General features: G+C 68.1%; 45 protein-coding genes and 2 pseudogenes (1 of these 47 only partly in view). 18 read left to right on the forward strand and 29 right to left on the reverse strand.

Features of this window, described 5'->3' with window-relative positions; translation table 11 throughout:
• Positions 1–250 carry the 5' portion of an ArsR/SmtB family transcription factor gene (locus TBIF_RS23020; RefSeq protein WP_235174538.1) on the reverse strand. 71 nt of this gene lie to the left of the window's left edge, so only the first 250 of its 321 coding nucleotides appear in the window; its start codon is at positions 248–250; its stop codon lies beyond the left edge, outside the window.
• Between the two features lie 92 nt (positions 251–342).
• On the opposite strand from TBIF_RS23020, the gene TBIF_RS06280 reads away from it, so the two are divergent.
• The 3 genes from TBIF_RS06280 to TBIF_RS06290 all read left to right on the forward strand — a co-directional run bounded on the left by TBIF_RS06280 (position 343) and on the right by TBIF_RS06290 (position 2,838).
• Positions 343–1,434 (forward strand): NADH:flavin oxidoreductase/NADH oxidase, encoded by a 1,092-nt coding sequence (locus tag TBIF_RS06280; protein ID WP_024793993.1) that lies wholly within the window; start codon positions 343–345, stop codon positions 1,432–1,434.
• Between the two features lie 36 nt (positions 1,435–1,470).
• Positions 1,471–2,124: an NAD(P)H-binding protein gene (locus tag TBIF_RS06285; protein WP_024793994.1), complete on the forward strand. Its 654-nt coding sequence runs from the start codon at positions 1,471–1,473 to the stop codon at positions 2,122–2,124.
• A gap of 147 nt (positions 2,125–2,271) precedes the next feature.
• On the forward strand, positions 2,272–2,838 hold the full coding sequence (locus tag TBIF_RS06290) for a vitamin K epoxide reductase family protein (protein ID WP_024793995.1): 567 nt from the start codon (positions 2,272–2,274) through the stop codon (positions 2,836–2,838).
• Here TBIF_RS06290 and TBIF_RS06295 read toward each other — a convergent pair whose 3' ends face one another.
• The 3 genes from TBIF_RS06295 to TBIF_RS06305 all read right to left on the reverse strand — a co-directional run bounded on the left by TBIF_RS06295 (position 2,839) and on the right by TBIF_RS06305 (position 6,962).
• On the reverse strand, positions 2,839–4,584 hold the full coding sequence (locus TBIF_RS06295; RefSeq protein ID WP_024793996.1) for an N-acyl-D-amino-acid deacylase family protein: 1,746 nt from the start codon (positions 4,582–4,584) through the stop codon (positions 2,839–2,841).
• Positions 4,585–4,604: 20 nt separating this feature from the next.
• Positions 4,605–6,215 (reverse strand): steroid-24-oyl-CoA synthetase, encoded by a 1,611-nt coding sequence (casG, locus tag TBIF_RS06300; RefSeq protein ID WP_024793997.1) that lies wholly within the window; start codon positions 6,213–6,215, stop codon positions 4,605–4,607.
• Between the two features lie 174 nt (positions 6,216–6,389).
• Positions 6,390–6,962, reverse strand: coding sequence for a helix-turn-helix domain-containing protein (locus TBIF_RS06305; protein WP_024793998.1), 573 nt, complete (start codon positions 6,960–6,962; stop codon positions 6,390–6,392).
• 47 nt (positions 6,963–7,009) lie between these two features.
• Between TBIF_RS06305 and TBIF_RS06310 the strand changes: the two genes are divergently transcribed.
• The gene (locus TBIF_RS06310; RefSeq protein ID WP_024793999.1) at positions 7,010–7,861 is read left to right on the forward strand and encodes a class I SAM-dependent methyltransferase; all 852 of its coding nucleotides are present in this window, start codon (positions 7,010–7,012) and stop codon (positions 7,859–7,861) included.
• Between the two features lie 81 nt (positions 7,862–7,942).
• Here TBIF_RS06310 and TBIF_RS24395 read toward each other — a convergent pair whose 3' ends face one another.
• From TBIF_RS24395 to TBIF_RS06340, 5 genes are all read right to left on the reverse strand, one after another.
• Positions 7,943–8,389 carry a putative endonuclease domain-containing protein gene (locus tag TBIF_RS24395; RefSeq protein WP_051461380.1) on the reverse strand — a complete coding sequence of 149 codons (447 nt, stop codon included), beginning with the start codon at positions 8,387–8,389 and terminating at the stop codon, positions 7,943–7,945.
• 277 nt (positions 8,390–8,666) lie between these two features.
• Positions 8,667–8,891, reverse strand: coding sequence for a hypothetical protein (locus TBIF_RS24400; protein WP_024794002.1), 225 nt, complete (start codon positions 8,889–8,891; stop codon positions 8,667–8,669).
• Positions 8,892–8,979: 88 nt separating this feature from the next.
• Positions 8,980–10,008 carry a 4-hydroxy-2-oxovalerate aldolase gene (gene dmpG / locus TBIF_RS06330; RefSeq protein ID WP_024794003.1) on the reverse strand — a complete coding sequence of 343 codons (1,029 nt, stop codon included), beginning with the start codon at positions 10,006–10,008 and terminating at the stop codon, positions 8,980–8,982.
• Positions 10,008–10,955: an acetaldehyde dehydrogenase (acetylating) gene (locus TBIF_RS06335; RefSeq protein WP_024794004.1), complete on the reverse strand. Its 948-nt coding sequence runs from the start codon at positions 10,953–10,955 to the stop codon at positions 10,008–10,010. The genes dmpG and TBIF_RS06335 overlap by 1 nt, the downstream gene beginning before the upstream one ends.
• On the reverse strand, positions 10,952–11,776 hold the full coding sequence (locus tag TBIF_RS06340) for a 2-keto-4-pentenoate hydratase (RefSeq protein ID WP_024794005.1): 825 nt from the start codon (positions 11,774–11,776) through the stop codon (positions 10,952–10,954). The genes TBIF_RS06335 and TBIF_RS06340 overlap by 4 nt, the downstream gene beginning before the upstream one ends.
• A gap of 70 nt (positions 11,777–11,846) precedes the next feature.
• On the opposite strand from TBIF_RS06340, the gene TBIF_RS06345 reads away from it, so the two are divergent.
• The gene (locus TBIF_RS06345; RefSeq protein WP_024794006.1) at positions 11,847–12,602 is read left to right on the forward strand and encodes an IclR family transcriptional regulator; all 756 of its coding nucleotides are present in this window, start codon (positions 11,847–11,849) and stop codon (positions 12,600–12,602) included.
• A 28-nt stretch (positions 12,603–12,630) separates the two neighbouring features.
• Complete coding sequence (locus TBIF_RS06350; protein ID WP_024794007.1) at positions 12,631–13,494, forward strand: DUF5995 family protein; 864 nt, start codon at positions 12,631–12,633, stop codon at positions 13,492–13,494.
• Positions 13,495–13,506: 12 nt separating this feature from the next.
• On the opposite strand, the gene TBIF_RS23030 is transcribed toward TBIF_RS06350, so the two are convergent.
• Complete coding sequence (locus TBIF_RS23030) at positions 13,507–15,102, reverse strand: Ig domain-containing protein (RefSeq protein ID WP_148302178.1); 1,596 nt, start codon at positions 15,100–15,102, stop codon at positions 13,507–13,509.
• A gap of 235 nt (positions 15,103–15,337) precedes the next feature.
• Here TBIF_RS23030 and TBIF_RS25905 point away from each other — a divergent pair, with 235 nt between their 5' ends.
• From TBIF_RS25905 to TBIF_RS06370, 3 genes are all read left to right on the forward strand, one after another.
• The gene (locus tag TBIF_RS25905; protein WP_162835014.1) at positions 15,338–15,508 is read left to right on the forward strand and encodes a hypothetical protein; all 171 of its coding nucleotides are present in this window, start codon (positions 15,338–15,340) and stop codon (positions 15,506–15,508) included.
• A 163-nt stretch (positions 15,509–15,671) separates the two neighbouring features.
• Positions 15,672–16,241: an ester cyclase gene (locus TBIF_RS06365; RefSeq protein WP_024794009.1), complete on the forward strand. Its 570-nt coding sequence runs from the start codon at positions 15,672–15,674 to the stop codon at positions 16,239–16,241.
• Positions 16,242–16,266: 25 nt separating this feature from the next.
• Complete coding sequence (locus TBIF_RS06370) at positions 16,267–17,070, forward strand: MBL fold metallo-hydrolase (protein WP_024794010.1); 804 nt, start codon at positions 16,267–16,269, stop codon at positions 17,068–17,070.
• On the opposite strand, the gene TBIF_RS06375 is transcribed toward TBIF_RS06370, so the two are convergent.
• On the reverse strand, positions 17,071–17,502 hold the full coding sequence (locus tag TBIF_RS06375) for a GlcG/HbpS family heme-binding protein (RefSeq protein ID WP_024794011.1): 432 nt from the start codon (positions 17,500–17,502) through the stop codon (positions 17,071–17,073).
• Positions 17,503–17,657: 155 nt separating this feature from the next.
• The gene (locus TBIF_RS06380) at positions 17,658–18,911 is read right to left on the reverse strand and encodes an alpha-hydroxy acid oxidase (protein WP_024794012.1); all 1,254 of its coding nucleotides are present in this window, start codon (positions 18,909–18,911) and stop codon (positions 17,658–17,660) included.
• A 222-nt stretch (positions 18,912–19,133) separates the two neighbouring features.
• Between TBIF_RS06380 and TBIF_RS06385 the strand changes: the two genes are divergently transcribed.
• Entirely contained in the window at positions 19,134–19,379 is a 246-nt protein-coding gene (locus TBIF_RS06385) for a hypothetical protein (protein WP_024794013.1), read from the forward strand.
• Here the strand turns inward: TBIF_RS06385 and TBIF_RS06390 are convergent, their stop codons facing one another.
• The 3 genes from TBIF_RS06390 to TBIF_RS06400 form a co-directional block, all read right to left on the reverse strand.
• The gene (locus TBIF_RS06390; protein ID WP_024794014.1) at positions 19,380–19,616 is read right to left on the reverse strand and encodes a DUF1059 domain-containing protein; all 237 of its coding nucleotides are present in this window, start codon (positions 19,614–19,616) and stop codon (positions 19,380–19,382) included. It lies immediately after the preceding gene.
• Positions 19,617–19,734: 118 nt separating this feature from the next.
• Complete coding sequence (locus tag TBIF_RS06395; RefSeq protein ID WP_024794015.1) at positions 19,735–19,998, reverse strand: hypothetical protein; 264 nt, start codon at positions 19,996–19,998, stop codon at positions 19,735–19,737.
• A gap of 11 nt (positions 19,999–20,009) precedes the next feature.
• Positions 20,010–20,690, reverse strand: a complete 681-nt coding sequence (locus tag TBIF_RS06400) for an HNH endonuclease family protein (protein ID WP_235174542.1) — start codon at positions 20,688–20,690, stop codon at positions 20,010–20,012.
• Positions 20,691–21,122: 432 nt separating this feature from the next.
• Between TBIF_RS06400 and TBIF_RS06405 the strand changes: the two genes are divergently transcribed.
• Positions 21,123–21,557 (forward strand): TIGR02611 family protein, encoded by a 435-nt coding sequence (locus tag TBIF_RS06405; RefSeq protein ID WP_024794017.1) that lies wholly within the window; start codon positions 21,123–21,125, stop codon positions 21,555–21,557.
• Between the two features lie 33 nt (positions 21,558–21,590).
• Here the strand turns inward: TBIF_RS06405 and TBIF_RS06410 are convergent, their stop codons facing one another.
• The 7 genes and pseudogenes from TBIF_RS06410 to TBIF_RS06440 form a co-directional block, all read right to left on the reverse strand.
• A complete protein-coding gene (locus TBIF_RS06410) occupies positions 21,591–23,294 on the reverse strand; it encodes an ATP-binding protein (RefSeq protein WP_024794018.1) in 1,704 nt (567 codons plus the stop codon).
• A gap of 113 nt (positions 23,295–23,407) precedes the next feature.
• A complete protein-coding gene (locus tag TBIF_RS06415) occupies positions 23,408–24,091 on the reverse strand; it encodes a DUF6308 family protein (protein WP_038170051.1) in 684 nt (227 codons plus the stop codon).
• A gap of 42 nt (positions 24,092–24,133) precedes the next feature.
• Positions 24,134–24,868: a PIG-L deacetylase family protein gene (locus TBIF_RS06420; RefSeq protein ID WP_038170053.1), complete on the reverse strand. Its 735-nt coding sequence runs from the start codon at positions 24,866–24,868 to the stop codon at positions 24,134–24,136.
• Between the two features lie 24 nt (positions 24,869–24,892).
• On the reverse strand, positions 24,893–26,284 hold the full coding sequence (locus TBIF_RS06425; protein ID WP_024794021.1) for an amino acid permease: 1,392 nt from the start codon (positions 26,282–26,284) through the stop codon (positions 24,893–24,895).
• Positions 26,285–26,494: 210 nt separating this feature from the next.
• Positions 26,495–28,258, reverse strand: coding sequence for an ABC transporter ATP-binding protein (locus tag TBIF_RS06430; protein ID WP_024794022.1), 1,764 nt, complete (start codon positions 28,256–28,258; stop codon positions 26,495–26,497).
• A pseudogene (locus tag TBIF_RS23035) lies at positions 28,255–30,730 on the reverse strand (ABC transporter ATP-binding protein/permease). Before TBIF_RS23035 ends, TBIF_RS06430 begins: the two are co-directional and overlap by 4 nt.
• Before the next feature lie 5 nt (positions 30,731–30,735).
• Positions 30,736–31,689: an ABC transporter substrate-binding protein gene (locus TBIF_RS06440; protein WP_148302179.1), complete on the reverse strand. Its 954-nt coding sequence runs from the start codon at positions 31,687–31,689 to the stop codon at positions 30,736–30,738.
• 217 nt (positions 31,690–31,906) lie between these two features.
• Here TBIF_RS06440 and TBIF_RS06445 point away from each other — a divergent pair, with 217 nt between their 5' ends.
• The 3 genes from TBIF_RS06445 to TBIF_RS06455 all read left to right on the forward strand — a co-directional run bounded on the left by TBIF_RS06445 (position 31,907) and on the right by TBIF_RS06455 (position 34,950).
• A complete protein-coding gene (locus TBIF_RS06445; RefSeq protein ID WP_024794024.1) occupies positions 31,907–33,481 on the forward strand; it encodes an alpha/beta fold hydrolase in 1,575 nt (524 codons plus the stop codon).
• 141 nt (positions 33,482–33,622) lie between these two features.
• Entirely contained in the window at positions 33,623–34,366 is a 744-nt protein-coding gene (locus TBIF_RS06450) for a nuclear transport factor 2 family protein (RefSeq protein ID WP_024794025.1), read from the forward strand.
• On the forward strand, positions 34,363–34,950 hold the full coding sequence (locus tag TBIF_RS06455; RefSeq protein WP_024794026.1) for a TetR/AcrR family transcriptional regulator: 588 nt from the start codon (positions 34,363–34,365) through the stop codon (positions 34,948–34,950). Before TBIF_RS06450 ends, TBIF_RS06455 begins: the two co-directional genes overlap by 4 nt.
• Before the next feature lie 30 nt (positions 34,951–34,980).
• Here the strand turns inward: TBIF_RS06455 and TBIF_RS06460 are convergent, their stop codons facing one another.
• The 4 genes from TBIF_RS06460 to TBIF_RS06475 form a co-directional block, all read right to left on the reverse strand.
• Positions 34,981–36,603 carry an FAD-dependent monooxygenase gene (locus TBIF_RS06460; RefSeq protein ID WP_024794027.1) on the reverse strand — a complete coding sequence of 541 codons (1,623 nt, stop codon included), beginning with the start codon at positions 36,601–36,603 and terminating at the stop codon, positions 34,981–34,983.
• A 107-nt stretch (positions 36,604–36,710) separates the two neighbouring features.
• Positions 36,711–37,973, reverse strand: a complete 1,263-nt coding sequence (locus tag TBIF_RS06465) for a cytochrome P450 (RefSeq protein ID WP_024794028.1) — start codon at positions 37,971–37,973, stop codon at positions 36,711–36,713.
• A 65-nt stretch (positions 37,974–38,038) separates the two neighbouring features.
• Positions 38,039–39,337 (reverse strand): PucR family transcriptional regulator, encoded by a 1,299-nt coding sequence (locus TBIF_RS06470; protein WP_024794029.1) that lies wholly within the window; start codon positions 39,335–39,337, stop codon positions 38,039–38,041.
• A gap of 149 nt (positions 39,338–39,486) precedes the next feature.
• Positions 39,487–40,116 carry a histidine phosphatase family protein gene (locus TBIF_RS06475; RefSeq protein WP_024794030.1) on the reverse strand — a complete coding sequence of 210 codons (630 nt, stop codon included), beginning with the start codon at positions 40,114–40,116 and terminating at the stop codon, positions 39,487–39,489.
• A 79-nt stretch (positions 40,117–40,195) separates the two neighbouring features.
• Between TBIF_RS06475 and TBIF_RS23040 the strand changes: the two genes are divergently transcribed.
• From TBIF_RS23040 to TBIF_RS06495, 4 genes are all read left to right on the forward strand, one after another.
• Positions 40,196–40,402: an NUDIX hydrolase gene (locus TBIF_RS23040; RefSeq protein ID WP_051461381.1), complete on the forward strand. Its 207-nt coding sequence runs from the start codon at positions 40,196–40,198 to the stop codon at positions 40,400–40,402.
• Positions 40,384–41,496 (forward strand): helix-turn-helix transcriptional regulator, encoded by a 1,113-nt coding sequence (locus TBIF_RS06485; protein ID WP_148302180.1) that lies wholly within the window; start codon positions 40,384–40,386, stop codon positions 41,494–41,496. Before TBIF_RS23040 ends, TBIF_RS06485 begins: the two co-directional genes overlap by 19 nt.
• A gap of 70 nt (positions 41,497–41,566) precedes the next feature.
• Entirely contained in the window at positions 41,567–41,701 is a 135-nt protein-coding gene (locus tag TBIF_RS26435) for a hypothetical protein (RefSeq protein WP_268746897.1), read from the forward strand.
• 208 nt (positions 41,702–41,909) lie between these two features.
• Complete coding sequence (locus TBIF_RS06495; RefSeq protein ID WP_024794032.1) at positions 41,910–42,596, forward strand: MOSC domain-containing protein; 687 nt, start codon at positions 41,910–41,912, stop codon at positions 42,594–42,596.
• A 121-nt stretch (positions 42,597–42,717) separates the two neighbouring features.
• On the opposite strand, the pseudogene TBIF_RS24835 reads toward TBIF_RS06495, so the two are convergent.
• The 3 genes and pseudogenes from TBIF_RS24835 to TBIF_RS06510 form a co-directional block, all read right to left on the reverse strand.
• Positions 42,718–43,141 (reverse strand): annotated as a pseudogene (locus tag TBIF_RS24835) (SDR family NAD(P)-dependent oxidoreductase); the annotation flags it as partial.
• Between the two features lie 95 nt (positions 43,142–43,236).
• The gene (locus tag TBIF_RS06505; RefSeq protein ID WP_024794034.1) at positions 43,237–43,950 is read right to left on the reverse strand and encodes an SDR family oxidoreductase; all 714 of its coding nucleotides are present in this window, start codon (positions 43,948–43,950) and stop codon (positions 43,237–43,239) included.
• 1 nt (position 43,951) lies between these two features.
• The gene (locus TBIF_RS06510; protein ID WP_038170055.1) at positions 43,952–44,899 is read right to left on the reverse strand and encodes an NADP-dependent oxidoreductase; all 948 of its coding nucleotides are present in this window, start codon (positions 44,897–44,899) and stop codon (positions 43,952–43,954) included.
• Positions 44,900–44,999 lie beyond the last annotated feature (100 nt).

Here is a 44,999-nt window from a genome sequence, read left to right on the forward strand (position 1 = left end):
TGAGGATCGCGGTGCCCCGATACTGCTGGGTGATCACTCCAGCCTCCCGCAGCACCCGGAAGTGGTGGGTGGAGGTTGATTTGCTCACCGGCAGCTCGAAGGCGATGCAGGCTTGGTCGTCATGGCCGTCAGCTAGTTGCCGCACGATGGTCCGCCGCACGGGGTCGGCCAGGGCGGCGAGGACGGCGTCGAGCGTCAACTGCTCGGGCGTTGGATGTTCGAGGCGGCGCATGCCCGCAGTATCTCTCATTTTCCACTCCCCGATGGTGCTAGTACGAGTTTGATCGTACTACGATGTAACTCGTACTAGATTGCCGAGTGCAGAATTCGAGGAGAGAATCCGTGACCGAGCTGTTCCGACCGTTGACACTGCGCGGGACCACCATTCCCAACCGCGTCTGGATGTCCCCCATGTGCACCTACAGCGCAGAGTCGGATGGCCTCGGCGTCGGCCAGCCCAACGACTTCCACCTGACCCACTACGGGGCCCGCGCCGCCGGTGGCGTCGGCCTGGTGATGATCGAGGCCACCGGCGTCGTGGCCGAGGGCCGGATCTCCGCCTTCGACCTGGGGCTCTGGACCAACGAGCAGGTTCCCGCCCACCAGCGGCTCGCGCGGGCCATCGCCGAGGCCGGGGCGGTGCCCGGCATCCAGCTGGCCCATGCCGGACGCAAGGCCTCCACCGAACGGCCCTGGCTGGGTGGGAAGCCGGTTGCAGCGGCCGACGGCGGCTGGCCCACGCTCGCCCCGAGCGCGGTGCCCTTCCCCGGAAGCCCGGCGCCGTCCGCCATGACCAGAGCAGATATCTCCGCGGTCGTCACGGCCTGGGCAGACGCGGCGCGCCGCGCGCTGGAAGCCGGCTACGAGGTCGTCGAGGTCCACGCCGCCCACGGCTACCTGCTGCATTCGTTCCTCTCGCCGTTGAGCAACACCCGCACCGACGAGTACGGCGGCACCCTGGAGAACCGATCGCGGATAGTGCTGGAAGTCCTCGACGCCGTCCGTAGTGTCTGGCCCGCTGGCAAACCAGTGTTCCTGCGGATCTCCACCACCGACTGGGTGGCGGAGGATGCCGAGGACGGCCGGGATTCCTGGACGCTGGCGGACGCCACCGCACTGGCCGGCTGGGCCCGCGAGCACGGCGCCGACCTCATCGACGCCTCCTCCGGCGGCCTGGTGCCGGCGCGGATACCGAACACCGCCGACTACCAAACCACGAACGCGGCGCTGCTCAAGGCCGGCAGCGGCGCCGTTGTCGCCGCCGTCGGGCGCATCACCGACCCGATGCACGCCAACGAGCTGCTGGTCGCAGAATCGGCCGACGCGATCTTCCTCGGCCGCGCTCTGTTGCGCGACGCCTCCTGGGCCAACAACGCGGCCACCGCGCTCGGCGCCCAGGGCCGATACATGCCCCAATACGCGTACGCCGTCTGATCCCGGAGGGCCCACATCATGAAGGACACACACCCCATGCGAGTTTTCCAGATCGGCGCGGCCGGCGGCGTCGGCTCACGCCTGGCCACGCTCCTACGCGACCACGGCCATGAGAGCACCGGCATGCACCGCCGGCCCGCCCAAGCCGACACTGTCCGCGCGACGGGCGCCACGCCGGTCTTGGGGGATTTGATTGCCGACAGCACCGCGGACCTGGCCGAAAAATTCCGCGGGCATGATGCCATCGTCTTCTCCGCCGGCGCGCACGGCACCGGCATGGACCAGACCACCTTGATCGACGGCGAGGGCCTGGAGAAGGCGGCCGACGCGGCAGCGCTCGCCGGGGTGTCCCGCTTCGTTCTCGTGTCGGCCTTCCCCGAGGCTGCCCGCGGCCAGGGCGCGAGCGAGGGGTTCGAGCACTATATGCGCGTCAAGAAGAGCGCCGACGTGTATCTGAGCCGCACTGGCCTGGACTGGCTGATCGTCCGCCCCGGGCTGCTCAGCGACGAGCCGGGCGACGGAGCCGTGACCGCCGGGCTGGCCATCGACTACGGGGTGACTCGCCGGGACAACGTCGCGGCGTTCATCGAGGCCGCGCTGTCTGCACCGGCTCTGAACAGGGTCATCGTCGAACTCACCGACGGGCCGACCTCGGCGGCAGACGCCGTCGCCGCCCTCATCGCGGGCTGACCGACCCCACACTGCCGCCGCGATCATTACTATGGCCGTGTGCCCACGTCTTCATCGCCGACCTCCGTTGAGCCGACCCCGTCGCCAACGTCCAATGACGATCAGCCGCCCTACGGGTCGAGGGGGAATCCGGAGCCGTCTGGCCGCGTGCTGCCCTGGCTCCTGCTGATCGCGGGCCTGCTCGGCGGGCTCGCGTCGTTCATCCTCACCTGGGAAAAGGTCGAGCTGCTCATCGACCCCAACTACGTCCCATCGTGCAGCTTCAACCCGGTGCTGAGCTGCGGTTCCGTGATGGACACCCCGCAGGCCTCCCTGTTCGGGTTCCCCAACTCGCTGCTCGGCATCCTGGGCTTCGCCATGGTCGTGGCCACCGGCGCCGCGATGCTCGCCGGGGCGCGGATGGCCGCCTGGTACTGGATGACGCTGTGGGTGGGCCTGACGGCCGCGGTCGTGATGGTGCACTGGTTGATCTACCAGAGCCTGTACACCATCGGCGCCCTGTGCCCGTATTGCATGGTCGTGTGGGTCACGACGATCCCGCTGTGGTGGTGGGTGACCCTGCGCAACGTGAACTACCTGGCGAAGTCGCCGCGGGCCCAGGGCGTCGCCCGGTTCCTACGCAAGACCAGCCTGGTGCCACCGATCGTGTGGGCGATGATCATCGTCACCATGATCGCGGATCGGTTCTGGTACTACTGGGAGACGCTGCTCTAACTACCGGCCCGCCCGCAAGAAGCTGCCGGTGCGGCGGTTGCCCAGCACCTCGGCCTCCGCGCCCTCGCCGAAGACATACTCGCCGCCGATGAACACTGCGGTGACGGCCTCGTCGTTGCGGTTGACCATGCGGGAGAGGTTCTCGTACTCCGGCACCACGGCCTCGGCGTAGGAGTCCAGCGCGGCGTCGAGGTGCGCCGGGTCGAGCACCACGACGTCGGCGCGGTCGCCCTCGCGCAGGTGGCCCGCGTCGAGCGAGTACCAGTCGGCAAGCTCCCCGGTCAGGCGGTGCACCGCCTGCTCGACGGTCATGAAGGGCGTGCCCGCCAGCTCCGCGTCGTGCACCCGGCGCAGCAGTCGCAGCCCGAAGTTGTAGAACGCCATGTTCCGCAGGTGTGCGCCCGCGTCGGAGAAGCCCATCTGGACGCCGGGGTCCGCCGCGAACTTGTTGAGGACCTCGGGCCGGTGGTTCGAGATCGTGGTGCGCCACCGGACCTTGTCGCCGTGCTCGACGACGAGGTCCAAGAACACGTCCACCGGGTGCACGCCGCCGCGGTCGACGCCGACCTGGCCGAAGGTCTTGCCGAGCACGGACGCGTCGGGGCACTCGACGATCTCGGCGTCGAAGAAGTCGCGGTGCCACACGCGGGGCCCGTACTTCTTGCCGTAGTCCTTGCGGAACCGGCGCCGGTAGCCCTCGTCCGACATCAGCGCGCGCTGCTGCTCCAGCCGGTTCGACAGGTCCAGCGCGGCCGCCCCGGAACCGAACTCCTCGAAGACCACCAGGCCGATGCCGTCGGAGTACACCTCGAACGGCACCGGCAGATGCTGCCACCGGAAGTTCCCGCCGAGGCTGTTGATCACCCGCGCCACCACCGGGAACAGCAGTGCGATGCCGGGGATCGACTTGAAGTCGGCCGCCGAGAGCAGGCTGGTCTTGAGTGGCTTGCGGAAGACGCCCAGGCTGCTCAGCGCCATGACCATGATCGAATGCGGGCGGCTCGCATCCGGCCCGGCCTGCAGTGCCCGGCCGCGACGCCGCAGAATCGCGTTGAGACGGCGGCGTTCCCGGTTTGTCGCGTAGGTGGACGGCAGCGTCCTCGAGCGGCAGACCTCGCCATCGAGCCTGTCGAAGCGCAGCTGCTGCGAGGACATGCCCACGAAGCCGGCGTCAAGCGCCTCGGCGAGCATGGCCTCCATCGCCGCGAGCTCGACCGGGGAGGGCTTGACGTCCTTGCGGGTGGCCCGGTCCAAGCCCATCTCCGCGGCGCGCAGATCCGAGTGGCCGATGAACGCCGCCACGTTCGGCCCGAGCGGCAGCGACTCGAGGGCCGCGATGTACTCCCGCGCCGACGTCCAGCTCTCGCCGCCCTCGAGCGCCGCCACCACGAACTTGCGGGGGATGGCCTCGACCCGGCCGAACAGGTCGCCGGCATCAGCGGGGCCGACGTGGATCGTGGACAGCGAGCAGGAGCCGAGCAGGATCGAGGTCACCCCATGGCGCACCGACTCTTTGAGGCCGGGGCTGAGCAGGACCTCGACGTCGTAGTGCGTGTGGATGTCGACCATGCCGGGGATGACCCACTTGCCGGCGGCGTCGACGACCCGCGCGCAGCCCGCCTCGTCCAGCGCGGTGGCCGAGACCGCGGCGACCCGGCCGTCGCGCAGCCCGAGGTTCCGGATCTCGGACCTGCCACCGGCGCCGTCGAACCACCGGCCGTTCTTGATGATCGCGTCGTAGCTCATCGTCGTGCCTCTCTCAGCGTTCACAGGGTGATCTGATTGCGGATTGCTTTGCCGGTCGCGTTGCGCGGCAAAGGATCTGTCGTGATCCGCCAGCGCGATGGGACCTTGAAATAGGCGATCCGCTCCGCGGCGAACTCCCGCAGCTCCTCCTCCGTGGCGGCCATCCCGGGGCGCAGCACCACCACCGCGGCGACCTCCTCCCCGAGGTCCTCGTGCGGGGCGCCGATCACCGCGCACTCGGCGACGGCGGGATGCTCGTCCAGGACCTGCTCGACCTCGATGGGATAGATGTTCTCGCCGCCACGCAAAATCAGGTCGGACCGCCGGCCCACCATCCGCAGCCGCCCGTCCTCGAGCACTCCGTAGTCGCCGGTCCGGAGCCAGCGGTCCGCGGTGATCGCGCCCGCGGTCGCCGCGGGGTTGTCCCAGTAGCCGAGCATCACGTAGGGGCTGCGGGCGCAGATCTCCCCCTCCTCCCCATCCGCGAGCACCTGCCCGAACGGGTCCCGGATCTCCACCTGGACGCCGACGATAGGCCGGCCGAGGGTGCCCGGGAACGCCGCCAGCTCCGGGGGCGTGGCGACGGAGATCGCGGTGCTGGACTCGGTGAGCCCGTAGCTGTCCACCAGGGCGTTCCGCGTGAACGGCAGTTTCTCCCGGAGCCGCTGCTGGAACTCCGGCGAGGACGGCGCGGAGGCGAGGGCGAAGGAGGTCAGCGAGGACAGGTCATACTGCGTCAGGTCGTGCTCCATCAACCGGCCCACCAGGGTGGGGACCGCCGCCCAGTTGGTCACCTTCTCCTTCTCCACGAGCTGCAGCATGCGGTCGACGTCGAAGGCGCCCTCGTAGATCACCACTGCCCCGCCCGTCGCCAGCCGCGGCAGCGCCAGGTTGTTCAGGCTGGCCGTGTGGAACAGCGGCGCGGTGAGCAAATACCGAAGATCGCTCGGCGCGGTCGAGTTCGGGTCGCCGCCGATGAAAGCCGCAAGGAGAGCGTCGCTGTGGCGGTGGTAGTCGATAACCGCTAGGAGGCTCCGGTGTGATTGCACCGCGCCCTTGGGTCGGCCGCTGGTCCCGCTGGTGTAAAGGATCAGCGCGGGATCGTCCTCGTCGACGTCCGTCGTGGGCAGGTCCGCGCCCGCGAACTCGGCGATCAGGCGCGGGAGGTCCTCCTCCATCGTCAGCAGCGGCACACCCTGCCCCTCGATGCGTGCGGCGCGCTTGGCGTCGGCGATCACGACGGTCGGCCTTGTGTGGCCGATGCCGTACTCGATCTCCCGCGGAGCCCACCAGGCGTTATAGCCGACGGCGACCGCCCCGAGCGTCTGCGCGGCCCAGAAGGCGACGAGCCACTCCGGGACATTGGCGGCGAGGATCCCGACGCGGTCACCCTTGCCGACCCCGTACTTGTCCCGCAGCGCGGCGGCGAGCGCGGCGACGGCCGCCCCGTGCTCGGCATAACTCATTCGGCGGCCCGCGGTGACGAGGTAGTCGCGATCCCCGTAGCCGAGGGAGGCCGCGAGCACCTCGCCGAGCGAGCGGTCGCGGTTGCGCATCACGGGCATCGGCACGCCGAGCACATCCTCGATCTGCTGCTCAAAGCGCCCGCCTGGGCCCATCAGGCCCCCCATCACCTTCGCGATGTGTTGCTGGGCGGCTTGCTGGGGATCAGCGGTCACGGCTGCTCCTTCAGGTGGTTGGTCATGGCACGAGCGTCGCACGTCCGCGGCCAGAATGTGACGTCCGACATAGACTAGCGTCCACTGGCGCATTATCAAGTGATCGACGAGGGCCAGCCGCCACGCCTATTCGTGGGGGCGCAAGTGGGAGCGCTGGCCCTCATGGTTGAGGATGCAGAGGATCTCCGCCGGTCCCCCGAATGCCTTGATCGCATGTGGGATCATCGTGGAGAACTCGGCGGCCTGGCCCGTCTCGACCCGGATGATGCGCTCGCCCAGCAGCAGCGCGACGGTCCCGGACAGCACCGTGAACCAGTCCTTGCCCGGATGCACGCCCATCTGATCGCGACCTCCGCCCAGCGGCTCCTCGGTGACGCGGATCTTCGCGACCGTCGTGCCCTCCGCTCCCCGGTTGAGCAGCCAACTCGTCTGCCCGCGCCGCTCGTCGCGCTGAGGCCGGATCACCACGTCGTCGTCGTCGATCGACTCCACCAACTGATCGAGCGTCGTCCCCAGCGCCCGGGCCAGGGAGGTCAGCTGGTCGAGGCTGATCCTGCGGTGGCCGGTCTCGATGCGGCTGAGGGTGGATGGACTCAGGAAGGCCCGTTCGGCGAGGCGGTCCAGTGACCAGCCGCGGGCCTGCCGCAGGCTTCGGATCCGCATGCGGACGGTGCTGTCCAAATCGCTTTCTTGCGTCATACGCAAGATGGTACCCACTAGGAGCAAAGCGCGGTTACCGTGGAGGCATGGCAACTTCGCACCACGCTCACACCGGCCACAACCACTCGGGCCATCAGGTCCCCGGCCCAGACGACCACGCCATGGCGGAGATGCTGGAGCTCGACGCCGAGGTGCTGCAGGACTACCTCGCCGAGCTGACCGGCTGGCTGGGCGAGCTGTCCGATGGCGAACCCCGCCGCATCATCGACCTGGGAGCCGGACCCGGCACCGGTGCGTTCGCCCTGGCCCGGCAGTTCCCGCAGGCCGAGGTCACGGCCGTCGACGTCTCTCCCCTTCTGCTGCACCGACTCTCCACGCGGGCCGCGGCGCTCGGATTGTCGGCGCGCGTCACCGGCCTCGAGGCCGACTTGGACGCGGGCCTGCCTCCGCTCGGCGACGCCGACCTGGTCTGGGCGGCGTCCTCCCTGCACCACATGTCCGATCCGGATCGGGTGCTGGCCGACGCGTTCGCGGCGCTGCGCCCGGGCGGCCTGCTCGCGGTGACCGAGATGCACTTCTTCCCGCGCTTCCTGCCCGCCGATATCGGCGTCGGGCCGCCGGGACTCGAGGAGCGGGTCCACACGGCGCTCGACACCTCGCCCTTCGTCGACTGGACCGAGAACCTGGTCCGGGCAGGATTCACCATCGAGGCCGCGCGCCCCTTCGAGGTCCAGCTGGCCAATCCCGGGACCGCTGCCGCCCGCTACGCCGAGATTTGCCTGCGCCGCCTGCGCTCGCACCTCGACGGCCAGGTCTCCGCGGAGGACCTGGCGTCCCTCGACACCCTGCTCGACGTCGATGGGCCGCGCACATTGGCCCGGCGCTCCGACCTCGACGTCCGGACCACTCGGACCACGTGGGCGGCCCGACGCCCCTGAGCATCAACTCCATGGCCAGCGGGTGCACACCGCGAGCGTGTAGAGGAACGTGCAGGTTTTCGCGAAATCCTGCACGTTTCGCTACACGCTCGCGCCCGCGGCCGCCAGGTACTCCCATGCGCGCCCGGTCAGTGTGGCTGTCAGCCGATACAGCAGCGTCTTGTCGACGGTGACCACCCGCCAGCCCGTCTCGAAGTACATGGCGTAGCGGTTGACGTCGTAATTCCGCTGCTCCTCGGAATCGCCATGCCATTGGCCGTCGTACTCAAAGCCGACCTTCCACTCCGCCCAGCCGAGGTCGAGGTGGGCGAAGAGGCGGCCGTTGGTGTCCAGCACCGGGACCTGCGTCTCCGGGCGCGGAAATCCATTTCGGATCAGGAGCAACCGCAGATGCGTCTCGGGCGGCGACTCCGCGCCACCGTCGACAAGTTCCAGGGCCTCCCGCAAGCGGCGCAGGCCCCCAGCGCGGGGATGCGCCGCGGCGACCTCCTCGATATCCGGGCGGGCTCCATCCGCAGGCGATTGCACAGCGCGTCGAGCAGCACCACCCGCTGGTCCAGGTCCCTCTGCGAATTCGGGTCCCACCGCGGCTGCGCCGACGCCGGCCACCGTCCCAGGTCTAACCCCGTCCTCGCCGCCGACGTCACCCGCATGCCCTGTGCCCGGACGATCTCGTCCTCCGGCAGGTCCATCCGATGCACCGTCAAACCGTCGCAATCCCCCGCCCCGCCACTGCGCGGCCGGATGAGCACCGCCGGCTCGGCATCGAAGTCCCGCCAGCGGGCATCGACCCGTCGTCGCTGGTCTAGATACCGCACCCCCAGCACGGCCGCCGCGGACCGCCGCCCAGCACTCCCGAGCCCTGGCAGTACTCCCACGCGGCCTCAGCCTTGACTCGTGCGGTGACGTCGACCGCCGGATCCACATACACGCCCCGCAGCAGCCGCTGGAACTTCGCCCTGCGATGCCCGGTCACCCCATGATCGGCCCCGCGGAACGGCCTTAAGAAATCCCCCATACCGCCGATCATGCATCGAGCGTGTAGAGGAACGTGCGGGTTTTCGCGAAAACCTGCACGTTCCTCTACACGCTCAGCGGAGAAAAGCTGAACTAAGGGACTACGCGTTCGCGGCTTCGCGCTCCTGGATGAGGGTCAGCGCGATGTCGATGATCATGTCCTCCTGGCCGCCGACGAGCTTGCGCTTGCCGGCCTCGAGCAGCAGGGTCCGCACGTCGATGCCGTAGCGCTCCGACGCGACCTCCGCGTGGCGCAGGAAGCTCGAGTACACGCCGGCGTAGCCGAGGGTCAGCGTCTCGCGGTCCACCCGGACGGGGCGGTCCTGCAGCGGGCGGACGATGTCGTCGGCGGCGTCCTGCAGCGCCATCAGGTCGCAGCCGTGGTCCCAGCCGTAGATGTCGGCGACGGCGATGAACGGCTCGATGGGGCAGTTGCCGGCCCCGGCACCGTGGCCCGCGAGCGAGGCGTCGACGCGGGTGACGCCGTTCTCCACGGCCACCACGGAGTTCGCGACCGAGAGCGACAGGTTCTCGTGGGCGTGGATGCCGATCTCGGTGCCCTCGTCGAGGACCTCCTTGTAGGCACGCACCCGCGCGGCGACGTCGGGCATGGTCAGGCGGCCGCCGGAGTCGGTGACGTACACGCAGTGCGCGCCGTAGGACTCCATCAGCTTGGCCTGCTTGGCGAGCTCCTCGGGCGGCGCCATGTGGCTCATCATGAGGAAGCCCGAGACGTCCATGCCGATCTCGCGGGCGGTGGTGATGTGCTGCGCGGAGACGTCGGCCTCCGTGCAGTGCGTGGCGATGCGGACCGAGCGCACGCCCAGGTCCCAGGCGCGCTGCAGGTCGTGGACGGTGCCCACGCCCGGCAGGAGCAGGGTGGTCAGGCGGGCGTTCGTGATCGCATCGGCCGCGGCCTCGATCCACTCCCAGTCGGTGTGCGAGCCGGGGCCGTAGTTGATGGAGCCGCCGGCGAGGCCGTCACCGTGGGCGACCTCGATGGCGCCGACGCCGGCGGCGTCCAGCGCGGAGACGATGCGGCGCACGTCCGTCGGGCTGATGCGGTGGCGCACCGCGTGCATCCCGTCGCGGAGCGTGACGTCCTGGATGAAGAGGTTGGGCTTGCTCATCAGTTGTTTGCTCCCTGCAGCTGGGCGATCCGCTCGGCGATCTGCATACCGGCGGCGGTCATGATGTCGAGGTTGCCTGCGTATGCGGGCAGGTAGTGCGCGGCGCCCTCGACCTCGAGGAACACCGACACCTGGTGGGTCGGGCGGCTCGCGCCGTCGACGAGCAGGGTCTCCACCGGCTGGTCAGCCGGGATCTCGGTGATCTGGACCTGCTGCTTGAGGCGGTAGCCGGGCACGTAGGCGGAGACGTCGCCGACCATCTTCTCGATGGACGCCTTGATCTCCTCGTGCATCGCGGGGTCCGGGGCGTCGACCAGGCAGAACACCGTGTCACGCATGATCAGCGGCGGCTCGGCCGGGTTGAGGATGATGACGGCCTTGCCGCGCTCCGCGCCGCCGACCGAGACGATCGCCTGCGAGGTGGTCTCCGTGAACTCGTCGATGTTGGCGCGGGTGCCCGGGCCGGCCGACTTGGACGCGATGGAGGCCACGATCTCCGCGTAGGCCACGGGCACGACGCGCGAGACGGCCGCGACCATCGGGATCGTCGCCTGGCCACCACAGGTGACCATGTTGACGTTCTGCGCGGCCAGGTGCTCGTCGGCGTTGACGGCGGGCACGACGAACGGGCCGATAGCGGCGGGCGTCAGGTCGATCATGATCTTGCCCAGCGGGGCCAGGCGCGCGTTGTTCGCGATGTGCGCCTTCGCCGACGTCGCGTCGAACACGATCTGGATCTCGTCGAAGTTCGGCAGGGCGATAAGCCCCTCGACGCCCTCTGCGGTGGTCGGCACGCCGAGGCGGGCGGCGCGGGCCAGCCCGTCGGAGGCCGGGTCGATGCCGACCATGGCGCCCATCTCGAGGTGCTCGGAATTGCGGATGACCTTGATCATCAGGTCCGTGCCGATGTTGCCCGGTCCAATGATCGCGACCTTGATCTTGCTCATGCGTTGTTGCCTTCCACGAATCGTGCGCTGACGGTGCCCAGTCCGGACACGGTGACGGTGACGGTCTCGCCGGCGGCGACGGTGGCCATCGGGCCGAGCGCGCCGGACAGGATGACCTGGCCCGCGAGCAGCGGCTGGCCGAGCTCCCGTGCCGTCTGGGCGAGCCAGACGACGGCCTCGATGGGGTCGCCCAGGCAGGCGGCGCCGTTGCCGGTGGAGACCTCGCGGCCGTCGACGGACATGGTCATCTCGACGTCGACCGGCTCGACCTCGGCGAGGGTGCGGCGCTCGGTGCCGAGCACGTACACGCCGGAGGACGCGTTGTCGGCGACGGTGTCGCCGAAGCGGATGTCCCAGTTCTCGACGCGGCTGTCGCAGATCTCCAGGGCGGCGACGGCGTACTCGATCGCGTCGCGCACCTGGGCCTTGTCCAGCTCGCCCTCGATGAGGTCCTTGCCGAGCACGAAGCCGACCTCGCCCTCGATCTTCGGCTGGATCAGCCGGCTCATGGGGATGTCCCCGCCATTGGGGAAGTCCATGTCCTCGAAGAGGACGCCGAGGTCGGGCTGACCCACCCCGAGCTGCTCCTGGACGGCCTTCGAGGTGAGGCCGATCTTGCGGCCCACGACCTTCGCGCCGGCCGCCTGCTTGCGCGCGTTCACCTGGTTCTGGACCTTGTAGGCGGCGACGAGGTCGGTCTCACCGATCAGGTCGCGCACCGGCTCGCAGGGCACGCCGGCCTCGATGGCGGCGTAGAGGCGGTCCGCGGCCTTGGCGATGTCGGCATCGCTCACTGTCGTGGAGGGGGTTTGCTGGCTCATGGCTACCACTGTCCAACATCCCTGCCGGGGTGCGCCAGCAATACGTCTCGCTGAGCGATACGCTCGGCAGATGACCGCGGACCTCGACACCGTGCTGGGCAAGGCCGTGACGATCCTGCGCGCCTTCCGCCCCGACGACCATGTGCTGCCCCTCGCGGAATTGGTCCGCCGCACCGGGCTGCACAAGGCCACGGTCTACCGGCTCGCCGGAGACCTGGCGGCGAATCGGCTCCTCGACCGGGTCGAGGGCGGATATCGCCTCAGCGGCGGCCTGTTCGAGCTCGGCATGCTCGCCTCCCTAGAGCGCAGCCTCCTGGAAATGGCGATGCCGTTCCTGCAGGACCTCTACGCGCGCACCCATGAGACGGTGCACCTGGGCGTGCGCGACGGCCACGACGTGGTCTACGTCGCGAAGATCGGCGGGCACAGCCAGGCGAGCTCCCCATCCCGCATCGGCGGACGGCTGCCCCTGCACTGCGCCGCCATTGGCAAGGCGCTGCTGGCCGACGAGGACCCGGCCGTGCGCCGGGAGGTCCTCGGCGGCGAGCTGGTCCGGCGCACCCCATACACCGTGGTGGCCCCGGGCATCCTGCGCGATCAGCTGGCCCGCATCTCGGCGGCGGGGGTGGCGTTCGAGCGCGAGGAGTCCGCGCTGGGACTGACCTGCGTGGCGGCCCCGGTCTTCGGCCGGGGCGAGCGGCCCGTCGCGGCGATCAGCGTGACGGGGCCCATCGGCCGGTTCAAGCCCGAAAATCACGTGAGCGCGATCCGGTCCGCGGCCGCCGGGCTGGCCAGCACCCTCGGCCGCCGCGACCACCTGGGCTAACGTCCCGCCAACCGCTATTCTCCTCGACATGCATCTCAGACGGTCGTTCAGCGCAGCCTTCCTCGCCGCAGCCATCGCCTTCGCCGGTATCGCGCCCGCCGCCGCGAACTCGACAGCTGCCGTCCCAACGGCTGACAGCCCAGCGTCATCCTGCAGGCCGGCGTCCGACGCGGAGTCGGACGCCAGGCTCGCCGAGCTCACGGACCCCGCGGGCGTCACCACCTTCGACGAGGCGCAGGAACGGATTTCCGCGCTGCGCACCGAGCTCAGCAACCCCGAGGATCTCCGGGGGACATTCCCGATCGCCTTCGACAACATCCTCGATTTGGTGGGGCCGAGCATCGAGTCCGGCATCTACGACGACTCCGAGTGGGCCACCGCTCTCGCCGTCGAGGTCGTGCGGCTATACCTGGCCGGTCTGCACGAGTACGTCACCGGCGGCACTCCCGCCGCGCACTGGGCCGCGGCCTTCGCGCTCACCGAGGACTGCGACCGCAGCCCGGGCCGAGTCCTGCTGGGGCAGATCTTCGCGCACCTGATCATCGACTTCCCGCACGCGCTCGTCACGATCGGGACGACGCCCGAGCACACCCACGACTTCTACACCTTCGGCGAAGCCCTTGTCGACGCCACCCCAGCGATCGCGACGGACTTCGAGGCGACCTATGGGGTAGACCTCGGCCCCCTGTTCACGGGCTGGTTCGTGGGCGACGTCATCGGCGATAAGACGACCACCACCGTGATGTTCCAGTCGGTGCGGACGGCGGCCCTGATCAACAGCTTTGGCCTGCAGAACCCGGCCACCCGGGATGCCACCCTCATCGAAATGGACCTGCTCCTGCGCGCCGCCAACCTCAGCCTCGACGGCATGGAGCTGGCTGGCTTGATCTAGGCCGGCCGCGGGCTAGCCGAATAGTGCGCCGAGAGAGCCCAGCGAGCCCAAGCCCCCGCCGACGCCCGCATCGACCGTCAGCGCCACCTGCTGCGTTGCGGGCTCGCCGACCCCGTTCTCCGCCGTGACGGCGAATTCGACCACGCCGGGGTCCACCGGGGTGCCGGACAGGACGCCCGACGCCTCGTCGAGCGCGATGCCCCGGGGCAGGTTGCCGTCGGAGACCGTGAACCGCGCCTCCGGGAAGGCCGAGGCGCTGAAGGTGTGCGAGTAGCCGGTCCCCGTCGTCGCCGCGGCCGGTGCGGGCGAGGTGAAGGCGGGGGCGCGATGCAGCTCGCTCTCGTCGTTCACGGGCACGAACGGCTCCGCCGGGTTTCCCGTCCATCGGTGCAGGGTGATGTCGGCGGTCTCACGGCCGTTGACGACGCTGTTACGGGCGAGGTAGAAGAGCCCATCGCCCAGCGACTCCATCCCGACGTCCGCCTTCTGGACCCAGCCGTGGATGTCTGTCGCGGGGTCCACGAGTCCGTCCTGGGCCAGGTCGATCAGCAAGCCCGTGTCGCCGCCGGTGCCCTCAAGCTCGCCAAGAACCGGCTGTGTGGCGGCGTCGATGGCGAACAGGGTGTAATTCGGGAATTGGGGCTTGCTCCCCTTGTAGACCCCCATGAACCAGCGGCCTAGGAACGCGTCGTACTCCAGGTTCTGCACGCCATAGCTGGTGTTGCCAGTGCGGACGAAGTACTTGCCGGACATCGTATCCGGTCCGCTGCGGTGCGGGTCCGCCTCGACGAGCGGCCGCTCATAGGCGCCCCACCCGCTGGTGTCGTACTGCAGCAGCACCTGATTGTCGTTATCAGTCCGGCCCACGTTCGAGTACACGCCATAGGCGACGGTCAGGTATTGCGCGCCATCGTTGGAGCCGAACTTCGGCCCGAAGCTCACGCCATCGATCCCGCTGCTGCCGTAGCGGTGGTCCGGGGTGTTCCCGATGTTGCCGTCGAAGACACCGTTCTGGTCCATGTCCGCGGAGTAGTCGTCCACCACCTCGTCGAGGTGCACCGTCGTCACGATCGCGGCGTCCTCCGCGTCCATCCCGATGCGGTCGACTTTGTCCACGTCGAGGATCGCGATGTAGAACGCCTCCTGCGCCTTGTACTCCAGCGAGCCGTAGACGCGGCCGTCAGCCTCGTTGAGGTCGAGGTCGCCGAGGTGCCCGGTGAACCCGCTGACCGTGCCGAGGACATTGCCCGCAAGATCGGTCTTGACCAGCATCGTGGTGAATGAGTAGTAGATCCGCCCCTTGTCCGCGTCGACCGCGATGCCCTGCACGTGGCCGGCGTCCCAGTTGCCGGCGTTGAGCGTCTTGGCGAAGCCCTTGATCCCGGGCACGCCCGGGGTCGCGGTGACGCTGACCGGCGCGCTCCGCTCGCCGTCGCTGTTCACGGCGCCGCGGAAGTCCTCGGTGAGCACCACCTCGTCGCCAGCCGCCTCTGCCCCGGGGGCGGCGACCGCCGGTGACGCGCTCATCGCCATCACGCTGGCCACCACAGCGGCCGCCACTATCGGCTCCACGAATTGCCGTCGGCTCTTCGCCGTACTACCCGACACGTTGACTCCTCCAAGACAAGGGAACCCGGCCCCAGCGGGCCGGGTCGCGGCAACACCTCCGCGGATCTAAAGGCTGCCTCAGCGACCTGAAGCGGAAGGAACATTGGGACGGCTAACTAAATAATTCTGGAACAACTGTTCAATTGTTGTAGGGGTTGGCCACCACCCGGCACCGACGGATTCATGGCATGCTCAATTCCAGCGCACACTGATCCCCGCCCGGAAGGCTGCCGCGGTGCACAAGTCTCGACCCGCCCTCGCCGATGTCGCATTAACGCTCGCCGTTGCCATCGCCCTGGGCGCCGTAGTGGGAGTCCTCCTGGCCAATGCCGTCGTGGGCGTGGCGGTCGGGGTCGGCACCGCGGTCCTGTTCCGGTTCACACTCCGGTCGATCACCCAGAAGTGACGGCTGCGGACTGGCCCAAGCGTGACTCCAACGCGTCGATCAGCAACATAAGGCCGAAATCGAACTCTTCCTCGTGATCGCACTCGGCGAGATACGGGGGTCGCCGATCCCCGCTTCCTGCAGTTCTTCCCGTCCAGCGAGCTGACCCGAAACGGAACCCACCATGACCCCCAGCACCGCGCCCCACCGCACCATCCCCGCCGAGGACATCCTGCACGCACGCGAGAAGCTGGTGCTCAACCACTTCCACGACGAGGTCCGCCAGGACTGGGACGACGTGCTGGCGACCTTCCCGCATCCGCACTACGAGCTCATCGCCAGCATGACGGTGCATGACGGCGACGGCGACGTCCGGGGATACTACGACGAGACCCGCACCGCGTTCCCCGACCAGGACCACGAGATCATCGCCCTGCGCCACAGCGCCGACGCCGTGATCGTCGAATTCTGGCTGTTGGGAACGCATCTCGGCCCGCTCGGCAAGATCCCCGCGACCGGCGGGAAGCACCGCACCAGGATGACGGCGTACTTCATCTTCGACGAGCACGAGAACCTGGTGACCGAGCGGATCTACTTCGACCAGCTGACAATCCTCAAGCAGGTCCTCGCCGGGCTGGACAAGAAAGACCCCCGCGACCTGGTCACGCTCGGCCGCGCCGTCATCGGCATGCTGGGGATGGCCGGCGAGGCGCCCGACGCCCGCCTGCTCGAGACGACCGAGCCAGATCTCTGACTCTGATTCCACCAGGAGATCGATGATGCGCGTCCACCACCTCAACTGCGCCACGCTGCGGCCGCCCGCCATGCCCGACGGCCTGGTCTGCCATGTCCTGCTGCTGGAAACCGCGTCCGGCCTCGTGCTGGTCGACTCCGGCCTCGGCCTGCGGGACCCGGCGGAACGGGCCAGACGGTTCGGCCCGGCCAGGTTCTTTGTGCGGCCCGCCTACGATCCCGAGGAGAGCGCCTTTCGCCAGATCACGCGGCTCGGGCTCGATCCCCAGGATGTGCGGCACATCGTGCTCACGCATTTCGACGCCGATCACACCGGTGGCATCGCCGACTTCCCGTGGGCCCAGATCCACCTGACCGCCGCCGAGTCCTTCGCGGCGCGGCACCCCCAGACACTGCAGGAGAAGGGCCGCTATCTCCCCGCCCAGCTCGAGCACAACCCGCTGCTCGTCGAACACACGCCGGCGCAGTCGGAGAGCTGGCGGGGCTTCCCGGGGGCCAAGGAACTCACCGACATCGCCCCCGGCATCGTGCTGATCAACCTGCCAGGGCACAGCCGTGGCCACGCGGCGGTGGCGGTCGACGCGGGCGAGAGGTGGGTCCTCCACGCCGGCGACTCCTTCTACCACCACGGCCAGGTCGACGGCGCTGGCAAGGCGCCGAAGGCGCTGCTCGCGATGGAGCGCCTCATCGCGTATGACTGGGCCAAGGTCCGGGCCAATCATGATCGGCTCACGCAGCTATGGGCCGCGGCCGAGCCTGACCTGCTGCTCGTCAACGCCCACGACCCCCACCTGCTGGATCTCGCGCGCCGGGGGCGCGCACCGTCGTAGTCAGGCGCCGGGCTGAGCGGTCAGCCCGGCCGCCGCGATCCCGGCCACCGCGGCCGCCTCGTCGTGGTCGGAGGTGTCGCCCGTGACACCGACGGCGCCGATCAGCGTGCCCTCGCCGTCGCGCACCAGCACACCGCCGGGCACTGGCACCAGGGCGCCGCCGATGGCCGAGGCCGCCGCGGCGATGAAGTAGGCCTGGTCCTCCGCCCGCGCCATCAGCGCCCGCGAGCCGACGCCCAGGGCAAGTGCGCCATTCGCCTTGCCAAACGCGATCTCGAAGCGCTTATTCGACGAGCCGTCCTCGCGCTCGGCGGCCAGCACGTGCCCGCCCGCGTCGAGCACCACCACGGTCAGTGGCTTGAAGCCCTCCTGCGCGCCATGCGCACGGGCGGCGGCGATCAGGGTACGGGCGGTGTCGAGGTTGAGAGTCATGCGATCGTCCAATCAATCGAGGCGCCGGGCTGGAGTGGCCATGCCCGTATCGCCATTGTGCACCAGCGATGTCGGCGCGTGCGTCTTCACCAAATCTTCATGGAACGCACACCCGAGTGCCGGTCGCATTCGGTCTGACAGGCTGCCGGCACCGGCTAGACGCTCCGCGGGGCCAGCCGCTGCAGCTGCGTGACGTGCCTCGGCTCCAGCTCGGCGATCGACGTGACCCCCAGCAGCCGCATCGTGCGCTCAATCTCGCCGGTGAGGATCTCGATGGCCCGGTCCACCCCCCGTCGGCCGCCCGCCATGAGCCCGTACAGATACGCCCGCCCGATCAGCGTGAAGTCCGCGCCCACCGCGAGCGCGGCCACGATGTCCTGGCCGGACATGATGCCGGTGTCCAGGTGTACCTCGAGCTGATCCCCGACCGCGGCCCGCACCTGCGGCAACAGGTGGAAGGGGATCGGCGCGCGGTCGAGCTGGCGGCCGCCGTGGTTGGACAGCAGGACCGCGTCGACGCCCAGCTCCGCGACCTTGACCGCGTCCTCGACGCTCTGCACGCCCTTGACCACGACCGTGCCCGGCCATTGGTCGCGGATCCAGGCCAGGTCCTCGAAGGTCACGGTCGGGTCGAACATCGTATCCAGGAGTTCGGCCACGGTGCCCGACCATTTGTCCAGCGACGCGAAGGCCAGCGGCTCCGTTGTGAGGAAGTTGATCCACCAGGCCGGGCGGGGGATCGTGTTGAGCACCGTGCGCGGGGTGAGCGTCGGCGGGATCGTCATGCCATTGCGCACATCCCGCAGGCGCGCGCCAGCGACCGGGACGTCGACGGTCACCAACAGGGTGTCGAACCCCGCGGCCGCAGCCCGGTCCACCAGGGCCATCGACCGGTCCCGGTCCTTCCACATGTACAGCTGGAACCAGTTGCGCCCCTGCGGGGTTGCCGCGGCGACCTCCTCGATGCCGGTGGTGCCCATCGTCGACAGCGAGTACGGGATGCCAGCGGCGGCCGCGGCCGTGGCGCCGGCGATCTCCCCCTCCGACTGCATCATCCGGGTGAAACCCGTCGGGGCGATGCCGAACGGCAGGGCCGAGCGTTTCCCCAGCACCTGCACGGAGGTGTCGACGGCGGACACGTCCCGCAGGATCGCCGGGTGGAACGTGATGTCCTCGAAGGCCTGCCGGGCGCGGCTGAGCGAGAGCTCCGCCTCCGCCGCGCCGTCGGTGTAGTCGAACGGGGCCTTAGGCGTGCGACGCTTGGCGATCACGCGCAGGTCCGCGATGGTCAGCGCCCGCTCCAGCCGCCGCGTGGTCGGGTCCAGGACCGGCCTCTTGAACTTGAGCAGCGGCAGGAAATCGTGCGGGCGCGGGACGCGTCGGGCCTGACTGGATCCTGGTGTTGCCATGGTGGATTCCTCTCGACGCCCAGAGTCCCACAGCCTTCGCGTCGCCGCCACGGATTCGTCGGCGAGCAGGGGTCAAAAGTACTGCATGCCGCCGTTGACGCTCAAATGCTCCGAGGTGACGAAGCTCGACTCGTCGGACGCCGGGGACGTGTGTGGTTGCGCGCCACCCTCGACGGGTTCAGCATGGTGAGTGCGACTGTGCAGATGTCGGAAGGTTGAGTCATGAATATCGACCAGTGGTGGCCCAAGCTCGACACCACGACGCAGGAGTGGCTGATCGAGCACAACGGGGAGCCCGTTTCCGTGGAAGTTCTGGGCGCGATCATGTCCGCCAACGGCATCTCTGATGACAACGCGCGGTGGCTTGGCGAGGTCGAGCCCGGCGGGGTCTGTCTCTCGGACGAGAACGTCGATTGGATCGCGGCGACCGCGAACGGGGAACTGCCCGCGGCGACCGGACCGGGTTGATCAGTCCTCAGGAAGTGCTGCGAAGGCCTTCTTCGTCTTTCGATACCAGCCCAGCCCTGACACGGGGCGCTTCCACCGGCCCTGCATCTCCTTCAGGGCATCCGCATGGGTGGCGTCGCCGTTTCCCACCATCTCCTTCAGGTGCCGGTCCTGTGCGTTGATCACCTCGTCGGCCTTGTTTCCGTGGAATGCGGCGTCGCACGGTCCGCCCATTTGCCTGCACGTCATCGTCTTCATGGCGCCCACAACCTCCAGAGCTCGCAGTGGACATCACCTGTTTGACGTCCTGCCAGCCACTTTATGCGCGCCTGAGCTGACGGAGCTTCTCGATTCCTGACCAATGCGGCCGCGAGAATCACGTCTCGAACGGAATCGCGTTCCCGGCAATGTCTTTGGCCCCTGCGGCATCCTCGATCGCGGACACGAGATCCGCCACCGCCGCCCACACTGCCGGCGGCTCGTCGTCGAGGTTCCCGATGGTCAACCAGGCATCGGTGCCGCGGTATCGGACCAAGCCGGCCCCGCTCTCGTCAACAGCGATGTCCAAGAGCCCGGACACCGTGCCCTCCTCGGTCGTCATGATGACGGCCTTGTCGGGCAGTTCGACGGTCTCGATCATGGGAGCACTCCTCAACCGGCGCAATCATCAACGGCGACACGCAATTTAGCCAGTTCCTCGGGGTTCACGGCCAGCCCGTACTTTACCTTGATCTGCATGTATCGGCCGGTGTACTCGCATCGGAAGTTGCCGGGCGGCAGGTACGTCGACGCGTCCTGGTCGCCCTTCGAGCGATTGGCCGAGGGGTCCGAGGCCTCCAGGTTGATCGCGTCGTTGGCAATGCCGCGACGGGCGTCGACGTCAAGGTCTGCGGCCCCCGAGCGCCACGCCTCAGCCAAGGGCACGATGTGCTCGGCGTCGACCCCGGTGGAGTCGGCCATCCACTTATAGGGCTTCATCTGCCCGGTCTTGCGGTCGATGAAGCCGTACTGGTCCTGCCAGCCGCCGTCGGCGCCGATGGTCAGCTTGCAGGTGCTCGGATCGAGCTGCACCGAGCCGACCGCGTCGCGCAGCAACATCACGTCCCGGGTGGTGCAGCGGCTGTACTGGTCGAACTCGGGGCCGAAGCCGTGCTCGGGCTTGTTGCGGTCCCAGTGCGGGAACTCGTCGCGGCTGTAGCCGGCCATCGGCGACTCGGGCCCCACCCGCAGCTGCGCGAGCAGAGCGGGGAACTCGCTCGTGTCCAATGTCGCGGGCGGCCCGGCAACGTCGTCGGCCAGCCAGTCCTCGACCACGACGTAGCCCACTGCCATGACCACGGCGATCAGGATAGTTCCGCACAGCGCCAGGATCTTGCGCGCAGGGCTCGAGGCCCGCCGGCTCGCTGGGCCCTTCCCGACCGACCGCCTGGTCTGGACAGGGGACTTGACTGACACGTCAATCACACACCTTCTACTTAGATACTATTGCGGCACTGGATAGTTCAGTTCGGTTGACGTGCCGAAGAGGCCAGACCGCTGCGCGCGGCCCCGCCCGGAAGATGCACAGGATCCTTCTGAAGTTGCTACCGATGGGGCGGATGGTCACGCCTGGCAACACTGTCTACTATCGAACACTCTATCTGATTGCCTGAATCCGACGACGACGGGCTCCCCGGGAACTGTAGGCTCCTCCGCCTCGTTGTCGTAGTGAGAGCCTGACTGCTGCCGGGCCGACCGCGGGCTGGCTTGGGAGAGATATCGCAGATGACCACGACGAGGACACGGCGTCACCGGCTCAAGCTGTGGCATCGGAAGAAGCGATACGCCATCCGCCTGAACAAGCACCTCGACCGCACCTATCGGGTCGGTGTGGCCGTCGTCGGCGCGCTGATGATCCTGCTTGGCGTCGTGATGATCCCCCTGCCGACACCGGGCTTCGGCTGGCTAACTCTGTTCCTCGGCCTCGGCGTGCTGTCCACCGAGTTCGAGTGGGCCCACCGGGTCACCCACCTCATCCGCCGCGGCTACGACGCCGTCCTGCACTGGTACCTGCGTCGATCGGCCGTCTCCAAGACGGCTATGGCCTGCGGGCTGATCGCCGTGGTCCTCGTCGGCAGCTGGGCCACCGGGCTGTTGGGGATGACAGGCCAGTGGGTCAGCGTGGATGCCGCTTGGCTGCAGGGTCCGCTGCGCGGCTGATCCGCGCCAGCGGGCAGGTAGCCAGGCCGTACGCTACGGCATCCGGTAAGCCCGATTACGGCTCGTGACGGAGGCCGTCGCCTCAATCTGCCCGGAGTTCATCAGCCTCCGGAGCACTGGCCGAATTGCATTGACGGTGGTGCCAATCGCGGCGGCGAGCTCACGGGCCGACATCGTCCCCCCCGTTGTCAACTCCTCAACAACCTTGAACTCGTTGCCACGCCGAACGTTCGCCACGGGCATTGCCGCCATAGAGTATCGGCCAGCAAACTCTTGAATGAGTCCCTCCTCTACGAGCCCGTCGAGTGCCTCCTGCGCGACGGTCGTGTCCACCGCCAACTGCCGCCGAAGCTCCGAGACCGAGACCGTGTCCAGGTGATGCATGAGCGCGAGCGCGGACTCCTGCTCACGACTACGCTCACCGCCTCCCAATGCATCGAGCCAGGAACGGGTCTCCGGGTTGAGCAATCCGAATCTGTCCAGGGTGACCACGAACTGCGACGCGGTAATAGGAAATCTTGGGGCAGGCAGCCCATGTCGAGTCATCTCGCCGAGCATCCTCGGGATACCGGACCCCGCGTTCTCACATACGGTTTCATCTCGATTCCGGAACGGCACATCAGTGAGCAGACGAGCCAATACTTGGTTCCGAGACTGTGAACCGCCATCGAAGAGATTCTCGATCCCCCTGCCGCCCCATAAACCGCCTGGGCTGTGTATCTCAAGCCGGTCCGGGTAGAGCTCGACGAGCACCTGGTCACCGATGGCGTGTGCGCTGTAGTCGCGGTGGCTGACCGCATTCACCAACGCCTCACGGATTGCATCGACCGGGATCTCAGGAACGTCCTCGGCACCCGCACCACGGGAGACCCGGCGCACCTGAAGATTACGAATCACTGCAGCCACAGCATCGTCGACTATGTCGGGCACCGCGCCCTCAAGCACTGCGCGGTCCAACATCCGCGTATCGCCGACAACCACTGACTTGTCCAACCCCGGATAAGACGCGAAACTCACCATGAGTTGCGGAAAGAACTGCTGCGGAAAGGTTCCCAGAGCAAGTAGCCCTGCGAGTGTCGGCAACCCTGTGTCGCGGTCAACCGCCCCGATCCGCTCGAGCACCTCCGTGTCGGTTATCGTCCCAGCAAGGGCTCGCGGCCGCGCGACTCGTATGCGCTCGATTGTCCGTGCCACCAGTTGCGGATCGAGGTCCGCGAACACTGCCCGCTCAACGGGTGCCCGATCAGCAGGGCTAGGCACCGTCAGGTTTGCGAGCTGGAACACCGAGTATGTGTCCATCCGATGGTCACCGTCACCCAACCGCTGGTAGGTCCCTCTATCAATACCTTGATCGGTGACAAAGCACGGCTTATCTGATGGGGGTAGCTCGTCCACCTCGACGACAACCACCATCGCGCCCTCGAATTCAACTTGATCGACAGTCATCGCGGGTGTCGGAGACAGCGGACCGCGCCCTTCGCGGGTCCCGCGCGGCCGTGCTGCCTCAGCCACCTGCTCGAGCACCCTATTGGCATCAAAACCTGCCGCTGGGGCGAAGCCGGACTTCTCGTCTAGTCCCAGGATGACGAGACCGCCAGCACCATTGCTGAACGCACTGATCGTTGGCCACAGGCTCTTGCCGACCTTGGCCACAGCCGCCTTCACCTCGACTTTCGCGGTGTCTGTACCCGCTAAACGAAGCGTCTTGACGATCGTGGCCAACTCCGCAGTTTCCATGCTCCGCTCCGTTCACTGCATATAGTGACGCCATCACTTACTACACTGACCCCTGTCACTATATATAGTGACAGCGTCACTTTATATAGTGACGACCAAGGGTGGGGCCGCAGCTACACGCCCGCCACGCCCGAGCCCGGCTTCGGCTGGTAGTTCTTCCCCTGCATCCACGCCAGCACGTCGAGGATCCGCAGGGCCGGCACGTTCTGATCGAGGCCGGCGCGATCGCGCAGGTCGAGCAGCCGGTGGTGCAGCGCCCGGTCATCGTCGCGCATAGCCCGCCGCACCGGTTCCAGGTGTGCCTTACGGGTATCGAGTGTGCGGCCGACGACGTCGTCGTAGATGGGAAAGAGCCGCGGGCGTTTGCGCGCGATGAGCTTCGACGCGGTGGTCCAGCCGATGCCGTGGATTTCCCGCAGCGCGTTCTCCAACTGCCACTCGGGCGATTCCGCCGTCTTGGCGCCGGCCTCATCGGCGAGGTCGCGGTCCGGGCCCACAGCGGCGAGCATTCGGTTGAGCTCAGCATGGCGTTCCGTGAGCATGATCCAGGCGCCCTCCGGGGGGACCTCGACGGACAGCGCCGTGATCGCGACGAAGTCGTCGGCCGTGAATATGTCCGCGTCGGCCGTGCGCCTTCCACTGGGGTCCCAGCCATCCCACCGCGCGCCGCTGCGCAGGTGCCCGGTCTTGACGACCTTGCGGGTGAAGTACTCCTGCAGCACGTCGATCGCCCCGGCGTCGTCGCCCTCGCGGAGGACCTTGGGAAGGCGGATCGGGGGCGTCGTCTCGGTGCTCATGGACTCAAGGATCGCACGAATCGCCCGGCGCGATGGCAGTTCCTACCCCATGCGGATCGCGCGCACGCCGAGCGCGCTCGGCACGCCAGCCGCAGCCCCGGCACCAGCGGTAATGCCCGTGATCATCTCCCGCGGCGGCACGTGATCCGGCAGCGCCGCCAGGTAGACCTTGTGCGCCTCGAGGGAGGCGATGCCCTTCTCCACCGACTCGGCGCTCAGCGCAATCGCATGGGTGTTGGCGGCGCCGGTGACGAGCAGCCAACGCGTCGACCACGCCTCCAGGCCCTCCTCGGCACGGAGCTCACGGTAGAGCCAGGGGTTGTCGGCATCGCGGATCGCGTCGACGGTGGCCAAGCCCGTCGCTCGGTGGTCCACATGGTTGAGGCCCCATGGCGCCTCCAGCTCCCAGGTGGTGCACATGACCGCGTCCGGGCGGAACTCGCGGATCCGGCGGGCGATGTGGCGGCGGGTCTCGAGGTCCGCCTGCAGGAGCCCGTCGGGCAGATCAAGGATGGTCAGGTCCGTGACGCCCACGACCGCACAGGACCGTCGCTGCTCCTCCGCCCGCAGCGGCCCGACCTCAGCCGGGTCCATCTCCCGGATCCCCGCCTCACCCGCTGTGAGCAACAGGTAGGCGACCTCCACGCCGCGGGCCGTCCACTCGGCGACGGCCGCCGACGCGCCGTATTCCATGTCGTCGGGGTGCGCGACGATGCACAGGACGCGGCCGATGCCGCTGTCGTCGAAGTGCTCCAATGCTGATTCTGAGTTCGTCATGGACTCAAGCTACCGGCCCGACGCTCAGCTCGTCGTAACCTCAGGTCTCGCGGGTTCCGACGTCTGCGGCCGGCACCACCGGCGATACGCCACGCCCAGCAGCGCCAGCCACACGGCTCCGACGATCAGCGCGATGCGGGTGTCGGCGTCGAAGGCGAGCACCGCGATGACGAACACCAGGAAGGCGATCGCGAGCAGCTGTCCGTAGGGCCAGAACGGGACCGGGAACTTCAGCGCGGCGGTCTCCTCCGCGGTCATCGTCTGACGGGAGCGGTACTGCGAGAGCAGGATCATCAGCCAGACGAAGATGGTCGCGAACGTGGCGATCGACGCGATGACCAGGAACATCCGGTCCGGGATCAGGTAGTTGAGCAGCACCGCGAACAGCAGCGCGATCGTCATGATCACCACCGTCATCCAGGGCACACCGCTGCGGGAGACCCGGCTCATGATCGCGGGCGCCTGGCCGCGCTGGGACATGCCGAACATCATCCGGCCCGCGCCGAAAATGTCGCTGTTGATCGCCGACAGCGCCGCGGTGATCACCACGATGTTCAGGACCGTCGCCGCCGGTCCGAGGCCGAGGCTGGAGAAGATCTGCACGAAGGGGCTGCCCTCGGAACCGATGCTCTGCCACGGGTTGATCATCATGATCACGGCGATGGTGAGCACGTAGAACAAGATGATGCGCACGGGGACGGTGTTGATCGCGCGGGGGATGGTGCGTGCCGGGTCCTCCGCCTCGCCGGCGGTGACCCCGATGATCTCGGTGCCGCCGAAGGCGAACATGACGATCGCGAAGCAGCCGACGAACCCGCCGAAGCCGTTGGCGAAGAAGCCGCCGTCGTTCCACAGGTTGCTCACGCCCGTGGAAGTGTCGTGGATCCCGAAGCCGAAGATCAGGATCGCCGCGCCGCCGACGATCATCGCGATGATCGCCGTGACCTTGACCAGGGTGAACCAGAACTCGACCTCGCCGAACACCTTGACGTTGAGCAGGTTGATCGCGCCGATGAAGAAGATGATGGCCAGCACCCAGATCCACCGCGGCACGTCGGGGAACCAGAACCCCATATAGATGCCGAAGGCCGTGACGTCGGCGAGGCACACCACGATCATCTCGAAGGTGTAGGTCCAGCCCGTCAGGAATCCCGCGAGCGGGCCCAGGTGCTTACTCGCGTACTCCCCGAACGAGCCCGACACCGGATTGCTCACGGCCATCTCGCCGAGCGCGCGGAGCACGATGTAGATCACCGCGCCGCCGATGAGGTAGGCGAGCAGCACCGACGGGCCGGCCTTCTGGATCGCCTCGGCCGAGCCGTAGAACAGGCCGGTCCCGATGGCCGAGCCTAGCGCGATGAACCGGATGTGGCGCCCTGTCAGCCCACGCGTGAGTACCGCGGCGGTGCTTTTCACTATGGATCTCCCTGAAATGTGCCCGCGGAACCAGCCGCGCCGACGCCCCGCAACCACGCGGCGAGCCGGCTCGTCAGGCCCGCACCTGCACAGGCATCCGCACGGGCGGATTCACCCGCGTGGCGGAACCATTGTCCACGCCGCGGTTGTCACGGTCCTAATCGGCGGGCCTGTGACCTCAGCCTCTACCCGGCCGTCGGACGCCTCCCCTCAGAAAAGGCGCCCCGCATCCTCGTCCCGCGCGCCGATCCGCCAACCGCCGGCGCTCTCCTGCCGCCGCCAGAAATCGGCAAACCGCGCACCGCTGGCGAGCAACCCGGGCACGGTGCCGTCCTCCACCACGCGCCCGTCCTCGAGGAGGAGGACCCGGTCGGCCGCGCGAATACTGGCCAGCTGGTGAGAGACGATCACGCGCGTGCGCGGGGTCGAGTCTGCGCTCAGGGCTCTGGTGATCGCGGCCTCGTTCTCGGTGTCCAGCGCGCTGGTGGCCTCGTCGACCAGCAGCACGGGCGCGGGTTTGAGCAGCGCCCTGGCGATGGAGACTCGCTGGCGCTCGCCGCCGGACAGCGAGCCGCCGGCCTCGCCCACCCGCGTGTCCCAGCCGTCGGGCAGGCGGCGCACGACGGCGTCTACGCGGGCCAGCCCGGCAGCCCGCTCGAGGGTTGCCGCCGTGGCCGTCGGGTTGCCCACCAGGATGTTCTCCCGGACGGTGGTATCGAATAGGTAGGGCTGCTGGAACACCACGCTCACGATGTCCCGCCGCGCGGCGTCGTCGAGCGTGGCCACGTCGACGAGGATGGTGCCCGCAGTAGGCCGGTGCAGGCCCGCGAGCAGCGCGAGCACAGTGCTCTTGCCCGAGCCGGAGGGCCCGACCACCGCCGTGGTCGTGCCCGGCTCCAGCGTGAGGTCGAGCCCGTGGAGGACGGCCGGATCTCCCGGCGCGTAGCGGAAGCCGACGCCGCGCAGCTCGATCCGGGGCAGGCTGCTCGGCTGCGACTCGGGCGCGACTACCCCCGCGTCCACCGCATCCGTGGGCGCGTCGAGCACGGCCTTGATGCGGCGCCGCGCGCCAGCGGAGGCCTCGACGCCGCCGCTGAGCTCCGCGAGCACGGTAAACGGCTCGAGGTAGCGGACGATGACGACGATCAGCGCGATCGCCTCGGGGATGGTCAGCTCGCCGCGCTGGGCGAGCACCACGGCCGTGCCCGCCAGGATGATCAGCGCGAGCTGGCTGGCCACGCTGAAGATGATCTGCCCCGGGATCTGCATCCGCAGCAGCCGCATGGCGGTGCTGTGCTGCGTGGTCAGGGCCACGCCGACATGGCTGCGCGCCGGGTCCACGCGGCGGGCCGCCCGGAGGGCCTGCTGGGTGCGCGCGAACTCGACGATCCGCTCGGTCAGGGCGCCGTTCGCGGTGGCGGCGGCGCGCTCTGCGTCCCGCCCGAGCCGGGTGGCCGCCCAGTGGGCGCCGAGGAGCATCGGCACCCCGGCCAGCGCGGCCAGCCCCAGCGGCCAGGAGATCGGGAGCAGGGCGAGGGCGATCGCGAGCGGTAGGAGGACGGCGCTGAGCACCGGCGTGACCAGGTAGACGACCAGCCCGACGAGGTCCGGCCCGGTGGCGGCGACGGACTGCCGCGCGGTGGCGGTGTTCTCTGCGGTGAACCAGGTCAGGCGGGTGCGGGTGAGCTGGTCGGCGACGGCGTGCTGACCGGAGTCGAGCAGCTCGAAGCCCAAGTCGAAGCCGCTTCGGACCCCGGCCCAGTCGATGCCCCACCCGAGCACTGTCACCAGCGCGAGGGCCCCGAGCCACGGCCACGCGCTCGCCGGGTCCTCCCCGAACAATGCGCCCACGATCGGCACGAGCAGCACCGCGCCCGCCGCCCGCAGCAGGATGCTGAGCGTGGTCAATGCCAGGAGGACGCGGACGGCGGGGCGGCGGCCCGCGGGCAACAGCGTCAGCAGGGTGCGGATCATCGAGCGTCCTCCGTCTGGGCGCCGGCCATCGACCGCGCGCCGTCGGCCTCCCACAGTTGGCGGTAGCGGCCGGAGCCGGCGACCAGGGCGGCATGGGTGCCGGTCTCGGCGATCCGGCCATGTTCGAGCACGACGATGCGGTCCACCCCGGTGATGGTGTGCAGGCGGTGCGCGATGACCAGCACGGTGCGGTCCGCGGTGAGGCGGTTGAGCGCGCGTTGCACGAGGTACTCCGATTCGGGGTCCGCGAACGCGGTCGCCTCGTCCAACACCAGCACTGGGGTGTCGGCGAGGATCGCGCGGGCGATGGTCAGGCGCTGGCGCTCGCCGCCGGACAGCGCCGCGTCCGGGCCGAGGACCGTGGCGTAGCCGTCGGGCAGGCGCAGGATCCGGTGGTGGATGTGCGCCGCTCGCGCCGCGTCCGCCACCTGCTCGTCGGTGGCGGACGGGACCGCGAGAGCGATATTCTCGCGCACCGTGCCGTGCACCAGTTGCGTCTGTTGGAAGACGAAGCCAACCTTGGCGTACAACGTGTCGGCCGTCATCTCGCGGAGGTCCTGACCGCCGACGCGAATCGCCCCGGCGCCCACGTCGTGGAAACGGGCGAGCAGCGCGGCCAGCGTCGACTTCCCCGACCCCGACGGCCCGACCAGCGCCGTCACCGTGCCCGGCTCCAGGGTCAGCGAGATGTCCGCCAGCACCGGCACGCCCGGGCGGTAGGCGAACTCGACGCCGTCGAATTCGACGCGCCCGGGATCGCCGTGTGCCGCCGCGGCGGGTTCGGCCGCCGTCAGCTCCGGCTCGTCGAGCGTCACCTGGATCCTGCGCGCGGCGAGCAGCCCCGCGCGCAGCCCCGAGAGTCCGTAGCCGATGCCAAGCAGACGCGAGCCAAAAGTGGTGCCCAGCAACAGGAATGGCAGCAGCGCCACCCGATCCATGGATCCGGTCGTGATCAACAGGGTCCCGAGGGCGACGATGAGGAGCAGGGCCGTCGCCGGCCGCGTCGCCAGGTCCATCAGCGTCTTCTGTCCAATGAACGGCCGCTGCCAGTCGTTGAGGAATCCGATGTAGTCGTCCGTCCTGGCCCGGAACGTCGAGGCCGCGGCACCGCCGAACACGCGCACCACCGGCTGTCCTTCCAGGTACGCGCCGGCCTCGGTGTTCATCCGTTCCGACCAGCGCAACGCCTGGGCTGTCTTCGGCCCGGACTGCACCATCATCACCGACATCGTCGCCATGTAGACCAGCACCGGGACGAGCAGCAGCAGCGCGATCCGCCAGTCCACGAAGAACAGGTACACGAGCACCGAGACGGGCGCGACGACCGCTGCGACCGCGTCGGGCACCGCATGGGTGACCAAGTAGTGCAGGGCCAGCGTGTCGTCTTGGACGAGTTGCTTGACCTGTCCCGAGCCGCGGGCGTCGTACCAGCCCAGCGGGAGACGGGCGAGCTTGCCGAGCAGGCGGCGGCGGACGTCACGCTCGAATCGAGCGTCGACCGCGTGCAGCCACAGCAGGAGCGCCGACGCAAACAGCGCCCCGGCGCCCATAAGCGAGAGCGCCCACACGACGACGGTCCACAGCCGGGCGGACTCCGCGCCGGCGAGCAGCAGCCGGGAGAGCTCCACCAGCAGCAGGAACGGCGCCAGCTGGATCAGAGTGACCAGGGCCGATGCCACGCCGCCCGCGATCAGCTTCGGCCGCAGCGGGGCCATGAGCCGGCCCGCCGCCTGCGCCCGCCACACGCCGGGCTCGGCGCTGTCCGCCGCGTTGGGCACCGCGGCCACCGGCGCCACGGCCTCGAGAACTTGCTCCGGCTCGCCCTCCGAGCGGAGTTTGCCCATCGCGCGGCCGTAGATCCAATAGGCCTGCGCGTGCATCTCCGCCTTGGGGAATCCGAACTCGTCGCGCAGTCGCGCCCGCAGGTGCTTCAGCGAGGCGGACTCCGGCCCCAGCCAGGCGTACCAGTCGGACCAACCCCGATCCTCGATCGCCGCGGCGAGCGAGCTCGGACCGCGGCGCGGCGCCCAGTGCGTGCGCAGGCGCGGATGCGCGGGCATGGGGATGAGCAGATCGGCCTCGTCGTGCTGCTCCAGGTACAGCTCCACCGGCACGTCCGCGGGCACGGTGCGCAGGATCCCGGTGATCGCCGGGCTCGACCCGCACCGCCCACGCCGAGGCCGGGCCCGCCGGCTCGTGCAGGACGACGTCCACCGCGAACGCGCCCGTCTCCTCGTCTGCCTCGCTGAGGGTGTACGCGCGCTGATACTCGGCGACCCCGCCGTCCGGATCGGGGAACCAGAACCGCAGCCATGCCGTCGGCCCCGCCTCCGCGTCCTCGAACAGGGTGGGCGAGACCATCCGCACCCGCAGGAACCGCGGGGCCAACAGCTCCGTGCCGACGACTGTCGCCTCGTGGTCGCGCGCGCCGAACGCCCGCAGCACCGCTCCTTGAAACCCGCGCTTGGCCATCCGACTCACTGCCCAAGCGTGGCCAACGCGGGCTCGAGCTTGTTGGCGGCCCACGGGACGGAGTAGACGGTCGGCGCCGCGAACGCCGCCGCGTTGTCATTGGTCAGAAAGACCGTCGCCCCGCGCTGGACTGCGGGCAGGTTGTTCCAACCCGGGATCGAGCCGAACACCTCGGGGCCGCCGGCCAGCGGCCAGAAGATCAGCAGATCCGAGCCCAGCAGGTCCAACCGCTCGCCGGAGACCGTAACGCGCTGGCCATTGGCCGACAGCGACTCCACCCCCGGGTCCAGGACCAGGCCCACCGATGCCAGCAGCTTTGCCGACGGGTCGGTCCCCGAGGTCACCACGCCGAACTCGCCGTCGGGCGTCAGCTGCCCGAAGGCGAACGTCTGCCCCTGCGCCGCGGGGTATTTCGACTTGATCTGCGCCAGCTGGCCGTCGACCTCGGCGATCGCCGTGGCGGCATCATCCTGCTTGTCGAAGATCCTCCCCGCCGCGGACAGCACGTCCTGCCAGCTGTCGTTGACCGCGCCCGACGCCATCACCGGGATGGTCGGCGCTACGGAGCTCAGCTTGTCGTACGTGCCCTGGTCTGGCACGTAGCCAGCCAAGATCACGTCCGGGGCGAACTTCGCGAGCTCCTCGAGATCGGGCCTGCCGGCGCTCACGCCGTACTCCACAACGGTCGAATCGTGCGCAGGCGTCCACTCAAATCGATTGCCAGGGCCCGCGTAACCCGACATCACGAACTCCGCGGTGATGGGCACGTCGAGCTTGACCAGCGAGTCCGACCAAGTCGAGTTGATCGTGACCACCCGCTGGGGGGCGCGGGGCACGTTCGTCGAACCGTACTGGTGGTCGATGGCGACGACTTCCACGGAGTCCGTGGACTCCGTGTCCGTGGCGGCGCTGGAGCAGCCGGCGACGGCCACCAACGCGGCGGCAGCCAATGCGGTCATCAGAGTAGATCGGCGAAACGTCATTTCATGAGGTTAGGCTAACCTATCCTTTCCTGGCAAGGCTGCTGGCCGCCGCGTTCGCCCAGCTTCCCGATGTCGGGCAGGTGGTCAGCGATCGCGCCAAAGATCAGGAGTCCGCCAATTATCCCAAATCCGCATATTTGCAGTCCGGGACGCGTAGTCTCTTTGTACGAGATTTGCAGGAGGAGGTCACCCAATGACCACCGTGACACGCAACCCCGACGGCCCCACCTCCCGATGGCGACAGCGCACCGTGCTGGCCGCCACCGCAATTCTCCTGATGTCGGCGGCCGCGGCGTGTGCCAGCTCGGGCACATCCGGCTCGGACGAGGCCGAGGCCCAAGAAAAACAGATCGCGTGGACGAGCTGCGACGGACTGGGCGAGGAGTTCCAGTGCGCCAAAGTTGAGGTGCCCCTGGACTGGAACAACCAGGACGGCAAGAAGATCGAGCTGGCCGTGATCCGCCACCTCGCCAGCCACCCCGACCAGCGAATCGGATCGATGTTCGTCAATCCGGGCGGGCCGGGCCAGAGCGGCGTCGACCTGGTGCGGAACTCGGCCGACGACTTCGACACCTGGGGTGCGGGCCGCTTCGACCTGGTGGGCTGGGATCCCCGGGGCACGAACGCCAGCACACCCGTGCAGTGCTTCACCAACAGCGACGACCAAGACCAGTTCTGGCGGGGCGTGTCGATTCCCAACACGCCCGCTGAGTCGGAGGCCTATGCGAACAAGGTCACCGAGCTGGCGCAACGGTGCGGACAGCTCAGCGGAGACCTCCTCTCGCATATCACCACCGCGGACACCGCCCGCGACCTCGACAGACTGCGCGAACTGGTCGGCGACCAGAAGATCACCTACGTCGGCCTGTCCTACGGCACGATGATCGGCCAGACCTACGCCAACCTGTTCCCCGACCGGGTGCGGGCGATCATGCTCGACGGCGTGGTCGACCCGGTCGACGAATCCACCAGCATGGAGACGAATATCAGCAATGCCATCAGCGGCGCCGACCAGGTTCTCGAGCAGTTCATCGCACAGTGCCAGGAAGCCGGTCCCGAACGCTGCGCGCTTGCCGGCCATGGCGAGACCGTCGGGCAGCGGGTGGCGGCACTGTTCGCCAAGGCTCGCCAGGCGCCGATCCCCGCACCCCACGCAGACCCTCCCGGCGAGCTCACCGCCACTGACCTGCAGGTCTCCACGTTCAACCCCCTGCGGGTACCGCTCACCTGGCCCGCCTTCGCGCAGAATCTCGAGGACGCCGTCAACGGTGACGCCTCGGCCCTGGAGATCACGGTGCAGGCGCTGGCAGCACCGGAATCCAGCCCCGGCTTTTATACCTCGGCCGCAATCTCGTGCGGCGACGCTCCAGCGCGCGTCCCGTTGTCGGCATGGCCCGCGCAGATCGCCCGCTTCAGCAACTCGGGCATACTGGACGGGACGTTGCTGGGCTGGACGCTATGGGCGCCGTGCGCCGCGAACTGGCCGGCGAACGCCACCGGCCGCTACACCGGGCCCTGGGACGCTAAGACCGAGACCCCGCTCCTGGTGATGAGCGCCCGCTACGACCCCGGCACCCCATACCCCAACGCCGAGGTCGCCCAGAAGCGACTCGGCAACGCCGTGCTGGTCACCCTGGAGAGCTTCGGCCACCCGAGCTACCAGGTCCCCAGCAAGTGCATGGACGACCTGCGGGTGCAGTACCTCACCGATCTCGTCACCCCACCGAACGGCACGGTCTGCCAACCGGACCAGGGTCCGTTCGACTAGGAGGACGGGCTATCGCTGGGACCCGCTCCCGAATCGTCATGTGACCAGGAGCCGCTCAAGATGCAGACAAATGGCAATTCCCCTCGTAGAGACTAAAAGGCCTTTATCGTCTCTTCTAGTCACTCCGACGAAGGGATGCAGATGTTCGACTTCAATCTCTTGCTGAACGAGCTGGACAAACCTCGGCTACGGCAGCCGCTGCCGGAATTCCTGCCCTCGAACCGCGGGGTCCAAGCTCGGGTGATTGCCGAAGACGAGCTGAACAAGATGCACCGGGAGTTCTTCGTCGAGCTCAAACGCCAGATCGACTTCCTCGGCGGACACGGCATCGACATCGGGTGGCTCTACGACTGGGCGGCAAAGTACACCTGGAGCTGGCTCGCACGGGACATGAGTCGCAACGACGAGATCTACACCCAGGACCTGCGTTACGTGGACCCGACGACGTTCGGCCGGACGATCGTCGGACAAGAGGAATTCGTCAAGTACAACTTCGCCTTCCTCGATGCGATCTCGGACTGGCGATACGACCCGTTCCCTGATCAGTTCTACATCGACGTCACAGCCGACGGTGAAACACGCCTGGTGATCCGCTACATGGGCAGCGGATACTTCGACGGGACGCTGCGGCTCTACCCGTACGACGACACAGCGCCGGCGCTGACCGGAGCGGGGAACTTCGTGCAGGCCTGCGCGGTCGACCGCTATCACTTCAGCCCCGACGGTTTAATGTGCTTCGGCGAGACTCTCTGGGACTTCATGGACATGGCGCAGTCAGCGGGCATAGCCCCGCGCGATGACAGCTGGCAGTTCAAGGCGCTGATGCAGGCTGCCCGCCTGCCCGCACTCGGCAACCGGCTGCGGCGCAGAGTCCCGTTCCTATGACCGCCGCGCCCACAGACCCCTATGCGGATCGCATCATCGACGCCGCCTATGCCCTGCTGAGCCGTCACGGTCTCCGTCGGACGACGATCTCCGACGTCGTCCGCGAGTCAGGGGTGTCACGCGCGACATTATTCCGGCGGTTTCCCAGCAGGAGTGACCTTTTCAGCGCATTGATGTCGCGCGAGGTGACGGCGTTCCTCAGCGACCTCGAGCAACGTCTCGACGAGATCGCCGATCCCGTGGACCGCCTTGTCGAGACGTTCGTGCGGTTCTGCGAGGTCGCACCGCTGAACCCGGTCCTGCGCCGCCTGGTTGAGTCGGATCCAGATACCGTGCTGCCTCACCTCACGACCAATGCGGAGCCGATCCTCGCTTTCGGTCGCCAGTTCATGATGAGGGAGCTGACGAGGCTGACCGACTTTGGGTACCGGTTGACGGCGTCGCCGGAGGTGTGCACGGACCTGATCACCCGGATCTCGCACTCATATCTGCTGCTGCCGCCCGCTCTTCCGGAGCTTGTAGACCACGATCTAGCGCGCAAGCTGTTCCGCGCCACCATCATTCGCATGGTTATTGCCGACTGAGCGACACCGGTCGCGGCCCTTGTCCCCGGGTCACCGAAATGTCTTCGCGAGGTAACGGAGCAGGGCCTCGCTGTCCACCCCAGGCTGCGAGTGTCCCAGGTACCCATCGGGGCGAATGACGAACACGGACTGATTCACCGCGCCATACGCGGCGGCGACGGCCCCCTCCACGTCCCGAAGCACGGGCAGGAGGGAGCTGAGCACAACCGCGTCTGCTGCGACGACGAGATACGTGTCCAGCTCGCCATGGGCGGCGGTGCGGGCAAGCGCCGCAAGGCTTTCCGCCGCGCGGAGGTCGTCGGGTCCGGTGCGGTCCCCGGTGTAGATCATCATTGTGTGCCGCAGCCTGTCGAGCAGGGAGAACAGTCGGATCGGGGAGGTGACGGCGTCACGCCGGATTCCGGTGGCATCGGGTGCGCGCACGCCCGGACGCAGTAGGGTTCCCTCTTCGGCGGTGTCGCCGAGGATGGCGCTGTCGGCATATTCGATCAGCAGCTGCGCCTCGCGGCGGATGATGTGGTCTGGGTCGTCCGAATCCGCCCCGATGCCCTCCCGAGCAGCTCGCACCGTGCGGCCCACGACCTCCTCACCCACCGGACGACGCTCGGCGTCGTAGCTCGGCAGCAAACCGTCGGCGGCTTGGCCTTTCACGGCGAGCGCCAGCTTCCACGCCAGGTTGTGCGCGTCCTGGATGCCGGTGTTCATCCCTTGTGCTCCGGTCGGCGGGTGAATATGCGCGGCGTCTCCGGCGACGAACACCCGATCGCGTCCATAGCTGTCGACGATGCGGTGGCTGATCCGGAAGACGGAGGACCAGCGCAGGTTTCGCGCGGTGGTCGGCTCGGGCGACAACCGATCGAGGACGGCCTGAATATGGGAGAGTTCGGGTTGGCGGGTGCCCTCGAACCCGTGCTGAATCTGGTCGGTGCCAGGCTCCGGCGCGCCCGAGAGGTCGTCGGGCACCAGCATCGACATCCGGTAACGGCCGCGGCCGGGGAGCGGAATGCAGACCAGCGCGTCATCCGTCACGCCATCCACCTGGTGCATCGATCTGATGCCGTACCCAATCGGCTGAGACCAGTCGACCTCGACATCGCCGAGCAGGTATTGCTCGGCGAACGCCGCTCCGTCAAACGACAATCCGAGCGTCTTGCGGGTGATGCTGTGGGCTCCGTCGCAGCCGACGAGATATTGCGCGTCAACGACGACTTCTTCGCCGTCGAGGCTGGTCAGCATGGCGCGCACCCCGTTGGCATCCTGTTCAAACGAGGCCAGCGCGCTGCCTCGCTCGACTTGCACATCCATCGAGGCGAGCCTGTCTCGCAGGATTCTCTCGGTCTCGTACTGCGGAATAGCAATGAAACTGAATGGCACATCGCCCGGCGCGGCAAAGTCCATCTGGGCGACCCGCGCACCATTGACGTAGACGATCTGACCGCGCATCTGGATCGCCGCGTCCAGCACCTTTCGCAGCACGCCTATCCCCTCGAACAGCTCAAGGGTGCGCGGCTGCACGCCCACCGCCTTGGCATACTGCGGTGGCTGCAGCAAGGGGTCGACGACGCGAACCTGAACGCCGCGGCGGCGCAACTCAATCGCCGCCGTCAAGCCGACCGGACCGCCGCCAGCGATAAGTACATCCGTACTGGCCATGTGCGCACCACCAATCGCTGGCTGTTGCCGCTACAGAAGCATTATGCGCCGTCGACAGGGCAGCGGCGGGATTTTGGCCGATGCCGGTTGAGGACCCCGGCCCTCTATCAGTGCGCGACGGGGCACTTCCCGGCGCTGCCCTGCCCCGTGAAGTCCACCTCGAACTCCTTGATGCCGTTCAGCCATCCCGAGCGCAGCCGCTGCGGATCTCCCAGCTTCGTGATGTCGGGGAGATGGTCGGCGATCGCGTTGAAGATCAAGTCGATCTCCAAGCGGGCGAGATTCACGCCAACGCAATAGTGCGCCCCGGTCCCGCCAAACCCCAAGTGCGGGTTGGGGTCGCGGGTGATGTCGAAGGCCATCGGGTTCTCGAAGACGTCCTCGTCGAAATTCGCCGACGCGTAGAACATCGCCACCCGGTCGCCCTTCTTGATCGCCTGCCCGCCGAGTGTGGCGTCGGATAACGCGGTCCGCTGGAACGCGTTGACCGGGGTGGCCCAGCGGACGATCTCGTCAGCTGTCGTGCTCGGGCGCTCCCGCTTATATAGCTCCCACTGCTCCGGGTGGTCGAGGAACGCGACCATGCCGTGGGTGATGGCGTTGCGGGTGGTCTCGTTGCCCGCCACGGCCAGGAGCATCACGAAGAAGCCGAAGTCCTCCGGGCTGAGCTCGTGGCCGTCGACGTCGGCCTCCAGCAGGTGGGTCAGGATGTCGTCCGCCGGGCACGCCTTGCGTTCCTCGGCCATCTGGTACGCGTATCCCAGGATCTCCATGGAGGCCACCTGCGGGTCGCCCTCGTAGTCGGGGTCGTCATAGCCGGTCATCTGGTTGGACCAGTCGAACACCTTGGCGCGATCCGCCTGGGGGATGCCGATGAGCTCGGCGATCGCCTGCAGCGGCAGTTCGCAGGCGACCTGCGTGACGAAGTCCCCGGCCCCGGTGGTCAGAGCCTCGGTGACGATCTTCTCCGCCCGCGCGGACAGCGCCCCCCGCAGGCTGCCAATCGCGCGGGGGGTGAAGCCGCGCGCGATGAGCTTGCGGAGCTTGGTGTGCTCCGGCGGGTCCTTGAACAGGAGGATGTGCCGCTGCAGCTCGATGGCCTCGCGCTCGATGTCGTCTTGGAATCGGACGATCGCGGTGTTCTCCCACGTGGAGTACACCTCGCTGTTGCGGGAGACCTCCATAATGTCGGCGTGGCGGGTGACCACCCAATACCCATCGTCGTGGTATCCGCCGACGTCGGGCGATTGCGGGCACCACCAGACCGGCGCGGCGGCGCGCAGCTCCGCGAACTCCGCGTGCGGCACGTGGGTCGCGTAGATGTCGGGGTCGGTCGGGTCGAAACCCGTGGGAATGTTTGGCGTGGGCACGATGATCTCCTCCTGGACAGGCCTTTGACCTCAGCCTGGCAGTGGAGCCCCGCCGCCCGCTTGGCCTAGATGTCCAAGCCCGCAGGTCGGGTTTGTCCGTCCGGCACAGTGCCAGCATCGTCCTGGCCGAAGGTGTCGAGGCAGTCCAGCGCCAGCTCCAGGTGTAGCGCTCGCTCGCTGATCCGCCGTCCGAGCCGGTCCTCGATCTGCTGCATCCGGTAGCGCACGGTGTTCTTGTGCACGGCGAGGAGCCGGCTCGCGGCCTCGAAATTGCCGTGACTCACCAGCACCGCGCGGAGGGTCTCCCGGAGCCGCTCGGACAGCTCGTCGGCCTCCAGCAGCCCGCCCAGTTCCCGCTCGATCAGGGTGCCCATCGCGTCCGGCTGCGCGGCGAGCATGGAGACGAGCTCCACCTCCTTATAGCTGGTCACCGGCTGGTTTCGCCGCGCGCGCGCCGCGATCTCCTGCGCCGCCTGTGCCTCCCGGTGAGTCCGCCGAAACCCGTCAATGCCCGAACCCGGCCGGCCGATCGCCACGCGCACGCCCGCCGGCACGACGTCGGGATCGACCACAGGCTCGGCATCGGGGGCGGGGGCGATCATCCACGCCCAGAGCCCGCGGGAGCCCGACGGCACACACAGGATCTCCGTACAAGACGCTGAGCGTGCCAACCGGGTCGCCAACGACTCCAGGGACCCGGTCCCGGCGTGCGAGTAGTCGTCTGCCGCGACTTCCGATTCGGTCCACAAGACCATCGCGACATGGGACCGGTGGAGCGGGTAGCCCAACTGCGCGGAGGCCTCGTCGGCACTGGTGTGAGTGCCGTCGAGGATGGCGCGGACCATGTTCACGCGCATCGAGAACGCGCCGCTGAGCAGCTGCTCGCGCTCCAGCGTGTAGGTGGCGGCGAGGTCCTCGAGCATCGTGTTCATGACCTCGCTGGTCTGCTCCCACATCATGACCACGAGCTGGACCTTGAAGTCCGCGGGCACGTCCGCGTCGCGGACGAAATCCGTGACGAACCGCCACACGGCTTTATGGCCGGCGTGGTAAAGCTGGGAGAGAATGCGCAGTTCCAGGCCCCGTCGCGCGATAGTCCGGGCCAGCGAGTGCGCCTCCTCCACCACCGGCACGGTCCACCGGTGCGAGCTGTCCGGCGAGGCCACGAGCACCTGGCGGAACTGGCTGCGCACCGCCAGCTGAAGGTCGCGCTGGATGTCCGTGTCGGCGGCGAGCTCCGGGATGTCCGCACCCATCGACTGCGCGATGCTGTCGATGAACGCCTCGAGGTCTGCGCGGGAGAGCGACTCGGTGACATAGTCGTTCATCCACTGTGCGGCCTGCGCCGTGTTTGGTGCGTTCATGCCACTCCTCGGACTACGCCGTCGCGCCGAATCGCCCGTCGCCTGGGCTGTCCCGGCTCTCATCTGATTGTGCCCTGGATTCGGGCATGGGCCGCGGGTCGACCGCGCCGCAGACGCCCAGATCATGGCGGTCTCCGGCAGCTACGTCGTCAGTTCAGTAGATGGCTTGAGTCTCCCAGCGTGTGCACGGTCCGGTTGTGGAAGTAGGCGTCCTCCCGGAGCACCGTAATGCTGCCGGGGCCGGCGCGGAAGGACGCGTATGCGCAGGCGGAGATCGGTAGTCCTTGCCAGGCGGCGATGACCCAGCTCAGAGAGCCGCCATGCGTCACAATAATTCGATGCGTCGCGCTATCGGCCGTGATGCGATCGACCGCGCGGTACACACGCGAGACCCATTCCAGCTTCGTCTCCGCGCCCTCGATTCCCTCGTCGTGGGCCATGCGCTCCCCAACCCGGGGCGGCGGCACAAAACGCGCGTCAAGCCATTTCTGAGGGCGTCCGCCCGCCACGCCGTAGGACTTCTCCCTCAGGTCCGGCACACGGATCGGCTCGACACCGAATCGGTCCGCGATAGGGCGAGCGGTCTGGGCGGCGCGCTTGAGATCCGAGGTGTGCAACACCGGAACAGTAGTGGGCGGAATCAGCTCATGCAGCCGTACCGCGATCGCATCAGCGTCCCGACGCCCTTGGTCGGTGAGCTCGGAGTCATACCAGCCGCCGACCAGACCGTCGATGTGGTGAGTCGCCTCAGGATGCGTAATGACGTAAACGCATTTCATGCACTCAATCTGCCACACAACCCGAAGAGTCTCCCCTCGCCGTGCTCGCGCGGTGGACAGCGCATCGCCCGGTGAAAAGATGGGTTTCCGGCTGGCGACATATGCCGTGTGCATCGATGACGGGTGGATACTTCTGACTCGCCATGTTCCGGAGGGCGGAGAGGGCAACTGGACGTTCCTCGGAGGCGGGGTCGAGCATGCGGAGGACCCATTCGACGCCGTCACCCGGGAGCTCGCTGAGGAGACCGGCTGCGTTGGACTGGTCGGGTGCCTGCTCCAGCACTGAGTGGCGGCGGCGCCGATCAGAGCGGCCAGCGGAAGGCCGCATCATGTGCGATGGTCGAGATCATGACGCCGACGTCGACGCGGCTCTTACGGCTGCTCTCACTCCTGCAATCGCGCCCCCAATGGACGGGCACGGAACTTGCCGAGCGACTCGACGTCAGCGGCCGGACCGTCCGCCATGACATGGCGCGCCTGCGCGAGATGGGTTACGCGATCGACGGCGTCCAGGGCAGCGGCGGCGGCTATCGGCTCATGGACGGGGGTTCTGCGCTGCCGCCGCTCATGCTCGACGCGGATGAGGCGATCGCCATCGCGATCGGACTGCGCACCGGGGTCAACTGCATCATCGGGGGGATGGAGGAGACTGCCCTGCAGGCGCTCACCAAGGTCGAGCGGGCGCTGCCGGCCCGGCACCGACAGCAGGTCCGGAACCTCGGGCACTACACCGTCCCGCTCCCCGGCTCCCAGCCTGTGCCCGTGGTGGACCCCGCGCTGCTCACACTCATCACGAACGCCTGCAGCACCCGACAGCGCATCCGGTTCGAGTACGATCGCGAGCCGGATTGGCCGCTGACCAGCGACGATGATACAGCTTACCGGGTCTTGCCCCCGTCGGGGCGAGCAACCCAGCACGACGTCGAACCGTACCTGCTCATCAACCGCCATCATCACTGGCTCCTGCTCGGCTTCTGCCGCCGCGAGGAGGATTGGCAGATCTATCTGGTCAGCGGGCTGCGGCCCCGCACCCCGCCGTGGGGCCCCCGCTTCACACCTCGTCCCCTCTCGGAGGCCGATCTGCAGGCGTACGTCACCCGCCGACTGCCGGGCGCGATGTGGGAGCAGCTCGCCACCGTCACCTTCGAGGCGCCCGCGGACCAGATCCGCGCTCGACTCGCCTCCGCCGAGGGCATTGTCGAGGAGATCGACGACCGGTCGTGCTCGGCCCTCCTCGGCGGCGAATCACTGAACGCCATCGCAGTCCTGCTCGCCCGCCTCGACGTCGATTTCACCATCGAGGACCCGCCCGAGCTCGCCGAGCACGCCTCCCTGCTCGCGGAGCGGCTGCTCCGCCGAGGAACTGGCCAACATCCTTAAAACTAGGAACACGCCTGACCTAATCGGCGGTTACGCTGACCTTTCCATCGACCAAACCACAGGAGGACACATGGTCTCAACAGACATTATGAGAGGTATCGGCGAGTGGCTCGCGGACGGCATGCTCCGCGGCGACCCCTTCGCCCTTGCCTCGGTGGCAGTGCTGGTGCCGATCGGGGCGATTCTCGGCTCCACCGTCCTGTGACCGCAATGAACCCACAATCGCAGTGGCGCCGGCGAATCCACTCGAGGACCTGATTCGCGAGATCATGGAGGTGTTCTCGTGATGTGAACTTGTCCGAGCCAGCCCTGGCGGTCGCCGCGGATCCCTAGCGGACAATCATGGCCTGGCCTCGAACCCAGTCCAAGGGCAACTCCACTGCAACACGGCCGCAGCCCCTTAGAGTCGTGCCATGCCGTCTCGAGTCGTCTCCTTGCGCAGGTATCCGGTCAAATCGATGGGCGGTGAAGATCTCGACCGGGTCGATCTAGATCAGCGCGGGCTGGTGGGTGATCGCTGGTTCGCCGTCGAGGACGAGGACGGTCGTCTCGCCTCCGGCAAGAACTCCCGCCGGTTCCGCCGGCACGACGGCATCTTCGACTACCGCGCGGCCACCACCGCGGACGGGGTTGTGGTCAGCCGCCCGGGCCAGCAGTGGATCGCCGGAGAGCAGGAGTTGGACGCCGAGCTGAGCAGCGCGTTCGGCCAAGCGGTTCGGGTGCTGCCGGAACTCGAGGTGCCGCATCAGGACGCTGGGGCGGTGTCCCTGATCAGCACCGGGACCTTGCGCTGGTGCGCCGAGCACCTCGGGGTCGACGCCGATCCCCGGCGGCTGCGGGTCAACATCGTGATCTCCTCGGACGAGCCGTTCATCGAGGAATCCTGGATTGGGCAGACGGTGACAATCGGGGACTGCGCGCTGCGCGTGGCCTCCCGGATTCCGCGGTGCCGGATGATCGACATCGCTCAGGACGGCGCCGTGCCCCGGCACCGTCTACTCAAGCCGATCACGGAGCAGCGGGAGGCGAACTTGGCGGTCTACGCCGACGTCGCCACACCGGGTCGGGTGTCCGTCGGCGACACCATCGCCGTCATCTAGCTTCGCGATTCCCGACCACCGCAGGGGCAGCTGGCCCATGGGGTCAGGCTCATCGGCCGGGGGTCGTGAAGTCGGTACCGGTCAACTGCGCCGTCTTGGCCCAGAGCTCGGCCGCGAGCTGCAGCTGCGAGGACAGCGTGACGACGCGGTCGGCAAGGTACGGCAGCAGCAGGTTGGTCAGCGCGAACGGGCCAAAGTAATTCGTCGCCATCTGCAGCTCGAAGCCGCCCTCTGTCCGCGAAAGCGGCACCTGCATGATCTCGGCGTTGTTGAACCAAAACGTCGAGCGGCCCGGTCCACTCCTCCGCGAACTCTCGCACCGATGCCAGGCTCGACACATCCAGCCGGCGCACCTCTGTGTGCCCCGCGATGCCGCGGGCGACCGCAGCCCCCTTGGCCTCGTTGCGCACCGCCAGCACCACCCGGGCGCCGACCCGCGCCAACTCCCGCGCGGTGATCAGGCCCAGACCGTCCGTTGCGCCGGTCACCACAATCGTCTTTCCGGTCAGATCCGGCAGATCGGCCGCAGTCCACTTCGTCGCCATCTCGGCTCCCGTCCACGCCGCCCCGGGCCGGTTCCGGACCCACATTCCACGTTAGGCCGAGAACGGCAAACTCCGCGACGCCTCCCTGTGGCAGCTCAGTCGTTTGCGGCCTTGAGTTGGGGATAGAGCGCCTCGATCGGCGCCGCGAGCCCGGCCTTGACCTGTACGGACATCTCGTCGGCGAGGACCTCGTGCTCGCCGGCCTCGACCGCGTCGAACACCATGCGCACAAGGTCCGCGGGCTGGGTCTTGGGGTCGGTGGTGTGTGCGGCCATCGGGGTGTCGACCCAGCCGACGTGCACGCCGACCACGTGGACACCCTGGGGCGCGAGCTCGAGGCGCAGGGAGTTTGTCGCCGACCACAAGGCGGCCTTGGTGGCGCTGTAGATACCGGCAATGGCATACCAGCTCAGCAGCGAGTGGATATCAATGATGACCGACTCGTCCTTGGCGGCGAGGATCGGCGCGAACGCACGGGCGAGGAAGAGCGGGCCGAGAAAGTTTGTCTCGACGTTGGCGCGGATCTCCTCGTCGGTATGGGTGAGGATGCCCGAACTTGAGGTGGAGGTGCCGGCGTTGTTGATGAGCACCGTCACGTCGCCGGCCGCCTTCGCCGCCGCGTGGATCGACGCGGGGTCGGTGACATCGAGGCGGAGGGGGACGATGCGCTCGTCGTCCCAGGCACGGGGGTTGCGTGCGGTGGCGTAGACCTTCACCGCGCCGCGGGCGAGGGCTTCCTGGACGAAATGGGTTCCGATGCCGCCGTTCGCTCCCGTGACGAGGACGACGGATCCGTTGAGTGCAGGCATGTCAGGCTCCTTCAGAGACCAGTGTCAGCACGGTCTTGCCCGGACCGGACTTGGTGGACTGTGCGATGCCGGCCTGGGTGAGAGGGTAGGTCGCGGAGATGGTGGGGATGAGCCGTCCAGCAGCGGCCAGGTCTGCCAGTGCGGTCATGCCCAGGCGATCGGCTTCGACGAATATCCCGGCCAGGCGGATCCCCCGCGTGCGCGCGTCGTCTGCGATGGCCGCGAGAGTCGGAGGCAGTGTTGAGATCAGGATCCCGCCGGGTTTGAGCACGTCCAGAGCCTTGGCCGGGGAATCGCCGCCGACGGTCTCCAGGACCACGTCCAGGTTGTCGACGACCCGATGGAAGTCCGTGGTGGTGTAGTCGATCACCTCGTCTGCGCCCAGCGCGCGAACGAAGTCGGTGTTGGCGGTCGAGGCCACGCCGATGACATGCGCGCCGCGGTCCTTGGCGATCTGCACAGCGAAGTGGCCGACGCCACCGGAGGCGCCATTGATCAGCACCCGGCTGCCTTCGCCGATCCGGGCGGTGTCCACCAGCGCTTGCCAGGCGGTCAGTCCTGACAGGGGCACTGCCGCGGCGTGAATGTGGTCGAGTCGATCCGGCTTCGGCACGAAGGCGCGGGCCGGGCCGACAGCGTACTGCGCATGGGCGCCGTGGCCGTGCGGGAAGGGCAACATGCCGAACACCGCGTCACCGGGCTGATAGATCGTCACCCCTGGACCTATGGCCTCGACGGTGCCCGAGACGTCCCAGCCGAGCACGAACGGCGGCTTGCCGACGAACATGCCGGTCTGCCGATTCATCCCGTCGACGGGATTCACGCTCGCGGCATGCACCCGGACGAGGATCTCGCCCAGGCCGGGTTCGGGAACCGCGACGGTGACGGACTTGAGGACCTCGGGCCCACCAAGTTCATCCTGGCTGATGGCCTGCATCGTGTCATTCATGCCTACTCCTTACTCGGAACACACGGCAGGGTCACGTCAAAGTCGCGTTTCCGCTGGAGAGAACTAGTTTTATCGCGTCTTGAAGGCAGTGCTGATAGTG

This window comes from Tomitella biformata AHU 1821 (assembly GCF_000524475.1).
Taxonomy (GTDB): domain Bacteria; phylum Actinomycetota; class Actinomycetes; order Mycobacteriales; family Mycobacteriaceae; genus Tomitella; species Tomitella biformata.

Excerpts from the sequence above, each read along its gene's own strand:
- TBIF_RS06390 (WP_024794014.1), bottom strand. The coding sequence starts at position 19,616 with ATGAAGACGATGACGTGCAGGCAAATGGGCGGACCGTGCGACGCCGCA.
- TBIF_RS06295 (WP_024793996.1), bottom strand. The coding sequence starts at position 4,584 with ATGAGCTACGACGCGATCATCAAGAACGGCCGGTGGTTCGACGGCGCC.
- TBIF_RS23040 (WP_051461381.1), top strand. The coding sequence starts at position 40,196 with ATGGGTTTCCGGCTGGCGACATATGCCGTGTGCATCGATGACGGGTGG.
- TBIF_RS06340 (WP_024794005.1), bottom strand. The coding sequence starts at position 11,776 with ATGAGCCAGCAAACCCCCTCCACGACAGTGAGCGATGCCGACATCGCC.
- TBIF_RS06510 (WP_038170055.1), bottom strand. The coding sequence starts at position 44,899 with ATGAATGACACGATGCAGGCCATCAGCCAGGATGAACTTGGTGGGCCC.
- TBIF_RS24400 (WP_024794002.1), bottom strand. The coding sequence starts at position 8,891 with ATGATCGGCGGTATGGGGGATTTCTTAAGGCCGTTCCGCGGGGCCGAT.
- TBIF_RS06445 (WP_024794024.1), top strand. The coding sequence starts at position 31,907 with ATGACCACCGTGACACGCAACCCCGACGGCCCCACCTCCCGATGGCGA.
- TBIF_RS06345 (WP_024794006.1), top strand. The coding sequence starts at position 11,847 with ATGACCGCGGACCTCGACACCGTGCTGGGCAAGGCCGTGACGATCCTG.
- TBIF_RS06395 (WP_024794015.1), bottom strand. The coding sequence starts at position 19,998 with ATGATCGAGACCGTCGAACTGCCCGACAAGGCCGTCATCATGACGACC.
- TBIF_RS06410 (WP_024794018.1), bottom strand. The coding sequence starts at position 23,294 with ATGGAAACTGCGGAGTTGGCCACGATCGTCAAGACGCTTCGTTTAGCG.
- TBIF_RS06305 (WP_024793998.1), bottom strand. The coding sequence starts at position 6,962 with ATGACGCAAGAAAGCGATTTGGACAGCACCGTCCGCATGCGGATCCGA.
- casG (WP_024793997.1), bottom strand. The coding sequence starts at position 6,215 with ATGGGGGGCCTGATGGGCCCAGGCGGGCGCTTTGAGCAGCAGATCGAG.
- TBIF_RS06440 (WP_148302179.1), bottom strand. The coding sequence starts at position 31,689 with ATGACCGCATTGGCTGCCGCCGCGTTGGTGGCCGTCGCCGGCTGCTCC.
- TBIF_RS06450 (WP_024794025.1), top strand. The coding sequence starts at position 33,623 with ATGTTCGACTTCAATCTCTTGCTGAACGAGCTGGACAAACCTCGGCTA.
- TBIF_RS06380 (WP_024794012.1), bottom strand. The coding sequence starts at position 18,911 with ATGGCAACACCAGGATCCAGTCAGGCCCGACGCGTCCCGCGCCCGCAC.
- TBIF_RS06370 (WP_024794010.1), top strand. The coding sequence starts at position 16,267 with ATGCGCGTCCACCACCTCAACTGCGCCACGCTGCGGCCGCCCGCCATG.
- TBIF_RS06285 (WP_024793994.1), top strand. The coding sequence starts at position 1,471 with ATGCGAGTTTTCCAGATCGGCGCGGCCGGCGGCGTCGGCTCACGCCTG.
- TBIF_RS26435 (WP_268746897.1), top strand. The coding sequence starts at position 41,567 with ATGGTCTCAACAGACATTATGAGAGGTATCGGCGAGTGGCTCGCGGAC.
- TBIF_RS06405 (WP_024794017.1), top strand. The coding sequence starts at position 21,123 with ATGACCACGACGAGGACACGGCGTCACCGGCTCAAGCTGTGGCATCGG.
- TBIF_RS06475 (WP_024794030.1), bottom strand. The coding sequence starts at position 40,116 with ATGAAATGCGTTTACGTCATTACGCATCCTGAGGCGACTCACCACATC.
- TBIF_RS06415 (WP_038170051.1), bottom strand. The coding sequence starts at position 24,091 with ATGAGCACCGAGACGACGCCCCCGATCCGCCTTCCCAAGGTCCTCCGC.
- TBIF_RS06460 (WP_024794027.1), bottom strand. The coding sequence starts at position 36,603 with ATGGCCAGTACGGATGTACTTATCGCTGGCGGCGGTCCGGTCGGCTTG.
- TBIF_RS06385 (WP_024794013.1), top strand. The coding sequence starts at position 19,134 with ATGAATATCGACCAGTGGTGGCCCAAGCTCGACACCACGACGCAGGAG.
- TBIF_RS06430 (WP_024794022.1), bottom strand. The coding sequence starts at position 28,258 with ATGATCCGCACCCTGCTGACGCTGTTGCCCGCGGGCCGCCGCCCCGCC.
- TBIF_RS06455 (WP_024794026.1), top strand. The coding sequence starts at position 34,363 with ATGACCGCCGCGCCCACAGACCCCTATGCGGATCGCATCATCGACGCC.
- TBIF_RS06400 (WP_235174542.1), bottom strand. The coding sequence starts at position 20,690 with ATGGCAGTGGGCTACGTCGTGGTCGAGGACTGGCTGGCCGACGACGTT.
- TBIF_RS06495 (WP_024794032.1), top strand. The coding sequence starts at position 41,910 with ATGCCGTCTCGAGTCGTCTCCTTGCGCAGGTATCCGGTCAAATCGATG.
- TBIF_RS06470 (WP_024794029.1), bottom strand. The coding sequence starts at position 39,337 with ATGAACGCACCAAACACGGCGCAGGCCGCACAGTGGATGAACGACTAT.
- dmpG (WP_024794003.1), bottom strand. The coding sequence starts at position 10,008 with ATGAGCAAGCCCAACCTCTTCATCCAGGACGTCACGCTCCGCGACGGG.
- TBIF_RS06365 (WP_024794009.1), top strand. The coding sequence starts at position 15,672 with ATGACCCCCAGCACCGCGCCCCACCGCACCATCCCCGCCGAGGACATC.
- TBIF_RS06420 (WP_038170053.1), bottom strand. The coding sequence starts at position 24,868 with ATGACGAACTCAGAATCAGCATTGGAGCACTTCGACGACAGCGGCATC.
- TBIF_RS06505 (WP_024794034.1), bottom strand. The coding sequence starts at position 43,950 with ATGCCTGCACTCAACGGATCCGTCGTCCTCGTCACGGGAGCGAACGGC.
- TBIF_RS06310 (WP_024793999.1), top strand. The coding sequence starts at position 7,010 with ATGGCAACTTCGCACCACGCTCACACCGGCCACAACCACTCGGGCCAT.
- TBIF_RS06350 (WP_024794007.1), top strand. The coding sequence starts at position 12,631 with ATGCATCTCAGACGGTCGTTCAGCGCAGCCTTCCTCGCCGCAGCCATC.
- TBIF_RS06375 (WP_024794011.1), bottom strand. The coding sequence starts at position 17,502 with ATGACTCTCAACCTCGACACCGCCCGTACCCTGATCGCCGCCGCCCGT.
- TBIF_RS06335 (WP_024794004.1), bottom strand. The coding sequence starts at position 10,955 with ATGAGCAAGATCAAGGTCGCGATCATTGGACCGGGCAACATCGGCACG.